Annotated in this window: 43 protein-coding genes (1 of these 43 running past the window's edge); 22 read left to right on the forward strand and 21 right to left on the reverse strand. The window is 59.2% G+C overall.

Translation table 11 applies throughout. The features are described from left to right. Nucleotides 1–88: 88 nt before the first annotated feature. Entirely contained in the window at nucleotides 89–742 is a 654-nt protein-coding gene (locus tag V7116_RS01620; RefSeq protein ID WP_324389728.1) for a response regulator transcription factor, read from the reverse strand. Nucleotides 743–759: 17 nt separating this feature from the next. Next, nucleotides 760–1,923, reverse strand: a complete 1,164-nt coding sequence (locus V7116_RS01625; RefSeq protein WP_324389729.1) for a GAF domain-containing sensor histidine kinase — start codon at nucleotides 1,921–1,923, stop codon at nucleotides 760–762. 527 nt (nucleotides 1,924–2,450) lie between these two features. Here V7116_RS01625 and V7116_RS01630 point away from each other — a divergent pair. The 6 genes from V7116_RS01630 (at nucleotide 2,451) to V7116_RS01655 (ending at nucleotide 9,076) form a co-directional block, all read left to right on the forward strand. Beyond that, nucleotides 2,451–4,574, forward strand: coding sequence for an alpha/beta hydrolase-fold protein (locus tag V7116_RS01630; protein ID WP_324389732.1), 2,124 nt, complete (start codon nucleotides 2,451–2,453; stop codon nucleotides 4,572–4,574). A gap of 214 nt (nucleotides 4,575–4,788) precedes the next feature. After that, a complete protein-coding gene (locus V7116_RS01635) occupies nucleotides 4,789–5,490 on the forward strand; it encodes a response regulator transcription factor (protein ID WP_349258381.1) in 702 nt (233 codons plus the stop codon). Further along, nucleotides 5,487–6,392 (forward strand): sensor histidine kinase, encoded by a 906-nt coding sequence (locus tag V7116_RS01640; protein WP_324389736.1) that lies wholly within the window; start codon nucleotides 5,487–5,489, stop codon nucleotides 6,390–6,392. The genes V7116_RS01635 and V7116_RS01640 overlap by 4 nt, the downstream gene beginning before the upstream one ends. A gap of 191 nt (nucleotides 6,393–6,583) precedes the next feature. Further along, nucleotides 6,584–7,507, forward strand: a complete 924-nt coding sequence (locus V7116_RS01645; protein ID WP_349258382.1) for an ABC transporter ATP-binding protein — start codon at nucleotides 6,584–6,586, stop codon at nucleotides 7,505–7,507. Further along, nucleotides 7,500–8,249, forward strand: a complete 750-nt coding sequence (locus tag V7116_RS01650; RefSeq protein ID WP_324389740.1) for an ABC transporter permease — start codon at nucleotides 7,500–7,502, stop codon at nucleotides 8,247–8,249. Before V7116_RS01645 ends, V7116_RS01650 begins: the two co-directional genes overlap by 8 nt. Then, nucleotides 8,249–9,076: an undecaprenyl-diphosphate phosphatase gene (locus tag V7116_RS01655; RefSeq protein ID WP_324389742.1), complete on the forward strand. Its 828-nt coding sequence runs from the start codon at nucleotides 8,249–8,251 to the stop codon at nucleotides 9,074–9,076. Before V7116_RS01650 ends, V7116_RS01655 begins: the two co-directional genes overlap by 1 nt. A 207-nt stretch (nucleotides 9,077–9,283) precedes the next feature. Here V7116_RS01655 and V7116_RS01660 read toward each other — a convergent pair whose 3' ends face one another. The 5 genes from V7116_RS01660 to V7116_RS01680 all read right to left on the reverse strand — a co-directional run bounded on the left by V7116_RS01660 (nucleotide 9,284) and on the right by V7116_RS01680 (nucleotide 16,193). Continuing rightward, nucleotides 9,284–9,793 carry an RNHCP domain-containing protein gene (locus V7116_RS01660; protein WP_324389744.1) on the reverse strand — a complete coding sequence of 170 codons (510 nt, stop codon included), beginning with the start codon at nucleotides 9,791–9,793 and terminating at the stop codon, nucleotides 9,284–9,286. Beyond that, a complete protein-coding gene (gene rsgA, locus V7116_RS01665) occupies nucleotides 9,790–10,719 on the reverse strand; it encodes a ribosome small subunit-dependent GTPase A (RefSeq protein ID WP_324389746.1) in 930 nt (309 codons plus the stop codon). The genes V7116_RS01660 and rsgA overlap by 4 nt, the downstream gene beginning before the upstream one ends. 372 nt (nucleotides 10,720–11,091) lie before the next feature. After that, nucleotides 11,092–13,719 (reverse strand): alpha-L-rhamnosidase, encoded by a 2,628-nt coding sequence (locus V7116_RS01670; protein WP_324389748.1) that lies wholly within the window; start codon nucleotides 13,717–13,719, stop codon nucleotides 11,092–11,094. A 76-nt stretch (nucleotides 13,720–13,795) separates the two neighbouring features. After that, nucleotides 13,796–15,145 (reverse strand): Gfo/Idh/MocA family protein, encoded by a 1,350-nt coding sequence (locus V7116_RS01675; protein WP_324389750.1) that lies wholly within the window; start codon nucleotides 15,143–15,145, stop codon nucleotides 13,796–13,798. A gap of 31 nt (nucleotides 15,146–15,176) precedes the next feature. Further along, a complete protein-coding gene (locus tag V7116_RS01680; protein ID WP_324389752.1) occupies nucleotides 15,177–16,193 on the reverse strand; it encodes a LacI family DNA-binding transcriptional regulator in 1,017 nt (338 codons plus the stop codon). Between the two features lie 328 nt (nucleotides 16,194–16,521). Here V7116_RS01680 and V7116_RS01685 point away from each other — a divergent pair, with 328 nt between their 5' ends. The 3 genes from V7116_RS01685 to V7116_RS01695 all read left to right on the forward strand — a co-directional run bounded on the left by V7116_RS01685 (nucleotide 16,522) and on the right by V7116_RS01695 (nucleotide 19,739). Next, nucleotides 16,522–17,481, forward strand: a complete 960-nt coding sequence (locus V7116_RS01685; protein ID WP_324389854.1) for a carbohydrate ABC transporter permease — start codon at nucleotides 16,522–16,524, stop codon at nucleotides 17,479–17,481. 1 nt (nucleotide 17,482) lies between these two features. Next, nucleotides 17,483–18,328 (forward strand): carbohydrate ABC transporter permease, encoded by an 846-nt coding sequence (locus V7116_RS01690; protein WP_324389754.1) that lies wholly within the window; start codon nucleotides 17,483–17,485, stop codon nucleotides 18,326–18,328. A gap of 97 nt (nucleotides 18,329–18,425) precedes the next feature. Continuing rightward, entirely contained in the window at nucleotides 18,426–19,739 is a 1,314-nt protein-coding gene (locus tag V7116_RS01695; protein WP_324389757.1) for an ABC transporter substrate-binding protein, read from the forward strand. 59 nt (nucleotides 19,740–19,798) lie between these two features. Here the strand turns inward: V7116_RS01695 and V7116_RS01700 are convergent, their stop codons facing one another. The 4 genes from V7116_RS01700 to V7116_RS01715 form a co-directional block, all read right to left on the reverse strand. Next, nucleotides 19,799–21,166 carry an MATE family efflux transporter gene (locus V7116_RS01700; protein ID WP_324389759.1) on the reverse strand — a complete coding sequence of 456 codons (1,368 nt, stop codon included), beginning with the start codon at nucleotides 21,164–21,166 and terminating at the stop codon, nucleotides 19,799–19,801. 7 nt (nucleotides 21,167–21,173) lie between these two features. After that, a complete protein-coding gene (locus tag V7116_RS01705; RefSeq protein ID WP_324389762.1) occupies nucleotides 21,174–22,151 on the reverse strand; it encodes a phosphotransferase family protein in 978 nt (325 codons plus the stop codon). 106 nt (nucleotides 22,152–22,257) lie between these two features. Further along, nucleotides 22,258–24,453, reverse strand: a complete 2,196-nt coding sequence (locus V7116_RS01710; RefSeq protein ID WP_324389764.1) for a glycoside hydrolase family 3 N-terminal domain-containing protein — start codon at nucleotides 24,451–24,453, stop codon at nucleotides 22,258–22,260. 182 nt (nucleotides 24,454–24,635) lie between these two features. After that, nucleotides 24,636–25,460: a TetR family transcriptional regulator gene (locus tag V7116_RS01715; protein ID WP_324389766.1), complete on the reverse strand. Its 825-nt coding sequence runs from the start codon at nucleotides 25,458–25,460 to the stop codon at nucleotides 24,636–24,638. Nucleotides 25,461–25,725: 265 nt separating this feature from the next. Here V7116_RS01715 and V7116_RS01720 point away from each other — a divergent pair, with 265 nt between their 5' ends. Then, nucleotides 25,726–27,084, forward strand: coding sequence for an MFS transporter (locus V7116_RS01720; protein ID WP_324389768.1), 1,359 nt, complete (start codon nucleotides 25,726–25,728; stop codon nucleotides 27,082–27,084). 100 nt (nucleotides 27,085–27,184) lie between these two features. Here V7116_RS01720 and V7116_RS01725 read toward each other — a convergent pair whose 3' ends face one another. Beyond that, the gene (locus V7116_RS01725; protein WP_324389770.1) at nucleotides 27,185–27,664 is read right to left on the reverse strand and encodes a GNAT family N-acetyltransferase; all 480 of its coding nucleotides are present in this window, start codon (nucleotides 27,662–27,664) and stop codon (nucleotides 27,185–27,187) included. Between the two features lie 344 nt (nucleotides 27,665–28,008). On the opposite strand from V7116_RS01725, the gene V7116_RS01730 reads away from it, so the two are divergent. Together V7116_RS01730 and V7116_RS01735 are read left to right on the forward strand one after the other, a co-directional pair. Next, nucleotides 28,009–29,445: a serine hydrolase domain-containing protein gene (locus V7116_RS01730; protein WP_324389772.1), complete on the forward strand. Its 1,437-nt coding sequence runs from the start codon at nucleotides 28,009–28,011 to the stop codon at nucleotides 29,443–29,445. Nucleotides 29,446–29,815: 370 nt separating this feature from the next. Further along, entirely contained in the window at nucleotides 29,816–30,895 is a 1,080-nt protein-coding gene (locus V7116_RS01735) for a hypothetical protein (protein WP_324389774.1), read from the forward strand. Between the two features lie 133 nt (nucleotides 30,896–31,028). Here V7116_RS01735 and V7116_RS01740 read toward each other — a convergent pair whose 3' ends face one another. Further along, on the reverse strand, nucleotides 31,029–35,441 hold the full coding sequence (locus V7116_RS01740; protein WP_324389776.1) for an nSTAND1 domain-containing NTPase: 4,413 nt from the start codon (nucleotides 35,439–35,441) through the stop codon (nucleotides 31,029–31,031). A gap of 679 nt (nucleotides 35,442–36,120) precedes the next feature. Here V7116_RS01740 and V7116_RS01745 point away from each other — a divergent pair. The 3 genes from V7116_RS01745 (at nucleotide 36,121) to V7116_RS01755 (ending at nucleotide 39,876) form a co-directional block, all read left to right on the forward strand. Continuing rightward, the gene (locus V7116_RS01745; protein ID WP_324389778.1) at nucleotides 36,121–37,488 is read left to right on the forward strand and encodes an ABC transporter substrate-binding protein; all 1,368 of its coding nucleotides are present in this window, start codon (nucleotides 36,121–36,123) and stop codon (nucleotides 37,486–37,488) included. 125 nt (nucleotides 37,489–37,613) lie between these two features. After that, on the forward strand, nucleotides 37,614–39,044 hold the full coding sequence (locus tag V7116_RS01750) for a carbohydrate ABC transporter permease (RefSeq protein ID WP_324389780.1): 1,431 nt from the start codon (nucleotides 37,614–37,616) through the stop codon (nucleotides 39,042–39,044). A 1-nt stretch (nucleotide 39,045) separates the two neighbouring features. After that, complete coding sequence (locus V7116_RS01755; protein ID WP_324389782.1) at nucleotides 39,046–39,876, forward strand: carbohydrate ABC transporter permease; 831 nt, start codon at nucleotides 39,046–39,048, stop codon at nucleotides 39,874–39,876. Between the two features lie 17 nt (nucleotides 39,877–39,893). Here the strand turns inward: V7116_RS01755 and V7116_RS01760 are convergent, their stop codons facing one another. Then, entirely contained in the window at nucleotides 39,894–40,490 is a 597-nt protein-coding gene (locus tag V7116_RS01760; RefSeq protein WP_324389785.1) for a TetR/AcrR family transcriptional regulator, read from the reverse strand. A 298-nt stretch (nucleotides 40,491–40,788) separates the two neighbouring features. On the opposite strand from V7116_RS01760, the gene V7116_RS01765 reads away from it, so the two are divergent. The 6 genes from V7116_RS01765 (at nucleotide 40,789) to V7116_RS01785 (ending at nucleotide 47,625) form a co-directional block, all read left to right on the forward strand. Further along, nucleotides 40,789–43,395, forward strand: coding sequence for an MMPL family transporter (locus V7116_RS01765; protein ID WP_324389787.1), 2,607 nt, complete (start codon nucleotides 40,789–40,791; stop codon nucleotides 43,393–43,395). Nucleotides 43,396–43,686: 291 nt separating this feature from the next. Then, nucleotides 43,687–43,884: an ester cyclase gene (locus V7116_RS25700; protein ID WP_442891733.1), complete on the forward strand. Its 198-nt coding sequence runs from the start codon at nucleotides 43,687–43,689 to the stop codon at nucleotides 43,882–43,884. Nucleotides 43,885–44,028: 144 nt separating this feature from the next. Continuing rightward, complete coding sequence (locus V7116_RS01770) at nucleotides 44,029–45,327, forward strand: alpha-glucosidase/alpha-galactosidase (protein WP_324389789.1); 1,299 nt, start codon at nucleotides 44,029–44,031, stop codon at nucleotides 45,325–45,327. 272 nt (nucleotides 45,328–45,599) lie between these two features. Beyond that, nucleotides 45,600–46,856 carry a PP2C family protein-serine/threonine phosphatase gene (locus V7116_RS01775; RefSeq protein WP_324389791.1) on the forward strand — a complete coding sequence of 419 codons (1,257 nt, stop codon included), beginning with the start codon at nucleotides 45,600–45,602 and terminating at the stop codon, nucleotides 46,854–46,856. Beyond that, nucleotides 46,853–47,257 (forward strand): ATP-binding protein, encoded by a 405-nt coding sequence (locus tag V7116_RS01780; protein ID WP_324389793.1) that lies wholly within the window; start codon nucleotides 46,853–46,855, stop codon nucleotides 47,255–47,257. Before V7116_RS01775 ends, V7116_RS01780 begins: the two co-directional genes overlap by 4 nt. Then, nucleotides 47,257–47,625 (forward strand): response regulator, encoded by a 369-nt coding sequence (locus V7116_RS01785; RefSeq protein WP_324389795.1) that lies wholly within the window; start codon nucleotides 47,257–47,259, stop codon nucleotides 47,623–47,625. The genes V7116_RS01780 and V7116_RS01785 overlap by 1 nt, the downstream gene beginning before the upstream one ends. On the opposite strand, the gene V7116_RS01790 is transcribed toward V7116_RS01785, so the two are convergent. Then, on the reverse strand, nucleotides 47,603–50,524 hold the full coding sequence (locus tag V7116_RS01790; RefSeq protein WP_324389796.1) for an ATP-binding protein: 2,922 nt from the start codon (nucleotides 50,522–50,524) through the stop codon (nucleotides 47,603–47,605). The two genes, V7116_RS01785 and V7116_RS01790, sit on opposite strands and share 23 nt — an antisense overlap. Nucleotides 50,525–50,601: 77 nt before the next feature. Next, on the reverse strand, nucleotides 50,602–50,937 hold the full coding sequence (locus tag V7116_RS01795) for an STAS domain-containing protein (RefSeq protein ID WP_324389799.1): 336 nt from the start codon (nucleotides 50,935–50,937) through the stop codon (nucleotides 50,602–50,604). Between the two features lie 360 nt (nucleotides 50,938–51,297). Between V7116_RS01795 and V7116_RS01800 the strand changes: the two genes are divergently transcribed. Further along, the gene (locus tag V7116_RS01800) at nucleotides 51,298–52,941 is read left to right on the forward strand and encodes a GAF domain-containing sensor histidine kinase (protein ID WP_324389801.1); all 1,644 of its coding nucleotides are present in this window, start codon (nucleotides 51,298–51,300) and stop codon (nucleotides 52,939–52,941) included. 21 nt (nucleotides 52,942–52,962) lie between these two features. On the opposite strand, the gene V7116_RS01805 is transcribed toward V7116_RS01800, so the two are convergent. The 5 genes in view from V7116_RS01805 to V7116_RS01825 are tightly spaced (at most 26 nt apart) and all read right to left on the reverse strand, a layout consistent with a single transcriptional unit that may run on beyond the window. Further along, nucleotides 52,963–53,322, reverse strand: a complete 360-nt coding sequence (locus tag V7116_RS01805; protein WP_324389803.1) for an STAS domain-containing protein — start codon at nucleotides 53,320–53,322, stop codon at nucleotides 52,963–52,965. A 26-nt stretch (nucleotides 53,323–53,348) separates the two neighbouring features. Beyond that, nucleotides 53,349–55,340 (reverse strand): glycosyltransferase, encoded by a 1,992-nt coding sequence (locus V7116_RS01810; protein ID WP_324389805.1) that lies wholly within the window; start codon nucleotides 55,338–55,340, stop codon nucleotides 53,349–53,351. Beyond that, the gene (locus tag V7116_RS01815) at nucleotides 55,327–56,055 is read right to left on the reverse strand and encodes a phosphatase PAP2 family protein (RefSeq protein ID WP_324389808.1); all 729 of its coding nucleotides are present in this window, start codon (nucleotides 56,053–56,055) and stop codon (nucleotides 55,327–55,329) included. The genes V7116_RS01810 and V7116_RS01815 overlap by 14 nt, the downstream gene beginning before the upstream one ends. Nucleotides 56,056–56,067: 12 nt before the next feature. Further along, nucleotides 56,068–56,790 (reverse strand): phosphatase PAP2 family protein, encoded by a 723-nt coding sequence (locus V7116_RS01820; RefSeq protein ID WP_324389856.1) that lies wholly within the window; start codon nucleotides 56,788–56,790, stop codon nucleotides 56,068–56,070. Next, nucleotides 56,790–57,671: the 3' end of a cellulose biosynthesis cyclic di-GMP-binding regulatory protein BcsB gene (locus tag V7116_RS01825; RefSeq protein WP_324389810.1), read on the reverse strand. 1,218 nt of this gene lie beyond the right edge of the window; the window shows 882 of its 2,100 coding nt (coding positions 1,219–2,100); its start codon lies beyond the right edge, outside the window; its stop codon occupies nucleotides 56,790–56,792. Before V7116_RS01825 ends, V7116_RS01820 begins: the two co-directional genes overlap by 1 nt.

The following is a 57,671-nucleotide window of genomic DNA, read 5'->3' on the forward strand; positions in this document are numbered from 1 at the left end:
GGAAAGAGTTGTCTGTCGGCGGGGATCACGGTTTTTTTGCTCGAAAAACCGCGACCCGCTTGTAGGGGAATTCTACGGACAGAAGTGTCTAGAGCAGGTGATGGCGCAGCGCATATTCAACCAGCTCCGAGCGGTGGCTGAGGTTGAGCTTCTCGGTGATGCGCTCGCGGTAGGTTTCCACGGTGCGTGTGGACAGCGAGAGCCGTTCCGCGATCTCGCGGCATGTGAAGCCCTTTGCGATGAATTCCAGCACCTGCCGCTCGCGTTCCGAAAGGATGTCGGGGCCGGGATTTTGCGCCGCCGTCTGATAATGGGGCGCATGATGGCGGCGGGCCATCAACTGGACGCCTTCGGGCTGAAGGAAGATTTCGCCGTTCATAACCGCATGGATCGCGCGAATAAGGTCACGATCCACCGCCGATTTACGGACATAGCCCACACCGCCCGCTTCCAAAAACTCCATGAGGTATTCGTCCTCAGAGTGCATGGTCAGCGCGATCACGTGCGCGTGTGGGCACTGGTGGAAGATCTGGCTCGTCGCGGCAATGCCGTCTGTTTCGGGCAGCGAGATGTCCATCAACACGACATCCGGGCACAACTCGTCCGTCAGCCGGATCGCGTCCGTCGCGTTGGCGGCTTCGCCAATCACGTCGATATCCGCCTCTTTTTCCAGAAGCAATTGCAGCCCGCTGCGCACCAGGGTGTGATCGTCAACGAGTAGGATGCTGATAGGGGCATTCATCGGCAGAATCTCCGTATCTATAGTGTCCTGGGAAAGGTGATGGAGAGTGTCACGCCGCGATCCGGCTCGCTGTGCAGCGTAACGGTGCCGCCCACCAGACGCACGCGCTCTTGCATCCCGAGCAGCCCGACGCCCTTCGACTCCTGCGAGGCTGACATCCCTACCCCGTTGTCGTAGATTGTCAGCATGACCGATTCGGCATGATAAGCCAGATCGACACTGGCGCGCGTAGCACGGGCGTGCCGGATAATGTTGGTCAGCCCTTCCTGAATCGCCCGGTAACACGCGATTTCCAGGTCTGGGCGCAGCGGGGTGATATCGCCGGAGGTTTCGAACGAGATATCGAGCTTTCCCCAGGTCGAGCATTCCCTGACATACGACCGGATCGCCGGAATCAAACCCAGCTCGTCAAACACCACCGGACGCAAATCCATCGAGATACGCCGGACTTCCTCGATGGTCTGCCCCGTCAGATAGCGCAGGCCATTGATCCGGTCCCCGATGACCTCAATGTCCGTTTCGGATTGCAGAGCTTTCAAGCGCAGCGTGAGTGAGGTCAGCGCCTGCCCGACGTCATCGTGCAGTTCCCGCGACAGGCGGCTGCGTTCCATTTCCTGCGCATCGGTCACCGCCTGCCAGGCGCGCTGGAGTTCGGTCTGCTTGGCGTTGAGATCGGTCAAAAGCTGCACGTTATACAGGCTGATGCTGATGAGGTTCGTCATCGCCTCGAACCAGGCAAGGCGGGAGCTGGAAATTTTCGGTTCCCGCTGAAATGCAACGCTCAGCGTGCCGATGCTGCGCCCTTTCATTTTGAGGGCGATAAATACCGCCGTGGTCAGGTTTTCCTGGCGCAGCAGAGCAGACAGCCCCTCCGCGAGCGACAGGCTGCTGGTCAGGTTATGGATGACGTGCGCGTGATCCGATTCCAGAACCTCGTGCAATCCACTCTCATCCACGGTGAACTGCGTGCGCGCTTCGAAAAGCCGCCTGCCGATGTCACCGTAGACCGCCACGGTATGAAGCACGCCGCTTTCGCACAGAAGCTGGATGCTGCCCGCATCCGCCCCCATAAACGTGATCATTTGCTCCAGCGCGGTATTGAACACGTCTTCCAGAGACGCACCAAAAGCGATGATGTTTGATAATTCTTTGAGGGCGTGAAGCGGCTGTGTGGCTGGCATGAGAGTCAGTGTCAGATGAAAACAATGAGGTGCTTCCAATTACATTAAGTATATCCTTCGCGTTACACCCTCATAGTGATTATTGTCAATGAATCCGCACTGTCTTTGTCGGGGCGCTGTCGGGGAAAAATCGGACAGTGGATGCGACTGCCTACCACAGCTTCAAAAAACGACCGGATGCGGCACGCGTACCGGCGTCTGGCGCAAGCAGATTTTCGAGCTTCGGCCCTTTACGTGCACGCTAGAACTCATCTCGATTGACATCTCCTCGGAAATATACTAGAGTAAATGGGAACGTTCCCCGTAAGTCGCAGCGATGCGACAACCGACGCCACAGGGCAGCACCACGCCAGGGTTTGACGGTTGGCGAGTCATGTAAGCTGAAAGACATCGCCACCAGACATAACATTGGTCAAGTGTGGGGAACGTTCCCATTACTTTTCAGCGGCGAACGAATAGCGTTTCCGCCGCATGTCGACCGGGTGATCCCGTCGGCAGCAGAACTATCGTTATGGAGGCACATTCTGATGAAAAAGTTGTTTTGGAGTGTGATTATTGTGATGCTGCTGAGCTTTCCCCTCACAGCCTACGGGCAGGGCGGCGGCACCATCGTCGCGGACAGCTTCGATTCCGCCACGCTGGGGCGGTCCTACGACGTAAACATCTACCTCCCGGCAGGCTACGATGGCACGGAAACACGTTATCCCACGATCTACCTGCTGCACGGGCGCGGCGACACTAAAGACGCATGGCTGAACGTGCAGGACATGCTCGACACGATGATCGCTGACGGCACTCTGCCCCCGCTGATCGCGATCATGCCGGATATGCCGTCGCTCAGCGCGGCGGGTTATTTTGTCGATTCCGCCTATGAGGGTGGCGAAGCGCTGGAAACGGCCTTCTTCGCGGACCTGATCCCTTACATCGACGAAACCTACCGCACCCTGGCCGCGCCTGAAAGCCGGATCGTCGGCGGGTATTCGATGGGCGGCTACGGCGCAATGCGTTATGCGTTGGCGCACCCGGACATGTTCATGGGCGCGCTGATCCTCAGCCCGGCGGTTTATTCACCGATCCCGCCCACCGACTCGAGCGCGCGCGAATTTGGCGCGTTCGGCAGCGGCGACGTCCTGTTTGATGAGGCGATCTATGAATCGCTCAACTACCCCACCCTGCTCGAAACCTTCGCGCACCCCGGCCAGCCGCTCTACACCTTTATCGCGGTAGGTGACGACGAATGGAAGACGGATAACTTTGACGAGCGGCTGCACGACCTGGACATCGAAGCGCACTTCCTGTTCAACCGTCTCGCACGAGTTGGCGACATCGCCGCGGAGTTTCGCGTGTACGATGGCGGTCACGATTGGGACGTGTGGCGTCGCGGCTTCGAGGAAGGCATGACCTACCTCGCCAACTATCTCGCCACGTCGCCGGACCAGGCCAGCGCGGGCACGCCGCTGGACGGCACGAGCACCGGCACCAGGGAAATGGATTTTGCGGGCGGTGTGGCGATCGACAGCCAGGGCGCGACGATCAACGCGCTCGGCGCGGTAGGCTCGATCGAAGGCCAGCCGCACCTCGGCGAAATGGACGCTGTGGTAACGAAGCGTGACGCCAACGGGCAGGCGCTTTGGACTCAGCAGCTCGGCACCGGCATGACGGACCGGCCCTACGGCGTCGCGGTCGATTCGCAGGACAACGTGCTGGTCGTCGGCTACACCGCCGGAGACCTGGACGGCAAGCACGCGGCCATCGAGGGCGATGACGCCTTCCTGATCAAGCTCGCGCCGGATGGATCGGTGCTGTGGACGGTGCAGTTCGGTGACGCAGGGGCTGCCGACCGCGGCTATGGGCTGGCGGTTGCACCGGACGACGCGATCTACGTTACCGGCTACACCAAAGGTCTGGTCGGTGAAGCGGCTGCGGGTGACAAAGATGTCTACGTGGCACGCATCAGCGCAGACGGCGCGCTCGAATGGGTGACGCAGTTCGGCGGCTCCGGTGAGGATAAGGGTCTGGCGATTGCGGCGCTGGCGGATGGCAGCGTTGCGGTCGCGGGGATGACGTCCAGCGATCTGGCGGGCGCGCTGGGTGAGATCGATGCGTTCCTGGCGGTCTACGATGCGGCGGGGAAACAGCAGTGGCTGCAGCAGTTCGGCACAGCCGGATGGGACGAGGCGACCGGGCTTGCGGCCAGTGACAGTCTGATCACGCTGACGGGCTTCGTCGCGGGCGACTTTGCCGGGACGCTGGCTGGCGACAAAGACCTGCTCGTTGCGCAGTTCGACGCCGCCGGGACGATGGTCTGGGCGGATCAGCAGGGCACGCCTCTCAACGACAAGGGTGCGGATGTCAAGCTGGACGGCGCAAGCAACTGGATCATCGCGGGCTATACGGACGGCAACCTCGCGGGCAGCGTCGGGCGCTTCGACGTCGTGCTGCTCACGTACTCGCCCGACGGCGAACTGTTGGGCATCCGCCAACTCGGCACGGCAGAAGACGACGGCGCGGACGAGTGGGCCGAAGAAAACCTGTATCTCGCCGCGCAGGGCGACACCGTGGCGATCACCGGCCTGACGATGGGCCAGATTGGTGACATCACCCCGGCAGGCGGCAGCGACGTCTTCGTAACGACGATGCCAGCGGAATAATCAAACCGCGACTGACAGATCAGGCAGCGAACAGCGCCGGTGGCCCGAACAGGTCACCGGCGTTTTGCTTGTGCTGTGACCGACACCCGGACGCAGCCGACGACGTAAATGGAATAGTTCAGCTTACCGATTACAATAGCGCCGGATCGCAGCGAGCGCACAGCGAACTTGCCGAGCGGTCGGCACTCGAAAGCCAAAGGAATTAGATCACCAAATGAGCAGCAGGATACTCATGATCGACGACGACAGGGATCTATGCGCCTTGTTGAAGAAACATCTGCACTCAGAGGGCTATTCCGTCACGGTGCGCTTTGATGGAGTATCCGGGCTGAGAGAAGCCAGTGAGAACGTCTACCAGCTTGTCGTTCTGGACGTGATGCTGCCGCAGCAAAACGGCTTCGACGTGCTGGCGACTATCAGGAAGGACAGCACGGTTCCCGTCTTGATGCTGACGGCAAAAGACAGCGAAGTGGACAAAGTGTCCGGGCTGCGCATGGGCGCGGACGATTACCTCACCAAGCCGTTCAGCAATAACGAGTTCATGGCGCGTGTCGCGTCCCTTTTGCGGCGATACACTGTGTTCAACACAAGCGATCACGACGAGAAGCGCGTCCTCGACATCGGAGCGCTGCACATCGATCCCGCACGCCACGAGGTCTGCTTGCAGCACACCGCGATCGACCTGACGGCCAAGGAATTCGATCTCCTGTACTTTCTGGCTCAAAACAAGGGCAAGGTGTTTACAAAGAAACAGATCTACCGCGCCGTATGGAAAGACGATTATGCCTTCGATGACAACAATATCATGGTGCATATCAGGCGCTTGCGGAAGAAAATCGAGCCTGACCCAGACAAACCGGTCTATATCCTGACCGTGTGGGGCGTGGGGTATAAGTTTGGCGGCGATTCAGCATGACCGGAGCCGTTATCGCAATCCTGCTGTTGCTGTGCATCGGGCAGTTTCTATATATCAGGCGCATCCGGCAGCAGGAGAAAGCACGGCTTGACGTTTTGCGAAGCATCCGGCATGGCGATCGAGAGAAGATATTCTCCAAAAGCCACGGGGTCATGGCCGATATTGGCTATGAATTGAACGCCATCATCGAAGTGAGACAGAGTCAAATCGAACGGCTCAAAAAAACAGACGAAGCCAACAAATCGCTCCTAACCAGCCTGTCGCACGATGTGCGTACGCCGCTCGCATCCCTGTTGGGTTATCTGGAAGCGCTGAGCAGTGGGCTGTCCGATCCTGGCGAAGAAAAAGAATACATCGCCGTCGCGTACCGAAAAGCCACTGATTTGAAGGCTTATATCGACAGGCTGTTCGAGTGGTTCAAGCTCAATTCCCACGAGCAGCAGTTCAAGTTCGAGACGGTAGAACTCAATGAATTCACGCGGGAGATTCTGATCGAATGGCTGCCCAGGCTCGAACAATCGCACATTTCACTTTCGGCGATGATAGGCGATGACGATTTACTTCTATCTGTTGATCGGTGGGCTTATAAACGCATCGTGGACAATCTCATCCAAAATGCGGTCCAACATGGGAACTGCTCGCATCTAACCATCACGATCACCGGCCATCCCGGTACGGCAGCGGTTCAAGTCGCCAACGATGGCCGCGCGATTCCACCTGACCAACTGCCATATATCTTCGAACGTCTCTACAAGTGCGACACCGCGCGCTCAGACAAAGGAAGTGGACTTGGACTTGCCATCACCAAAGGACTGGTGACCGCAATGCATGGCGAAATTTCCGCGACCAGTGCGCCGCAGCAAGACACGGTCTTTTCGATCGTGTTTCCTCGCCCGAAGTGACCCCATCCTCCTGGCACGCTCCGCTGCCCGGCCAACCATGATCGGAATCGCCCTGCTCACCCATCCCAACTGTATGCCGCCGCTAGATCCCCCGGCAGGGCGATGCGCCACGCAAGGAAAAAGTAAGATTTGGGCAAGGCCCCTGTCAGCTTTTGCCGGTACAGTAACGTTCAGACAGGAGGCGCGCGGGCATGAGTGAGTACGTCATCGAAACGGTGGGGCTGACGAAACGGTTTGGCGAGCAGATCGGAGTCAGTAGCTTAGATCTGCACGTGCCGCGAGGGAAGATTTATGGCCTGATGGGCCGCAACGGCGCGGGCAAAACAACGAGCATGCGAATGGTGTTGAACCTTGTGCGTCCCACCAAAGGGACCATTCTGCTGTTCGGGCAGGAGCACAAAAAACAGCAGGCCAGAACGTACCGAAGAATCGGCTCACTCATCGAGACGCCGGGATTCTATGAAAACCTGACCGGGCCGGAGAACCTGCGAATCCTTGCGCGGCTGCGCGGAGAGCACCGCAAAGACAGCATCGATCGCGCGCTCGACATCGTTGGATTGAGCGATCAGAACGACAAGGTCTTTTCCAACTATTCGCTGGGGATGAAACAGCGGTTGGGGATCGCGGCGGCGATCATGCACGAGCCCGAACTCCTCATTTTGGACGAGCCAATCAACGGACTCGATCCCATCGGCATCCACGAAATCCGCAACTTCTTTTTGGCGCTCCGCAAAGAAAAAGGCACCACGATCTTTATTTCAAGCCACGTACTGAGCGAGCTTGAACAGTTAGCCGACATCATCGGCGTCATGCACGAGGGCCGTCTGCTTGAAGAAGTAAACATGGCCGAGCTGCATAAGCGGAACAGGCAGTACGTTGAATTTGCCGTCTCGAACGTGAACACGGCGGCGCTGCTGCTGGAACGCCAGTTCAAAACGACGGACTATACCGTCTGCGACGACAGGACGATCAGGCTGTACGACGACCTCGATAGGCGCGGCGAGATCAACCGGTGTTTTGTCGAAAGCAACCTCTGCGTGACGGAAATTACCGTGAGCGAGGAAAAACTGGAAGATTATTTCTCCGGGCTTATAGGAGGACGCGGCATTGGCTAGCCTCATTTACTGCGAACTGCTAAAACTCAAACGTTCCAGAATGCTGTTGATCAGCTTTTTAGGCGGCGTGGTAACGCCCATGATGATGATCGTGGATGCCGTGAAAATCCATTACTCGGACCCCACCACCGCTATCACGCTGGAGAGTCTATACCACAGCTGTTCGCTGTATTCCATGCTGCTCGTCGGGTTGATCGTCAGCACGGTTATTGCGGCCTACCTGTTCAGCCGCGAGCACACGGAGCGAACGCTCAAGATCATCCTCACGATTCCGGTATCAAAGCATTCGTTCATCGCCAGCAAGTTCATTATGCTGCTCATGTGGGTTACTGCGCTGTCCGCCATTTCGTGGGCGAGCATGTTCGTTTTTGCCCTGCCGTATCACGCGGTATTTGGCATCGCAGAGTTCGACGTAGCGGTTGCCGTCAGGTATCTTGGCGAGATGCTGCTGGGGGGCGTGCTGCTCTTTTTGACCATTTCTCCTTTCGCCTTTTTAGCGCTGTGGACGAAAGGGCTTGTGGTCCCAATCATCGCCGCGACGTCGATCACGATGGGCAATGCGGCGCTGACAAACGAGGCGTTAGGCGCACTATATCCCTGGACGGCCTCATACTTGCTGGTGCACGGCAGCATTGCGCAAACGGGATACTCCTATGCCCTCGCGGCAGGTCTGGTTGCCTTTGTCTCCATACTTGGCTTTCTTGCCAGTGTGGTCTATTTCCAACAGGAGGACATCAAGTAATGGAAAACCTGATTGAAGTGCTCAAAGCGATTCTGCTCGGCGTCGTCGAAGGCGTCACGGAGTGGATTCCGATCAGCAGCACGGGCCACATGATTCTGGTCGATGAGTTTTTGCAGCTCACCATGAGCGACGCGTTCAAAGAAATGTTCCTCGTGGTGATCCAGCTCGGGGCCATTTTCGCGGTTGTTGTCCTCTATTGGAACTCGATCATGCCGTTCAGCCTGAAGGGCGGACTCTCGATCAAGCGGGATACGTTCATCATGTGGGTGAAGATCGCGCTGGCCTGCATTCCGGCGGTCATCTACGGGCTGACTCTGGATGAAAAGCTGAACGAAGTTTTCTATAACTATCAAACCGTCGCTCTGGCGCTCATCGTGTTCGGCGTCCTGTTTATCGTAATCGAAAACGCCAATCAGGGTAAAAGCCCACGGATAACAGCCATCGCGGACATCACGTATAAAACGGCGCTCATCCTGGGCCTTGCGCAGCTCGTCGCCGCCATCTTCCCCGGCACATCCCGTTCAGGCGCGACCATCCTGTGCGGGCTGCTGTTGGGGCTGTCCAGAAGCACCGCGACTGAATTCACATTTTATCTGGCGATCCCCACCATGTTTGGGGCCAGCGCGCTTAAACTGTACAAATTCGGGTTCGATTTCACCAGCCTGGAACTTGTGGTCCTTCTCACGGGTACCATAACGGCCTTCTTTGTGTCCATCGTCGCTATCAAGTTCCTGATGATTTACATCAAACGGCACGACTTCAAAATCTTCGGCTGGTACCGGATCGTGCTGGGGAGCATCGTCTTCCTGTACTTTCTGCTCGCGTAAAAGGCTGGCAACCGACTCAATCTACACAAGCCGGACCAATCACCGTTCCTGCTCCCAAGCGAACTTCAAATCTCCAGGTCCAGGCTGTTGGCCTGGGGATATGTGGAACATACTTCTACGGCAACCATCTGGACTCCCAATCTCGCTGGCAGCGATAACTATCGAATGTCAGATACCCCGCGTTAACGGAGGCCGGGAGGCCGCAGCTTATCGCCGCGGCGCTCCGGCATAGTTGACTCCAAACAGGCATTGGTGAACCAGATCGGCCTGGGCGGGATCCAGCAGCGTGACGCCGTTCCTGTCCAGCAGATCGCGCGTGTCAGCGGCCAATCCGGCTGAACGCTCCAGAACGGATAGGATCTCCTTGATACTGTCGTCGGCTGCAATGCGATTGATCGACACTTTGCCGCAGTCGTCGCACAGATGGACCAGCATCAGCTCGCCCTGATGGTGCCCCGTGTACTTCTTGGCCGTCCGTTTAAACGTCAGCCCGATGGGTTCCATACGCGCTTTGCAGGCCGAGAGCCGATCCCCCGGTTCAAACTGGTCCATGTGGCGCGACGAGAGACAGTACGGGCAGTGGTTGCGGTTGCCAACGCCCGATAGAGCGACGTTGACGGAAACAAAGGTTCCGCAGTGACCGCACACGAAGTCGCCGGATGCGTTGTTGATTTTTCCCGGTCGAGTGTAGAAGCGTTGGGTGGCGAAAGTTGTCATGCTTCGTCCCTCAGCTTCAAATAGCTCTGGTACCGGTAGGGGCTGATCTGTCCCTCGACGACTGCCTTACGGATGGCGCACCCCGGCTCCTCGTCATGGCGGCAGCCCAGATTGAACTTACAGTGGCCCAGGAAGGGGCGCATCTCAGGGAAAAACCAGGCCAGGTCGTCTTCGGCCACGTCCCACAGACCGAATTCACGAATGCCGGGGGTATCGGCAATCGCGCCACCGGATGCCAGCGTGAAGATCTCCGACATGGTCGTGGTGTGGCGGCCTTTACCCGTTGCTTTGCTGGTCGATTGAACGCGCAGCCCCAGCCCAGGCTCCACGGCATTGAGCAGTGAAGTCTTGCCAACCCCCGATTTGCCGACCAGAGCAGACAGACGCCCCTGCAACCGGGACTTCAGATCGTCCAGGCCGCGTCCGGTGGCGGTGCTGGTGAGCACAACATCGTAGCCGATAGCAGCGTATTCGGACGCGATGGCTTCGATCTCCGCCAGTTGATCCCCCTCGACAAGATCCATCTTCGTCAGGCAGATCAACGCGGGGATTTCGGATGATTCGGCGGAAACCAGGAAGCGATCGAGCAAGTTCCAGGCTGGGCGCGGGTTTGCTGCGGCGAAGACGGGGACGATCTGATCGACGTTGGCGATCAGCACCTGCTCCTGAGCGTACCCGCCCGGCATCGGCACGGCACCGCGACGGGAAAGCCAGTTACGGCGCGGCAGCACCTCCGTGATTTGCGCCGCGTCGTTCCAGGTCACTACGTCCCCGACAGCGACACAGTCGAAGTCGGCCTCGTTTTTCAGCCGAGTAGAGAGTGTGCCTTCGATGCAGTCACTCCCCGTCTGGATGAGATAGTGATTGCGGGTCTTGCGGATGATTACACCAGTGTTGGTATTGCCACGGTTGGTGTTAGCGTACATGGTTGGATGTCCTATAAACGAAAAAGCCAGCCACAGGAAGAATCCCGTGGCTGGCGAAAGGGCGTCTCTGGCCGCTGATCATCTACGGACGCATCCGCAGACGGTGTGCTTCAATACGAAACACGCGGCAAATAAAAAAGCCACGGCGGCATAAGCACCCGTGGCCGAAAATTCCGGTCAGGTGTACTTATGCAAGTTTTCGCTGAGGCACAACCGCCAGATTTAACATCCAACCTTCTTCAACTGATTTTGCGGACGTCCACAGTGTATAGTGAATGGACTCGCGCGTCAAGGGATTTTTATACTTCTTTACCGCCTACCCCGTACTGGCACTATCGATAGATTGTACGGCACGAGCTTAACCCGAACGGATCATTGCCGGGTGCAGTAGTCGAACGTGTAGCGCCCCGCGCTCAGGATCAATTCCACGTCGTCACCGACCTGTTCCCCTTCGCGCAGCGGATCGCCGTTGAGCGTCACTTCGCCCCGGCGCGCGTCAGGCAGCACGACCCTGGCCGACGCGTTGAAGGGAATCGTGATAGTGAGGGTGAGATACCCTGCCTCGTCGATGCGCCAGCCACTTTCGTACATTCCGGCAGCCGAGCGGTAACGCGCCTTGGCCCACTGCAGCGACTTGTCCGGTTTGGGCGCGATCCGGGCGCAGCGGAAGCCGGTGACGCCATCTTCGCCTGCCGTCGGATTAAGGCCGCACATGTCACGGTACATCCATTCGACAATGGAGCCATACGCATAGTGGTTGAGCGAGTTCATGCCCGTCGAGCTGATCGAACCGTCGGAATTGAGGGAATTCCACCGCTCCCAGATGGTCGTCGCACCGAGGTTGACGGCGTAGAGCCACGAGGGGTAATCCTCGTTGAGCAGCAGCGTATACGCTAGATCGTTCGCGCCGACAGCCGACAGCACCCGGCACACATAGGGCGTGCCGACAAAGCCCGTGCGCAGATGCACGTTGTCCTGTTTGAGACGCGCGATGAAATCACCCTTCACCCGATCGCGGAAGACGTCGGGAACGAGATCCATAAACAGCGACAGCACGTATGCGGTTTGCGTGGGGACGGCCAACCGTCCGCTCGCGGTGAAATATTCGGTTTGAATCGCCGCTTTGATCTCTGCGGAGAGCTGTGCATAGGCGTCGGCATGATCCGTTTTGCCGAGCAACCGGGCGGCCTTCGCCACCAGCCCCGCCGAATAGCAGTAAAATGCCGAAGCAATGAAGTCGTGAGGCGTTCCGCCCCGGCGCGGATCGGAATGAACGGGATCGTCCAACGACAGCCAGTCGCCAAAGTGCAGCCCTTCCGTCCACAACCGTTTGCCGCCCGATGCCTCGTCGATGGTCTTGATATAGTCCACCCAGGCGCGCATGCTCTCGAACTGTTGGGCCAGAATGTCAGGATCCCCGTAAAACTCGTACAGAGTCCACGGCAGGATCGTCGCCACGTCGCCCCACGCGGTCGAGCCGCCTTTGTTCAGGTTCACCATCGGCACGATATGCGGCACCATGCCGCCGGTTTTGGCCTGCTCTTGCCCCAGGTCGTAGGCGTACTTGGACAGGAACGCGGCGGAATTCATATTGAAGCACGCCGTGCCGGAAAACACCTGAATGTCCCCGGTCCACCCCAACCGTTCGTCACGCTGCGGGCAGTCGGTAGGGATGTCGAGGAAGTTTCCCTTCTGGCTCCACATCGCGTTCTGAATAAGCTGGTTCACCTTCGGGTTCGACGTCTCGATCTCGCCGGTGATGTCCATCTGCGAATAGATGACGCACCCGGTGAAATCGTCCAGGTTGATCTCACCCGCCCAGCCCGAAATCTTGATGTACCGGAAGCCAAAGAAGGAGAAATACGGCTCGACCACTGCGCCGGTGCCATCAACGATGTAGGTATATTCCGCTTTCGCCGTGCGCAGATTATCGCGGAAGAAATTGCCCTCTTGCAGCACCTCACCAAACTGAAGGTGTATGCGCGTGCCTGCCGGGGCGCTCGTCCTGAAGCGCAGCCAGCCCGTCATGTTCTGGCCCATGTCCAGCACGGTTTCGCCAGCGGGCGTATGGATGAGCGCGGCGGGCTTGATCTCCTCGTTGATGCACACCGGAAGCGACCGTCTGGCCTCCAACCGGGACCGGTCGAGATCGACCGGCCTGACGCCGAAGGTTTGATCCGGCGACGGCACGATCGTGCTGATGCGCGCATCGACCACTTCGCCGTCAAAGATGTCGCTCTCAAGGACCGGGGATGGCTGGGCTTTCCAGGCGGAATCGGTGGTAAGGATCACCTCGCTTCCGTCTTCCAGCGTAATGTGCAGCTCGCAGATCAGCGCAAAGCGGTCCCCATAAAACCCCAGCACGCCCTTATCAGCGCCGTAACGCCCCTTGTACCAGCCGTTGCCCAACATGACAGCAATCAGGTTCGAGCCAACCGTAAGCTGGCTGGTGATATCGAACGTCTGGTACTGAATCCACCGGTCGTACGCGTTGCAGTAAGGCGTGAAAACCTCGTCGCTGACCTTCTGTCCGTTCAGCTCGAAGCGATACAGCCCCAGCCCGCAAATGTATGCCCGCGCCGCCACTACCTGCGCGGGCAAATCGAACTGCCGGTACAGGATCGGGTGCAAATTATTATCTTCGCAGTCGGGGGTAATCCATTCCGCGACCCAGGGTTCGCCCGTCTTCGAGGTCTCGAACCACGCCGTGTCACTTTCGGCGCTTTCCGTCTCGCCCCAGACCAGAACCTTCCAGAAATAGCGCGTACGGGGTTCGAGCGTGATCGCGGGGCGATAGGCGAGGCTGTCGATACCGGAGCCGTCGATCTTGCCGCTGTCGAAGACGATCCGCTCGAAGGCGGCATCACGACTGACCAGAACCTGAGCGGCAGTCTGCACCATATCGCGGGTGTCCTCGACGATCCAGGAGAAGCCGGGTTGATCGATCGCGTAGCCTAAAGGATTTACAACGTGATTCGTCTTAAGATGGGTTATTTTCACGACCTACCTCGTGCGATTCCGCATTTCCGACGAGCGCACACAGCTTGCCCGGTAAGTGGACCGAAACGGCAATGCCCTACGGCGAGACAACCTTAACGCCAGCCGCGGCCTTGTTGGGCAGCCGGAAAAGATCGTCAACCCGCACCGGCTGGTCCAGCTCCATCGCGCGATTGGCAGCAATCCCCAACATGATCGAGGCGGCGCCATCGACGTGCGACGCGGCCCGGTTGAACGGATCGGGCGGCGGCTCCAGCGCAAACAACTGTTCCAGCAGGATCGGGTCCGCACCGCCGTGACCTCCCCCATTCGCGGACGCAAAGGGAACGTCGTATCCTTCGCCAAACATCGGGTAGACGCGGATTCCGGCCTGCTTGAATGGCCCCTTGCTGGCCTGGGGATTATGCGCTTCGCCCTGCCCCGACACGAGATTCACGTTTTCGACGACGTGCAGTTCGACACGCCCCTTCGTGCCCGTGATGGCGACATTCAGCCCTTCCCATGGGCTGTACGCGAGCAGGCAGTAGGATAGGATCACGCCGTTGCGGTAGCGGGCCGTGACCGCCATCGTGTCTTCAATGGTGATCGGGTCGCCAAAGACGTTCCGGTCGCGGATGTACCCGTTATCCTCTTCCGCGTCGAGATACAACCCCTTCAGCGCGGCGTCCTGATCGAGCAGCAGCGCGAACGGATCGCCGTCCGCCTCGGCCACACCGGTATAACGGTTGTAGGAATAGGTTTCGCCGCGCGCCTCGGCATTTTGCTTGCCATAAAACAGCAGGTCACCGAAGGCAAACACTTCTTCGGGATAGGAGTCGATCCACCAGTTGACGAGATCGAAGTGGTGCGTGGCTTTGTGAACCAGCAGCCCGCCGGAGTTTTGTTTTTCGCGGTGCCAGCGCCGGAAGTAATCTGCGCCGTGGTAGGTATCGAGCAGCCACGAAAAGTCTACGCTGAGGGGACGGCCCACAACGCCCTGCATCAACAGCTCGCGCAGCTTGGTAAAAGCCGGGGCATAGCGGTAATTGAAGGTGACGGTGAGCTTCTTGCCCGTGCGATCGATCGTATCGAAGATGGATTGGGCTTTCCGGGCATCGGTCGTCATCGGTTTTTCGGTGATGACATCGCAGCCAAGCTCCATCGCCCGGTTGATGTACTGGTGGTGGGTCGCGTCGATGGTGGCGACAATCACCGTATTCGGGTGCGTGTCGGCAATCATCCGGTCAAATTGATCGGCATGGTAGGTTGGCACAGGAGCCGCGCCCCACTGCATCTGGATCTGCTGGTTGTGCCAGTTCATCCGGGTTTGGCTCAGATCGCAGAGGGCAACTAACTGGCAGGACTCACGATAGGTATCGGTAATCGCCTGGATGAACATCCCCGCTCGACCACCCGTACCAACCACTGCAAAACGTTTTGTTTCGCTCACAAATACTCCTTTTGGGCTTGATGGAGCTGTTTTACCTGGGTGGTTGGACACTTTTGCGCACAATCAGGTCAGGTATCAGCACATGTTGGTGATGTGTGTAGTTCGGGTCGGTGATCTGTTCGAGCAGAAACTGCGACGCCAGTTTGTTCTGAATGTCGAAATCGAAACGGACCGTCGTCAGGGGTGGAATAAGGTACGGTGCGATCGCGTCATCATCGAAGCCGACAACGGACACATCATCGGGCACGCGCAGGCCGTGCTCATGCAGCGCGGACAGCGCTCCCATTGCGGCGTGATCGTTTACGACCGTGATCGCAGTGAACGACTCGCCCCGTTTCAGAAACTCGCAAACGCCGTCATACCCCGTCTTCATGGCCTTGGAAAACGTGGAGTAGTCCCCCGCGTAACTCGGCCCAGGCTCAAGCCCTTGCGATGTCAGGATGCTGAGCCACGTATCGTGGCGCAGGCGAGGATTGATAAACCCCAGCGATCCGGTGATCTCCGCGATGCGCTCGTGACCCTGATCGATCAGGTGCTGCACGGCCAGACGCGTCGCATGCTCCTGGCTGTACCCCACCCACGTCAGCTTCGAATCGATCACGTAGTCGCGCCGCACGATCGGGATGCCGTGGCTCATCGCCAGGAGATCGTCGTCCGCCATCTGTAATTTAGGAGCGTAAAGAATGATGCCATCAACGAGCCGGGCCGCCGCTTTATCGAGCGTGAGGCCAAAATCTGCCAGCGTGCATTCCGAATAGAGCGTGGAATAGCCCGCCTCATTGACGAACTGGCCCATTCTTGGCAGCTCGATGCCAAAGTGGACGTCCATCACAATAATTTCGATGATGTTCGACTGGTGGGTCGTGAGCATTTGCGCGCCGAGGTTGCGCTGGTAGCCCATTTTTTTGATGACACGCTGTACGCGGGCGCGTGTTTCAGGAGCGACTTCCGGGTGGCTGTTGATCACGCGGGATACGGTCCCATACGACACCCCGGATTCGCGGGCAACATCCTGGATCGTTGGTCGCTTACCTTTCTTCGTAGCCATTAAATCACCCCATCTAAATTGTTGCCCATATCACGGTCGAAAAACCGTAATCAGTCACGAACACTATAGCAAGAATTTAGAAATTTGTCGATACACCTCGTGATTTTTTGCTTGACAGTGAGGAAAACCTCCAATAAGATGGGAGTGTAAACGGTCACGGAAATAGACGAACTACTCGGCGGAAGAAGGTGAACACCGTGTGAGCCGGACACAATTCAGGCACGTTGCAGAACCGATCTTCAGCAGCAACTGGCAACTGGAGTGCGGCCCCACTGACGGCCTTTGTATGCCTCCAAAAGTAGAGGTAAGGAAGTCCTTTGTGAGTAAAATGTCCGGTATCATCGAGTTTGGCAGGCGCAATGCGGTCGGTTACATGTTCCTCGCGCCGTGGCTTCTGGGGTTCCTCGTACTGACGCTTTACCCCATGCTGTACTCGCTGGGGCTGAGTTTTACGGATTATGACTTCACGCAGCCTGATTCGACGCACTGGATCGGGCTTGCCAATTACCAGAAAATGTTTGGGTCGTCGCTCGGGCAGTCCGAATTCACCGCGCCCACGGGCGAAGTGATGCGCGCCGATCCGTACTACATGAAGTCGCTCTCCGTGACCTTCACCTACGTGTTTGCATCCGTGCCGCTGAAGTTGATCGTCGCCCTCGGCGTAGCGGTGCTGATGAACCAGAAGCTGCGCGGGGTGTCATTCTACCGCGCCGTGTATTACATCCCCACCTTGCTCGGCGGCTCCGTCGCCATCGCTGTTCTGTGGCGCAAGCTGTTCGAAAAAGACGGCCTCGTAAACGGCATCCTGGGATCAATCGGCTTCAGCGATCTGCCGGGCTGGATCACCAACCCCCAGTACTCACTCTGGACACTCATTCTGCTGACGGTGTGGCAGTTCGGCTCGTCGATGATTATTTTCCTCGCGGGACTGAAGCAAATTCCGCAGGAGTATTACGAGGCGGCCAGTGTAGACGGCGCCAACAAGGTGCGGCAGTTTTTCTCCATCACGATCCCCCTGCTCTCGCCCGTTATTCTGTTCAATCTGGTCATGCAGATGATCTATGCCTTCCAGGCGTTCACGCAGGCATACATCATCGGCGGCGGCAAGGGCGGCGTGCTCAACTCGACCCTGTTCTACACGCTCCACCTGTACATTCAGGGATGGACATACCACGAGATGGGCTATGCGTCGGCAATGGCGTGGGTTCTGCTGCTGATCATCGGAGGAATCACGGGGATCATCTTCCTCTCGTCGAAGTGGTGGGTATCGTATGGAACCGGGGAATAACATGAAAATCGCTACGATTGCGCGCCATACGCTGACACACATTTTCATCATCACCCTGGGCCTGTTGATGATCTACCCTATTGCCTGGATGATTATCAGCTCGTTCAAGCCCAACAATATGATTTTCAGCGACACGAGCCTTATCCCAAAGACCGTGACCATTGACAACTACATCAGCGGGTGGAAAGGCTACGCGGGCACGACCTTCGGGCGGTTCTTCGCAAACTCGCTGTTTATCTGCGGGGTGTCCATCGTCGGCAACCTGATCTCGTGCACCATGGCGGCCTACGCATTCGCGCGACTCAAGTTTGTGGGCAAAGGCGTCTGGTTCGTGGTGATGATGGGAACGCTGATGCTGCCGGGACACGTCACGCTCGTGCCGCGCTATATCCTGTTCAACACCTTCGGATGGGTCGGGACGTACCTCCCCATACTCGTGCCGAAGTTCCTTGCGACGGATGCGTTCTTCGTCTTCCTGCTCGTGCAGTTCATACGCGGCCTGCCGAAAGAGATCGAGGAAGCGGCGATCATCGACGGGTGCGGGCAGGTCGGGGTATTCCTGCGCATCGTCATACCGCTCGCAGCCCCTGCCCTGGTGACGACGGCACTGTTCACCTTCCTGTGGACGTGGGACGACTTTTTCAATCACCTGCTCTACCTGACAAGGCCGGAAACGTTCACGGTCGCACGGGCGCTGCGTACGTTCGTCGGCGACGCGGGCGCGGTATCCAACTGGGGCGGCGCGCTGGCGATGTCCACGCTCTCGATTGTTCCCGCCTTCATCCTGTTCTTCTCGCTTCAGAAATACTTCGTGCAAGGGATCACGACGACGGGCCTCAAGGGGTAGCAGATTGCTCAGGAGAAAACATATATGAAATGACGCTCGGGGACGTATTTCGAACCTACCCAATGAAACTATTAGACAAAAACAGGAGAGTTCAAAGATGAGGAAATTTTACACTATCACGTTCATGGCGCTGCTCGTGGCGATGCTTGTAGCGTATATCCCGCCGACCGCAGCGCAGGACGGCTCCGACGGACTCCCCGAATACACGGGCGAACCGGCTGAACTCCGCTTTAGCTGGTGGGGCAACGACGACCGCGCCGAGCGCACCATGAAGGTGATCGATCTGTTCGAGGCCGCGTATCCCGACATCACCGTTGTCGGTGAGCCGAATGGCGGCGCGGGCGACCACTTCCAGATTCTCGACACGCAGTTGGCGGCCAACGACGCCCCCGACATCATCCAGTTCGGCGGCAACTGGCCCGACTACACGCAGTATCTTGAGCCGCTGAATGATTACCTCGGCGCGCAGCTCCTGATCGACACGCCGGAGACCTTTGACCAGGCCGCGCTCGTCCCCGCAACGGACGCCGACGGCAACCTGTACGCGATCAGCCTGGGCACCAACACGCTCGTCCTGGCCTATAACAAGACGATGATCGAAGCGGCGGGCGTTGACCTGCCTGCGGATAACCTGTCATGGGACGAGTTGATCGCCTACGGTGAGGAACTCAAGGCGGGCCTGCCCGAGGGTGTCGCGCCTTTCGTGGACAACAGCACGAATCAGGCGAACTACCTCAGCTACTTCTACACGCAGCAGGGCACCCCGATCTGGACGCTAGACGACGGCGGCACCTCCTACGCGACGCTTGAGTCTGCCCAGAAGTGGCTTCAGATGTGGGCCGACATGCGCGACGCGGGCCTGATCCCTGACGCGGACACCACCTACACCTACACCGAAGACGGCCCGGACAGCTCGGCGTTTGTGGCGGGCAAGGCAGCGATCAACCTGATCTGGAGCAACCAGGCGGCGGCCTATCAGGCAGCGATGACCGACGAACTCGGCATGACGACGCTCCCCACGGGCGGCGAGCCTGCGTACGCGATCCAGATGAGCCAGTATCTGGCAGTCAATCAGAACAGCGAGAATAAGGAAGCGGCGGCGCTGTTCATCAACTTCTTCGTGACCAGCCCCGAAGCGGGCGCGATCCTCGAAACCAACCGCGGCGTGCCGTCTTCGCCGGTCGTGCGCCAGGCCATCGCGGAGCAAGCGACCCCGCTTGATGCGGCGATCTACCACATCTACGATGCGGTCTCCGATCGCACGGTCCCGCAGGGTCCGAACCTCCCGAACGACCAGGAATTCGTGAACGAGCTGGAGCTGATCGGCCAGCAGGTCGCCTACGGGCAATCCTCGGTCGATCAGGCTGCTGAAGACTTGCAGGCGTTGATCGAACGCCTCGCAGTCAAGTAACTTCTCGTAAAAGGTAGCTGACTATCAACGGCGCGGGATCCTGTGATCCCGCGCCGTGCTTATATCCCGATCTGCCCCAACGCCAGATCCGTCGCAGCAGGTCGCCTCTGATAGGCTCGCAGCATCAGAAACGCAACGACGCCCAGAATGAACTCCGACACCGCCGCCGAAGCCCAAATCCCTGTCAAGGAAAACAGCCGCGAGGCCAGCAGCAGAACCGGCAGCTTGACGAGGATGATACCTCCCAACGTCAGCAGGAGCGCTTCCCTGGCCTGACCGATCGATTGGAAATAGGCGGCGATCATCACCGACACACCGCCCAGCGGACAGGCAAACGCCATTAACCTCAAGGCCACCTGCCCTTCGCTGATGATCGCGGACTCCTTCGACAGCAGCCCGATCAGCGCTGCCGGGATGAGCAGGCACAGGCCGCCCACAAACAAGCCATAGGCCACCGACGAGCCAAGTGAATAGGTAATGGTTTTCCGAACGCGGTCGAACTTCTTCTGGCCGAAGTTATAGCCCACGATCGGCTGCATCCCCTGCACGATGCCCGCCTGAGGCGTGTTCAAGCTGGAAAAGAGCCGGTTCACGATGGCAAACACACCCAGCGCGCTGTCGCCGCCGATCTGCTTCAACAGGTTATTGGTGACGACGACCACCATGCTGGCGCTGATGCTTTTCATGAAGGAGGGAAACCCGATGATGATGACCTCGCCAATGATCGTCCAGTCCGGTTTGAAATATGAGGTTTTTATCTTATAGGTCCGGTTCTTCCTGAAAAAGAAAAAATGGATGCTCATGCCTGCGGAAACGGCCTGCCCAGTAACGGTCGCCAGGGCCGCGCCGGACACGCCCATATGCAGCACGATGATGAACAGCCAGCACAGCACGATGTTGGTGCTCACGGGGATCACCCACATCGCGGTGGAATAGCGGACGTTGCCGTCTGCGCGGACGATCGCCGAATAGCCCGTGCTGGTGAGGGCCCCCAAAAAGATGATGCGGCCATAGTCGATTGCATAGGGCGCGATGCTGTCCGTCGCGCCAAGCAGGTAAACGATCGGTTTGATGAACAGCGCGCCGAACACCGTTATCGAAAGCGCGACGGCCCAGAAAATCAGGAACGTATTGGCGACCGTCCTGGACGCTTTTTCGGGTTTCGCCTCACCGAGCGCCCTCGACACCACCGACGCGCCGCCAGCCCCGACGGTCGTGGCGACGCCGCCGAGCGCGATCAAAACCGACGAAATGATCGATGCCCCCGCAGCGGCAAGCGAATTGATGCCTACCGACAGGAAGTACGTGTCCGTGACGCTGTAAATGGCATAGACCAACAGCGAAAACGTAGTCTGGGAAGACATTTCCAGCAGAAGCTTCCCGATCTTCTCGGTTCCCAGGCGTTCGACATTCGACGGGCCAGCCATTGCCGGATCAGTTTTCCTGCAGCCACTTCATGGTCGGAACGATCATTTGCATCGCCAGATTACTGACAAAATCCGTATCGTAGTTACGGTAATAACATTCGGTTTTCATCACCAGCCCGAGGTGCAGCGTATAGAGGCAGCACCGCGCTTCCTCCGCGTGCGTGAAGGACGTCTTTCCGTAACCTTTCAGGCTTTCGGAGATATCCCCAAAGGTCACCGCCCGGAACTGCGCTTCCATCAGCGGATCGGCCCAGAGCGCGCGCTCAAAGTCGAGAATGCCGGTAATCCGGCCCTCTTTCACAAAGAAATTCAGATCCCAGGCATCCCAGTGAACCAACTGCGGCGTGGTCACCTCTTCCAGGGCGGACGCATGTTTCAGGATGGCGTCGCGGATGTCATCCACGCTGAAACCGTACTCAGCGTCTTTTCGCAGGCCGTCGTCCAGCACCGAATCCGCAATCTTGATAAAAGCGTCTCTCCAGGTCTTGCTGCGCAGGCTGTCATTCCCATCATAGCCGAAATAGGTGCCTGTAAAGCCGTTGATCTCGCGGATGATGGCACCGATACTCTGGTCGATCTGCGCCTGAAGCTCTGGGGGCAGAGACGCTTTGACGTGTTCCAGGTTGTCCCCGGCGAGTTTCTCCATGAAAAAATAGTCCGAGTCGCATAGATCCCGGTCGGTATCGAAACAATAGATTTCCGGCACTGGGATGGCCGGGTTCTGCGCTACCAGATGCATGGATGCGACCTCGGTCGTCATGATATTCTTCTCGTAGGTCATCACTTCGGCGCTTACGGGCGGCGCGATCTTGAGAATGACTTCCCTGCTATCAGACAGCCGGACGTTGTACGCCGCGTTAAACCACCCTTCCTTTAGCTCCGTTACCACGTCTTCACCGGCTGCGAGTGACACGCCGCCAAAAGCTTTTTCAACCATCCCTGCAACTTGCTCGCGCGTCTTTCTGTTTTTTGTTTTGCTTTCCATGCCGGTCAAATCCTCGCTGGGTCAAACAACCTGAAAAATATGGATTCACACGAGTCTGTGTGGAACAGCAGCAGGGGCGCAGCGTGCCGCGCCCCGAAATTGCTTCTTACTCGACAGTCAATGTTGCCTTCAACAGATCCTCATCCCGCGACGAAGGGCCAACCAGGATCTCGAATTCACCCGGCTCCACCACGGCGTGAGCCTCGGCGTCCACGATCTGTAACGCCTCCCAGGGCAGCGAAACCTGCACGGTCTGCTGCTCTCCGGGCGCAAGGTGCACGCGGGCAAACCCCTTGAGCGCCTTGTTCACCCAGGTGACCGAGGTCACGACATCGCTCACATAGACCTGCACGATCTCATCCCCGGCGCGCTGCCCGGTGTTCTCCATATCGACGGAGACCGTCACGGCCTGCCCCTGCGTGATGGTAGGCTGATCGAGCCGCAGGTTTGAATAACGATACTGCGTGTAGCTCAGGCCGTGCCCGAAGGAAAAGAGAGGTTCTTGCGTGAGATCGGCGTACCGATCGCCGTGCTGGCCGCGTACCTGGCTGTAAAACACTGGCTGCTGGCCGACATGCACCGGGAATGAGATCGTCACCTTGCCCGATGGATTCAACTGCCCGAACAGCGCTTCAGCCAGCGCGCGCCCGCCTTCCATACCGGGGTTGAACAGCTCGACGATGGCCGCGGCGCGCTTCGCAGTAGGCGGCAGCACCAGCGGCTTGCTGTTCACCAACACGACCACCAGCGGCTTGCCCGTCTTCTCCAGCGCATCGAGCAGCGCGATCTGCCCGCCCTGCAGTTCCAGCGTGGCCGTACTTTGCGTCTCGCCCATGAACTTCAAGTGATCGCCCACGACTACCACGACCACATCCGCCGCGTCCGCTGCGGCAACGGCGGCGGGAATGCCGGAAAGATCGTCGTCAAAGATCGAGCAGCCGCGCTCGTAGCGAACCGTGCTGCCAGCAGGAGCCAGGGCGCGGATGCCGTCCAGCACGGTCGTCGTCTTTTCGCGCGGCTGCTTGCCTGCCTCCGGCGGGTGCTGCGACGCCCCCAGCGACCAGTCACCGAGCTGCTGCAAGTCGTCATCGGCGTTGGGGCCGATCACGGCGATGGACATCGCCGCCGCCGGATCGAGTGGAAGCAGGCCGTTATTTTGGAGGAGCACCAGACTCTGGCGCGCGGCGGTGAGGTTGATGGCGCGATGATCGGGCCGTGCAATCTCGGCGGCAGCGCAGTCGAGATCGGGATAGCGGGGATCCTCGAAGAGTCCCATGCGGAACTTCAGCGCGAGCAGCCGGGCACAGGGCGCATCGATTTCTGATTCGGCAAGACGCCCGCTGCGAACGGCTTCGATGGCGCCCTCATAGAATTCCGGCGTGGTCATCATGATGTCGTTGCCCGCGCGCAGGGCCACGATCGCGGCATCCGCGTACGTAGCGCACACCTTCTGCTCCCGTACAAGCCGCCCGACGTTATCCCAGTCGGTCACGACCACACCGCGAAAGCCCCATTCATCCTTCAGAACCTCGGTAAGCAGCCAGCGATTGGCCGTCGAGGGGACGCCGTCCATGGACTGGTAGCCCGTCATGAAGGTCATTGCGCCCGCACGGGCGGCGCGCTCGAACGGCGGCAGGAAGTAGCTCCGGAGCTTGCGGCGCGAGAGATCCGCCTCGGACGCGTCACGACCGCCCTGCGTCTCGGAATAGCCCGCGTAATGTTTGGCGGTGGCAAGCACAGCCGCCGGGTCATCCAGGCCGCGCCCCTGGTAGCCGCGAATGAGCGCCGCGCCAAGTTCACCGATCAGGTACGGGTCCTCCCCGAACGTTTCCCCGGTGCGGCCCCAGCGCAGATCGCGCGTCAAACAGAGCACGGGCGAAAACGTCCAGTGAATCCCGGTCGGCACCATTTCTTCGGCGGTCACGCGCCCAACCTGTTCGAGCAGCTCCGGGTTCCAACTGCACGCCAGGGCAAGCTGGGTCGGAAAAATCGTCGCGCCCTTCCAAAACGAATGGCCGTGGATGGCGTCCTCGCCCACGAGCAGCGGGATCCCCAGCCGGTTCTGCGCGGCCAGATCGATCGCCCGGCTGATCTTCTCGCCGAGGATGTGAAGAAGGGAGCCGGGCTGAAAGGTCGTGATGAACGAGAGATCCTCGCTGCGTGCGTCCCACAGCATCAGTTGGCCGACCTTCTCTTCAAGGGTCATGCGGCCAAGCAGATCCGCGACGCGTTCTTCAACGGTCAGCGTGGGGTTACGGTAGGCAGGCGTGAGCGCGGAGGAATCAGGTGAAATGGTTGGCATAGGGTACTCCTGGGATAAGAGCAGGTAACAAATGTTGGTTGATCAAAAAACCCGCCCAACAGGGCCGGTTCGGCAAACATTTTATGCGATCCGCGCCGCGCACAGCGCGAACAACAGGTCGTCTCAGATAAGCTCATCACCGGACGATACCGGCTGCATGTACCTCCTGACACAGTGAAAGATCATTTCGCGGCGCTGGTAAATTCCGCAGGCATCTCCGCCGCAATGATGACTAACCGGCTGATCAGGCCATCGACCAGACCCGCGATATCACCGGTCTCATGGTCGTACCAGGCATTGAATGCCGTATCGTGCAGCGCTCGCGTAAGAAACGCCAAAAGCATCGGCGTATTGTCGCTATCTGTGGCGCCCATCCGCTGCGCCATCAATGCCGCGATGCGTTCCTCAAGGCGGCTGCGGCGCTCCATCACGGCACGCCGGAGCGCGCTGGTCTCGCGCAGAAGACGTATGGTGCTGCGAGCGAGATCCGGCTCGGTCAGGCCATATTCTATGGCAGGCACGAGGGCGTTGCGGATGGCGAGCAGCGGCGGCTCAGCGAGAGGCCGCGCCATAAGCTCAGCCAGCAGACGATCCCCCAACCGATCTTCGCGAACGACCATCACGTCTTCTTTAGACTCGTAGTAGCGGAAGAACGTCCGCCGGGAGACGCCCGCGGCCTGGGCAATCTCCTCGACAGTGACCGCCTCGAAGCCACGTTCCAGGAACAATTTCTCGGCGGCGGCACTCAGAGCGCCCCGCACCACCTGCCGCTTACGCGCCTTGAGAGTCGCCGGGGCGGACGGCACCGCTTCGGCAAACGGCCTGGCTTTCGGTTCCCTGTCTTTCAGGTGTGTGGTATCCATACGCGCATAATAGCACAGGATGCCGATAATGTCACTGAGTGCCATTTTGTTGCGGTCACCTGCTTTTTCGTTCGGCGGCGCAATGCCCTGTTTGCGGTTCAGGTGCGAAGTCAGTGAAACAGGGTCGTATGCGCTCGAAAACACCCGTCCACTTGATCCGTATACTTTTGACGCCGCAAAACGCCCGCATTTCTCTATTGCCGTCCCGTGCAGCCCGTATTAAAATACACCGCATGATCGCGTTATATCTGCTTTTCCTCTTGAACGAAATCCGCGCACAGGGCTCAAGTGCCCCTTATACCTCCGTGCCCGGCAGCCAGTAACACCCTAAGTATCACAAGCACAAAGCCAACTCTAAGCCACGGGCACGCCCTGTGGCTTTTTTGTTTTTCGTCCACGAGGAAACACGATGAACGAACACGATGGATTGCGCACGTTTCTGATCATCTGGTTCGGCCAGACGATTTCGATGCTCGGCACAGCCATGACGAGCTTTGCCCTGACCATCTGGGCCTATGACCAGACCGGCAAAGCCACCACCCTGGCGCTGCAGGGCTTTTTCATGTACTTCAGCTACTCGCTGGTGGGGCTCGTTTCAGGCGTCTGGGTCGATCGTTGGGATCGCCGCCGCGTGATGATCCTCAGCGACCTGGGCGCAGCGCTGATCACGTTGGGCCTCTTAGGGCTGTACAGTACCGGCGGTATGCGGATCGGGCACCTGTACGCGGCACAACTGCTGTCGGGTGTTTTTTCCGCGTTTCAAAGTCCGGCCAACAGCGCGGTGATGACCCTGCTGATTCCGCGCAAGCATCTGGTACGCGCTAACGGGCTGCAAACTCTGGGGCAGAATACCAGCCAGATTCTTTCTCCTGTTTTTGCCGGGCTGCTGCTGCTCGCGATCGGGCTGCGCGGCGTGATGGTGATCGACCTCACGACGGCCCTGTTTGCGATCGGCACGCTGCTGAGTATGCGGATTCCGCGCCCGCCCGTTTCCGCCGAGGGGCAGCGTGCCCTCAGCGCGAATCGCTGGCAGACGTTCACGTTCGGCCTGCGATACATCGCCCAGCGGCGAGGACTGCTCGGCATGATGGTAGTCTACATGCTGATCAACCTTTACGCCGGGCTGACGTGGTTTGGCGTGCTGTCTGCGATGATCCTCTCCCGCAGCGGCGGCAGTGAAACCACCCTGTCAGCCGTGCAGTCGGCGTTGGGGCTTGGCGGCGTGTTGGGCGGCGTCATACTGACGGTCTGGGGCGGACCCAAGCGGAAAGTCCACGGCATGTTAGGCATCGCCGGAATTTCGTTTCTGCTGGGAGATGGCATCCTGGGACTGGGCCAGACGCCTGCCGTCTGGATCGCCGGGGCATTCCTGGGATCGCTGGCAGTGCCTACCCTCATCAGCTCGAACCGCTCCATCTGGCAGTCTAAAGTCCCGTCAGACATTCAGGGACGCGTGTTGGGCGCAGCGATGGCGCTGCAAAGCATCACGACGCCGATCGGCTACCTCGTGGCGGGGCCGCTGGCCGACGACCTGCTCGAACCGGCCATGCGCGCCGGGGGGACGTTCACCAGCGTCTTCGGGCCGATCACGGGCACGGGGCCGGGCGCGGGTATGGCCGTGATGTTCCTGCTCACGTCACTGGCCGGATGCCTGACCTGTTTCGGCGGCTATCTGATCCGCGATCTGCGCAATGTGGAGCGCAATCTACCGGATGCGCCGGAATCGGTTCTCACACGGCAAGCTGAAGCCGCCCCGGTAGGGGACTAAAAGCGAACATCGAGCGCTTCCTGGTGGACGGCAGCAGCATCCATCAGGAAGCCAGCCTCACAACAACGTATGGCGATACAGCCCACAAATCAGGCACCGTTTACCTGTCCGGGAACAACTTCAAGTATGTGACGCCATCTAAATCCACATCGTAGTAGGCGGTCATGATGTAATCCTGCTGATACCCCTGCGACATATAAAACGCTCGCGCCCCTGTGTTCGTCACGGGTGTATCCACATAGACGCCCCGCCCGCCCCTGGCAATGACGAACGTCTCCGCTTCGTTAACCAGGCTCGACGCGATCCCTTTGTGCCGCATCGAGGGATCAACCACGAGTCCGTGAATCTGAGACAGGCGATTCCACTGGTAAAACTGAACCGAAATGTACCCCGAAAAAACCTCGTTGTAGTGCGCAACGAACACCCTGGAGTCCACCGTATCGGTCGCAAACGCCCGAACAGCAGCAAGCTGCCCGTCAATGTACTGTCGTTCCCAACCTATACGTTCAAGGATGCCCGCAATCGACTCGTAATAGTGGTCCTCAAACCGGGCAACTGTTAGCGTACTGCGCGATTCCAATACTCGCCTCCTTTAACTTTGAGCGCCAGGGTTCGATCTCTATGCGAAATATGGTTAAACAAGCCACCATCGCCAAATAAAACGCCTCTATGCCAAAGCATGCGCCAAGGCGCTGAGTTTTACAACTGGGCGCGCTGCCGGGAACGCAGCGGCAGGCAGAGACCATTCCATCCCCGCTGATTTGACGAGCCGCGTTTTGGGGCAGCAGCCGCTGGCGATTGGGGCGCTACATCAATTTGAGCATCGTGCGGGGTGGCGCTACCATTTGATCGTGCAGCATGGTAGGGGAAGCGGCTGCAAGTAAGAATTACTGCGCATCAAGGTATCACTCAGGAGAGATTTTTATGTCCGATCAGAGGTGTCTGCCGCGTAGCGCCCCTGAAGCGCAAGGGATGACGTCGTCCGCCATCTATGACTTTGTGGAAGCGGTCGAGGAACAGATTACCGATCTGCATTCGTTCGTGCTGCTGCGTCACGGGGTTGTGGTGTCCGAAGGAGGATGGTCCCCGTATGCCCCGACCTATCCCCATATGTTGTATTCGCTCAGCAAAAGTTTCACCTCAACAGCCATCGGCATGGCGGTTGCAGAGGGGCGGCTGACCGTTACCGACCGGGTGCTGTCATTTTTCCCGGATGAAGCGCCGTCTGAGGTCAGTGCAAACCTGGACGCCATGCAGGTTCATCATCTTTTGTCGATGTCTACCGGCCACGCCGAAGACACCACTGACTACATGCGCGCCCGGCCAGACGGTCGTTGGATCGAGGAATTCCTGGCGCTGCCGGTTGTGTACGAACCGGGCACACACTTTCTGTACAACACCGGCGCGACCTACATACTTTCAGCGATCGTGCAAAAGCTGACCGGCATGACCCTGCTGGACTATTTGCAGCCACGGTTATTCGAGCCTCTTGGCATCAAAAATCCCGCCTGGGAAATGTCACCCGAGGGAATTTGCACGGGTGGATTTGGTCTGGCAGTCACCACTGAGGACATCGCCAAGTTCGGGCAGCTCTATCTTCAGAAGGGCCAGTTCAATGGCCGCCAGTTGGTGCCCGAAACGTGGGTCGAACAGGCATCATCGCACCAGATCAACAACGGCGATGATGAAAACAGTGATTGGGCGCAGGGCTACGGCTACCAGTTCTGGCGATGCCGTCACGGTGCGTACCGGGGCGATGGCGCGTTTGGGCAGTACTGCGTCATCATGCCAAGTCAGGATGCCGTACTTGCCATCACGGGAGGCCTGGGCGATATGCAGCCGGTGCTGAATCTGGTCTGGCAACATTTGCTTCCCGCAATGAGCGAGAGCGCACCGATCCCGGAGCACGCTCACGATCACGAGAAACTGTCCAAGAAGCTGAACAGCCTGGCGTATCTGCCGCCGCAGGGACCGCAAACATCGTCGTTCGCGCATCAGGTGTCGGGAAAGTCGTTTTTGATGGCCCCCAACGTACCGGGTGTCACGTCGATGTCGTTCGACTTTGCCACGGCGGACGCCACACTCACGCTGCGCACCGAACACGGCACGCAGCAGATCGCCTGCGGACTCAGCGCGTGGTGCGAAGGAGACCTCGCCCTGTTCCCCTACAGCGCGCGCGTGGTCGCCAGCGGCATCTGGCAGGACGAGCAGACGTTTGTGATGACGCTGCGCTACGTCGAGACGCCGTACGTACACACCTTATCCTGCCATTTTGCAGATGAGCGCATCTCGGTCGAGGGGAGCATCAACGTATCCTTTGGGGCGACAACCTATTCGTTGACAGGTAAACTCGATCGATAAAGCGCACGTTGATCCTTTCATCCAGGTGACAGATAACCAGCATCGAGGTCCACCGGGATTTGACAGCAACGCCCGTGTCATTTCGTCTCGGTGAACCTCGACGGCAGAGCGGTGAATCGTGTTAGTTCCTACAATCAGGGGACAGTTAGCAGGAGTTTGCCGGTTCCAATACGCGTACTTTACACGATCCACCTGAGTAGTTGTGGTAGATCGCCCGGCGTCGTTGAGCTACGAGAAGACAGCCCGCTGCACCCTTGTTCGGGCACATCAGTTTCGTGTGAATCACACAACATGGCGGGCTGTTCAGCGGGCCGTTTTATGGGACAATCGATATATAGACATTAAAATTCTGACGAGGGAACGACTGACTATGGTGACAGATACGCGCGTTATCCCGGTCATCCTGTTAGGAACCGGCAATGTGGGCGGCACGCTGCTGCGCTTGATTCAGGAAACACGCGCCACAGCCGCCCGGCGTAAGGGGTTGGAACTGCGCCTGATCGGGCTGGGCGATATCAGCGGCCTGCTTTATGACCCGGCGGGTCTGCCTGACGATCTGCTTCAGGCGGCACAGCGCGCCGCCGAACAACGCCAGACGCTCGATGTTCTACCCGGCATCCGCCCGCTGGAAGACCTGCCGGGCCTTCTCGACACGGGGGTCGTGCTGGCGGATGTCACCGCCGCGAAAAGCACCGGCGGACTGCTGCAAAGTGCAGTAGCGGCGGGCGGCGGAGCCGTCATGGCAAACAAAAATCCCCTGACCGGCTTGTGGCAGGATACCCGACTGTTGTTCGAGAGGCCGCAGGTACGCTACGAATGTACGGTTGGCGCGGGCCTGCCCGTCATCCGGTCGCTCAAGCACCTGCTCGATACGGGGGATCAGGCGGTCCAGATCGAAGGCTGCCTCAGCGGCACGTTGGGGTATTTGTGCGCCGGGCTGGAACAGGGCACGCCCTACTCCCAGATGGTCGCTCAGGCACGCTCATTAGGGTATACCGAACCGGACCCCCGCGACGATCTGAGCGGACATGATGTGGCACGCAAGGCATTGATCCTGGCCCGGACGGCAGGCTGGCCGTTGGAAATGTCCGATCTGGTCGTGGAGCCCCTCTACCCCACGGCGATGGCCGGGTTGAGCGTGGACGAGTTCCTCGCGGCGGCACACCAGCTCGATGACGAGTACGCCAGCCGCTTCAACGACGCCGGATCCGAGGAAAACACGCTGCGTTACGTCGCCCAGGTAGGGCCGGAAGGCGGCACGGTCGGACTGGCCCCTGTTGCAAAGGCAAGCCCACTCGGGGCGCTGCATGGACCCGCCAACTATATCGCGTTCCACACGCGCTATTATTCCGATCTGCCGCTGGTCATCTCCGGTCCCGGCGCGGGACCGTTAGTGACGGCTGCCGGAGTGCTCGACGACTTACTGGATCTGGCGTCAGATCTCGCCTGAGCACAACTGCTTCGGTTCCGTGCCGGAACTTCGTGCGGCGTAATCCCTCTCAGCTAAACGCTCGCGCTGAGAGGGATCGCGCGCTCGATGCGCCAGACTAATTTTCATGCGTGATAGGTGACTTGGCTCGACGCTAGTTAGCCGCCAGATCTGCGAGGGCGCAGCCTGCGCCGATCTGGTAATACTCCTGCTCCAGACAGGTCAGTTCGCGCACATACCGGTGAGCGCGAGTCCAATCACTTAACTCGTCCAGGGTGAGCAGCTGCCAGCTCTGGACCGCCCCGCCCTCCTCACCTGCCACCACTCTATGCGCGTCCGGGCTGACCGCCAGCGCATAAACACCGCCGTCGGGAACAAGTCGCTGGACTTCGGCAGCTGATTCAATATTCCACACGATGATCGCATCCGCCGCGCCGGAGACAGCAACATGTCCGTCCGCAATGAAGGCAAGGCTCCATACTGGCGCGGTATGCCCCTGCAAGCGGGCCATTTCGCGGCCCGTCTGGAGATCCCACAGAATGATCGCGGCGTCGCGTCCACCGGAAAGTGCATAGCGCCCATCCGGGCTGATCGCCACGCTGTAGATCGCCCCTTCGTGCCCGGATAACCGGAGGATCTCCGCGCCGGTGTTCAGATTCCACTCGATCAGGTTATGGTCGCGCCCACCCGTGAGCGCGATTCGCCCATCCGGGCTGACGGCAATACTGGTCACCGCCCCGTTATGCCCATTGAGTTCATAGCGTGTTTGGCCCGAGGCCAGATCCCAGACGAGGACCGCTCCGTCTTCCAGCCCGGCGATTGCGAGCCGCTGGTCAGGGCTGAACGCCACGCTCAGCACAGCGCTCTGGTGCCCGGCGAGCGTTAGCGTCTCCTGCCACGTCGTTCCATCCAGAAGCTTCAAACGCCCATCCTGAAGCCCGATCAGGACCAACTGCCGGTCCTGGCTTACGGCCATACTCGTCACCGGGCTGCCGACCTGGATCTGCTGAAGCAGCGACTCGCCAGCCCAGATACGCAGCGTGCCATCAATCGAAGCTGCGATCAAGTTATCGTCACCGTCGAAGGCAACCCCCGTGATCCGGTTATCCGCGGCGTCGAAATGAGCCTCTTCGACCGGATTCTGGATATTCCACAGTCGCAGCGTCGTATCGCGCGAGCCGGACACAGCCAGCGTACCGTCCCGGCTGAACACCACGCTGGTCACCGCGTCACTGTGGCCCAGCAGGTGATACGTTTCTTCATCCGTGTCCAGATCCCACATATGCAGACTGCCGTCGGCAGCGCCCACCAGAACGCGTTTCCCCTGCGGATCGAACGCAATACTGCCGATTTCACCGTGCTCGCCGTCTAGCTGCTGGGTGATTTGGCCCGAGCGCCAGTCGAGCAGCGTCAGCGTCCCGTCCGTTGAGCCGAATACGACCTGTCCATCGGGGCCAAGCGCCAACCCGCGCACGGGACTGGCCGCCTTAAAGCGGTAGAGTTCCGCCTCATCGGACACATTCCACACGATACATTCCCGATCGCGCGCGCAGGCGATCAGCGTTTGCCCATCGGGGCTGAGCGCCAGGCCGAGAATCGGGGAGGTGTGGCCTTCAAACCGGGCGCGTTCCTGTCCAGTCGCCAGATCCCACTCGATCACGAACCCATCATTCGACGCGGTGAAAGCCGAAGCGCTGTCGGGGCTGAACGCGACGCTGCGCACCGGTCCATTGTGCCCGGCCAGACGCCACAATTCCTGCCCGGTTTCCGCATCCCAAACGATCGCCACCTGATCGTCTGCGCCGGAAAGCACCATACGCCCATCGGGACTGAACGCGACGCTCTGCACGTCCCCCGTATGCCCGCGCAGGTAGTGCAGCGTGTCGCCCGTGGCTGCGTCCCACAACCGGACGCTCGTATCCGTCGAAACAGACGCGATCACGCGGTTATCGGGGCTGATTGCCACCCCATTGACCGAAAACGCGTGGCCCACAAACAGTTGGCGCGTTCCCGGCGCCAGGGCCACCTCGGACAGCGTGCGCTGCGATATCGCTGACGGATCGACTTCAGCCGCGGCCAATGCCAGACGAACTGCCAGATCCCCGTCACCGCCCTCAAGCGCCTGAATCGCGCTGACCTGCAGCGCCATGCCGTGCGAAATGGCGGCATTGGCGTCGCTGGTTGCACGCGCGCTTTCGGCCTGGTTGCGCTCCTGGCGGGCTTCTTTGCTTTGCGTCAGCGCAATCCCGGCCAGGAGCGTCGCCACGGCGACCGCCCCCAACAGAACCGACACCAACAGCCGCAGGCGGTCGTACGCCCGCTTTTCGAGCACCGCCTCTCGTCGCAAGCGCGCTTTCTGTTCCGCCTGTTGGCGCTCGTGTTCGTCCAACGCCGCGCGGATAAACGCCTTTTCGTGATCGGTCAGGACCAGATCGGTCTGTTCGGCCCACCGTGCATACCGCTCAAGGCGCGATCCGCTCAGCAGGAAGCTGGGATCGCGGTTCGCCTTCAGCCACTCGTCCGCCAGTGACGCGACGTTGCGCTGAAAACGCACATCGTCACGGCTCTGGTCCAGCCAGCGCCGCAGGCGCTCCCACTCACGGATCAGGGTCTCATGCGCGACTTCAACGGTCTGGCTGCGCGTAACGGGGTCCCGGTCGAAGGTCAGAAACCGGGCCTGCGCCAGCGCGCCGATCACTGTATTCAGCGTCCGTCGATCGGTCGAGATCGACATGATTTCCGACAAGAACTCGCGTCGCCGGGTATCCTCTGTTCCCTCCCCCAAAGACACCAGCCGCAGAAATAACTGCCGCGTGACTTCTTGCTCCTCGGCGCTAAAGCTTTCGAACAACCGATCCGCGCGTTGGGACAGCGCCCCGCGCACGCCGCCGATCCGTTTGTACACCCTGGCCGTAATGCCGTAGTCTTCGCGGCTTTCGAAGAGCGCGCTGAGCGAATATTGCAGCAGCGGCAGCGCGCCGGGCTGTTCGTTGAATTCGGTGATCAGGGTAGCGACCACGCCCGAATCGATCGGCACGCCCACCTGCCGGGCAGGCTGTACCACCGCCTGTTCCAGTTCCTGGGGGGTCAGCGGCGTCACCACCTCCGTGCGGATGCGCATCAGCGTACTCATGTGCTGGTGCAGCAGGGGCCGATCGTAAAAATCGGCCCGCAGGGTGATCACCACACGCAAACGGCTGTGCGGCATCGCCAGCGCCGAAAACAAGCTGTCGAGAAACAGCGAGATCGCGTCGCTGTCATCCGACAATGTATACAGCTCTTCGAACTGATCGATGAACAGAAACAGCTCGGCCTGATCGTCCCCGGCAAGGATCTGCTCGATTGCCCGAATCAGTCCAAATTCATCGCGGCGCAGCAGGGTCTCTAAATTGGTAGAAGGCGTGACGGCGACACTCGTCAAAGCGCTCGCCAGCTCCGCGAACGGATCGTCCCCCGGAACCATATCGACGAAAAACCAGTTCTCCGCGCCCCGCATGGCGCCGCGCCGCAGCGCAGGAATCAGCCCGGCTTTAATCAGGCTCGATTTGCCGCTGCCGCTGGGCCCCACCAACGCCAGAAATCGCACGTAGCGGCCTGCTTCTTTCAGGCGATCGACCAGATGACTGACCAGCGTTTCGCGCCCGAAGAAGTAGGCCGAATCCGCTTCCTGAAAGGCGCGCAGCCCTTTATAGGGATTGAGCACAGAATTGGCCGGTTTGCTCGTTTTGACATCGACCGGCGGCTCTAATCCAACAGTATCGAGCAGCGCGTTCATCAAACTCGTGGCATCGGGGTAACGATCGATAGGATCCGGCGCCGTCGCGCGCTGAATAACGTAATCCAGCGCAGACGGGAGATCGGGGCGCTGTTTGAGCAGCGACGGCAGGCGCATATCCCTGCGCACCGACAGCGAACGAGGATCGGAGAGGCCGCTCAGGTGCGGAAAAGGATACTGCCCGGTCAGCATCTCAAAGAGGATAAGACCCAGGCTGTAGACATCAGTGCTGGGGGCAAGCGCGTCGCCGTCGATCTGTTCCGGCGCGGCATACGCCAGGGTGCTGAACGGCGTGTCGCCGTTCCGCGCTTTGTTCGCCAGGGACGCGATGCCAAAATCAGTGAGGTAAGGATTCCCTTCGTCGTCGAGCAGGATGTTCTCGGGTTTCAAATCGCCATGCACCACGCCGTAACGGTGCGCCAGAGATAATGCCGAGGACACGTGCGCCATAACTCGCATCGTATCGGTCATGGACCACCCGTTGCGAGACAGACGATCGCGCAGGTGTCCGCCCCGCAGCCGCCGCATCACCACATATGCCCTGCCCGGCTCGCGCCAATAATCGTACAGCGGCACGATGTAAGGATGTTCCAGGCCCGACACGACCTGGGCCTCGCTTTCGAAGCTGCGAATGAAGGCGGGGTGGTCGGCTAATGCGGGCCAGATGATCTTGATCGCAACTTCCCGTTCCAACACCAGTTGATGCGCACAGTAAACTGCCGCGGAGGGGCCAACGCCGATAACGTGGTCAATCTGGTAACTTTTTATGACTTGCCCGGATAGGTTGTCCATAGTGGCCTCTTGAAATGCGGGAACTGTGCCAAGCCGTTGAAGCGCCATTGGGTCTGTTGCAGGAAGCCAAAAGCTGCATTCCGGATCACTGCCGGGCGCAGCCGTACCATGCATGGGCTGCCGTTCCGTCTTCAGCAACCGCAGCGGGGAGGATAAACGCAACAGGTTAATGTTCTGCCAAACGCAGTTTAATGTTTATAAATAGATCGCTATCGGTGAGATTTAACTTAATAACGGAGAAGCCAGGGATTTATAAAACGTGTTCTGGGGCTATTGCAGGAATGGTGCACGATCGTTACAAGCCCCATCTCCGTGTGCTGCGCTGAATCTGACCTGCGACATCGTGACGAGTCCGAGGCTACAAGCGCGCCAGGTCGGGATCCCTCACGATCCCCACCAGGTCGGAACGAAAAGTGTGTTCTTCGCAGGCAGGCCGCTGAGTGTCCCCATTTCAGTTAACCGGATTTAGCATGTAAACCCGATCGGCAGGGTTTGATAACCGGCGGATCGCGGATTCATCCCATACCGAAACCGGTCGTGGGTTAAATCCTTTTGTTGTTTTCTTCTGAAACTGCTATCGAAAGTTTGCGATCCCTAAACCTGCCCTTAAACTAGGGGCAGGATAGTAGGTGTCGATATCGTCATGCTGTGCTCTTGCCAACAGGGGAGATGGAACACCTTGAAAAAGAAAGTCACTCTGATCATAGTGGCAGCGCTGGTGGTGTTTGGCCTGATACCGGGCATCGCATCTAGAACGGCCTATTCGCAGGATGCGCCCGTTGAAATCACGTTCGTGCACATTTTCTCCGATGAACGCGACGTTCGGCTGGAAACCATCCAGCAGATCGCCGCCAACTTCATGGCCGAGCACCCGAACGTGACCGTCAACCTCGAATCCAACACGGACAGCTACGCGAGCATCTTCGAAGGTGCACTGCGTGCCGCCGAACAGGGAACCGGGCCGGACGTGGTGCAGATCGAAGATACGCTGCGGCAGATCGCCATCGACTCGCAGTACTTCGTGAAGATTGGGGACTACGCCAGCGAGGAACAACTGGCGACGATCCCCGACATCATCACCCCCATGCGCAACTACTACAATCTGGACGACGAAATCTGGGGCCTGCCCTGGAACGCCTCCAACCCGGTGATGTACTACAATCCGGCCATGTTCGAGGCCGCCGGGCTGGACCCCAACACCCCGCCCCAGACGTTCGACGAGATCACTGCGGCGTGCGACGCGATCATGAGCGCCGGAATCGAAACGCTGGAAGGCTGCATCAACTGGCCGATCACGAGCTGGCTGCCGGAGCAGTGGCTTTCGATGCAAAACGCGCTGTTCATCAACAACGACAACGGGCACAGCGCCCGCGCCACCGAAGCACTGATCGACAGCCCTGAAATGCTGCGCATCATGACGTGGTGGAAAGATCTGGCCGACAAGGGCTATTTCGTCTACAGCGGCAGCACCGAGGCGTATACTTCGGAAGGGCTGCTGTTCATCAGCGGCAAGACCGCGATCCACCTGAGCACCAGCGCGGGGATCAGCAACGTTTTGAATTACTCGCAGACCCTGGGCGGCTTCGATCCAGGCATCGCGCCGCTGCCCAAGCCCGATGCAGACGCAACCAACGGCATCACGCCCGGCGGCGGTTCGGTCTGGGTGATGGCCGGGCATTCGGACGCACAAACACAGGCAGCAGTTGACTTCGCGTTTTACCTGACCAGCACCGAAAACGACATGGCATGGCACAAGGCCAGCGGCTATTTCCCGATCCGCCAGAGTTCCATCGACGCGCTGACCGCCGAAGGATGGTTCGACGAGAACCCGGCCTATCGCATCCCGCTCGACCAGCTTCTTGCCTCCGAGCCGGACACGGCCAACGCCGGATCGGTGCTCGGATCGGCAGCGCAGGTGCGCGGCGCGGTGGTCGATGGCATCCTTTCGATCATCGACGGCGGCCAGGACCCGGCAGAAGCGATGATCGCCGCCAAACAGCGAGCGGATCAGGCGATCGCCGACTACAACAGCGTGATCGGCGACTGATCACAAACACTACGATCTTCCGGTGGGATGGGCCGCAGCTCATCCCACTTTTTTCTTTGCTTCCGGCTGGCAAGCGGCAGTCCACACGCAGCCAACCAGCCCAATACGCGGCAGGATAATCGTCTATGCGCAGCGCCAACAAACTCAAAATCGCTCCTCAACTCGCGCAGAGCGTTTTTTACCTGCTCATCGTGCTGTTTCTGTTGTTCTTTTTCGTGCCCCGCTACCGGGGGCTTGAAACGCTTCTGACCCTGTTGGTCGATGCGGTCAAATCGACTCCAGCATTTGTGCGGAACATCGCGGATTACTTCCGGCAGGTTCCGGGGGAACAGTTCTGGCCGTCAGCCTTGATAGGCGCAGGCGTCGGGTTGCTGGGCACGCTGGCGGCTGCGCTGTACCATCCCGGTGAGACTCGCCTGACCGCACAGCGGCTCCTCCTGTTTGGCGGCGTTGGCACGCTGCTGGGCTCAGCCGGAAGCCAGATCCTGATGGTCCCGCTCGAACACTGCACCTACGCGCCGGACATCGACCGGGCGCAGTTCCGGCTGGGGCTGATCATCACCGCGGCCAGCGCGCTGCTGATGCTGGTGCCGCTGTGGGCAGTCGTTCGCCGCAACTCCCAGCCGAGCATCGTCGATCATGCCGGGAAGTTCAAAAACTACCCGCTGCCATATCTCTTCCTGCTGCCTACGCTGATGGTCCTGGCCGTGTTTCTCTACTATCCAACCATCAGCGTGATGCTCACGTCACTGCGCCGCAAGATATTCCCGCTGCCCCAGGAACGCGCCGTTTGCCTGGAGAATTACGTCTCGCTGGCAAGCGATACGATCTACCGCAACAGCCTGACCACGACCCTGATCATCACCGTGTTGATCGTGCTGTTCAGCCTGAGCATTTCGTTGGGCATCGCCACGCTTGCCAGCCAGAAAATCCGTTATGCGGGGGTCTACCGGACGCTGTTGATCTGGCCCTACGCGATTTCGCCGGTCGTGACCGGCTTCATCTTCCTCTCGCTGTTCCGCGAAAGCGGCGCGGGCCTGATCAACTGGGCGCTGCGCAGCACGATCGGGATCACGCCGGGCTGGCTGACCGATCAGGCCCTGGCCCCGTGGGTGATCGTTGCGGCGGCAGTGTGGAACATCATCGGGTTCAACATCCTGTTTTACATCGCGGGATTGCAGAACGTGCCGCAGGATCTACTCGAAGCGGCCAGCCTGGACGGCGCGAACCGGTTCCAGCGCTTCATGCGCATCACGTTCCCGCTGCTGTCGCCGTTCACGTTCTTCTTGCTGGTCACCAACGTGACTTACTCGTTTTACGGGATTTACGGCACGGTCGAAGCGCTGACGCCCAACGGCGGGCCGCCGTTGGGGCCGGGCGGCATCGACGGCAGCGCAACCAACGTGCTGATCTTCAAGCTCTATTCGGATGCGTTCACGTCCGGCGCGCCCGCCGGATTAGCCGGGGCGCAGGCCGTCCTGCTGTTCCTGATGGTCGCCGGGCTGACCCTGGTGCAGTTCCGGTTCATCGAGCGCCGCGTCACGTATGAGGCCTGACATGGAAACCCACCGACCGCGTTACGCCGTTCATGCCGCGCTGATCGTGATCTGCCTCGTCCTGGCCTGCCCCGCGTTGTACGCGCTGCAAGTCTCGACGCTGACGCTGGAAGAAGCGTTCACCGTGCCGCCGAAGCTGTTCCCGCCCTCCACCGACTTTTACGGCAACGTGTCGAGCCTGTTCACGGATCAAAACTTCGGCCAACTGATGCTCAATACGCTGAACGTATCGATGCTGGTCGTGGTGGTGAAGACGCTGTTCGCCATGCTAGCGGGGTTGGCGTTCGTCTACTTCGACTTCCCCGGCAAATGGCTGCTGTTCTTCTTCATTCTGCTGACGCTGCTCATGCCCACCGAACTGATCCTCATGCCGCTGTCGGGGCTGGTGTCGCAGTTGGAATGGGTCAAGCAGGACCCGGATCTGGCGCTCACGATCCCGTTTCTGGCGAGCGCGGTGGGTACATTCTTGTTCCGCCAGCACTTCAGCAACATCCCGCGCGAACTGGTCGAAGCCGCCCAGCTCGATGGGGCCGGACCGCTGCGCTTCCTGTTTCTGGTGCTCCTGCCGCTCTCGTGGAACGTGATCGGTGCGCACGCAGTGATCCAGTTCATCTCGATGTGGCACCAATACGCGTGGCCGGTGTTCATCGGCCTGCGGCCCGAAGACCAGATGATCCAGGTGGGCGTGCGCAAAGCTGTCATCGTCGGTACACAAACCGACTTCGGCCTGCTGATGGCCGCCGGTGTGGTGGCCTCGATCCCGCCGCTGGTGTTTTTCGTGCTGCTGCAAAAACAGTTCATGAGCGGCTTCGCGCTGATGCGTGACAAGTAAATCTCCTATCCTGTGGACTATCCGTCCCTCAGTCCCCTGAGGTAGTGGGTTTCTTCCTTGAGCACCCTGTGATTGAACAATAACAGGAGGAGATCGGCTACCTCATCGATCGATTCGATCATGCCGTCTTCAAGCCATTTCTCTATAACACGAAGCGATCCGGTTATTGAAAACAACTGGATGTATTCAACGACACGCGGCTTTGTCTTAAATTCCAGGTGCGTTTCTACAAGCGCCAGTTCTTTAACCAGTCTGATGACTTCATCGCTGAAGGCTGAGTCGCTTCTTTCATTGAGCAGCACGCGAAACAATTTGGCGTTTTGAGCCGCATATTCGAGGAACAAACACAGCATCGTATGGAGTGTAATCTGCCGGGACCGTTCCTTAGCGACGAACGTGTGGATGTCCTGGATTGTCTGCCGCTCGATGTGGCTCAATAAATCATACTGGTTCTCGTAATGCGCATAAAAGGTGCTGCGGTTCACGTCGGCAATTTCGCATATCTTTTTGACCGAGATTTTTGATATGTGATTGTCCGCCATCAATAGAATCAACGCTTCTTTCAACACGTCTTTGGTGTACCTGACTCTTCGATCGATCTTCTTTTTCGCCATACGGTCCTCCACTTCCTCCACGATCTCAACAGAAAACCAACACTTCCCCTATTTCTGTTGGATAATTATCACTTTTCTCAACATTGATGGTTGTTTTCCAACGCTATGTTGATTATGGTCGAAATATTTGATCGCAGGGAGTCCAAGACAGATAAATCCACCTTTAAATAAAGGGGAATCGCTGTTTTTATTGTAGAGGTTCCTGGCCCATGCGGTTCGATGTTACCTCTTCGACTGGCAAGAGTCGGCTTATCCAGGGAAAGCGTTGGAAACGAAGTCCCATCAAGGAGCAGAGTACATGATCTTCGAACGAATCGGTGCGTTCACCGTACGGTGGCGCTACCCAATAGTCGCGGTTTGGATTGTGCTGGTAGCAGGTATCACGCTGATTGCGCCTAATTTGTCTGACGTAACCACGTCCGATCAGGCCACCCTGCTGCCGAAAAGCGCTCCGTTTAACCACGCAGTGAACGTGCATCAGGCTGCATTTCCCGAGTCCTCCGACAATACGGGGGTCGTCATCGTTATCGAGGCCACCGGTGGTGAGGGGATCCTCAACCGCGATGCGGCGACCTTCCCCGAACAGATAGATACCCCCATAGGCCATTTCATCGCGGACCTGTCCGCATGGCTGGCCAGTGACACGGCCCCCGAACTCGTCACCGGTGTGACTTCGCCCCTCAGTTCGCCCGAAGTGGCCAACATGACCATCGACGCGAGCAATCAGGTTGCCATGATTCCGGTGAGTCTGGCCGAAGGCGAAATCGGAATTACCGATACCGTCGTCAAGCCGGTTCGCGCCTGGATCGACGACCACCAGCCGGATGGGGTTCAATCCTATATTACCGGGGCAAAGGCGATCGGATCCGCGTTCGTCGATGCGGCACTATCGACCCTGGGAAGCACGCTGATCGTGACTGTTATCCTCGTCATCGTGCTGCTTCTCCTGATCTATCGCTCGCCCGTAAGCCCCCTCATTCCGCTGACAGCGGTCACATTCTCCTATCTGGTCACGCGCGGACTTGTGGCCTTGTGGGCGGAGAGCGGGATCGCCGTATCGACCTATGCGGACATCCTGCTTGTGGTGATCATCTATGGGGCCGGTACCGACTACTGCCTGTTCCTGATCAGCCGCTTCCGCGAAGAAATGGCCGATCACACCGGAACTCAGCACGCCGCCACAACCACCATCAAAAAAGTGGGCGAAACGATCACCAGCAGCGCAGGGACCATCTTCGTAGGCTTTACGACGATGATCTTTGCCAAGTTTGGCGTGTTCAATACGTCGGGACCGGCTCTGGCCGTGGGCGTCCTCGTATGTCTGGCAGCGGGGTTAACCTTAGTTCCAGCCACGCTAGCGATCCTGGGCGACCGGGCATTCTGGCCGAGCACAGCCACACACCGCTCGGCGGGCAAGTTCTATATCAAAACATCCAATCTGGTCGCACGGCGTCCCCTCCAGGTGGTGATCGTGGTGGTGTTAGTGATGGCACCGCTCGCGGTTTACGGTATGAGTGCGCCGCTGAATTACAACTCACTCTCCGATCTGCCCAATGATGTCGAGGCAAAAGAAGGTTTCGAAGCCTTGAAACGAACGCTGGGGCCAGGAAACCTCTCACCGCTCACGGTGGTCATGACTGGCCGCAATCCGGCAGATATGAGTACCGAGATGATTCAGCTTGAGGCCGATCTTTCGGCGCTCGGCGGCGTGGCGGACGTGAGGAGTCTCAACAACCCGATGGGGCAGCACGGCGAAATGACGCAGATGCTGCGCGCCGATACGCAGCTTCGGCTGATCGAGCAGATGTTGACTATGCAGAACATGGACGCGCAGTCGCTCGATCCGCAAACCATTGGTACCGCATTCACGGGGATGCGGGCCTATCTCGATCACCTGGAGGCGCAGTTCCCCGCTATCGCGGACGATCCCAACCTGGCGACGCTGCAAGAATTGTTCGGTAATGTGTTGGTCTTTGCCCAACGGCAGGATGAAGCGGCCCCCGCATTTGAGGGTCTTGCACAGCGATTCGAGACCATCGAAGATCCTTACGTGAACCTCAGCGAATTGACAGCCCTGGTCCCGGCGGGTTCGGATAATTCCCAAAGCGCGTCTCTCACGCAATTGCTGGGCCAGTATGTTTCCACCGATGGCTCAAGCTACCGGATGACCGTCATTCTGGCGAATGATCCCAGCAGCACCGAGGCATTGGATACTGTCCTCGCTATGCGCACACTGGTCGAGCAGTATAAAAATGGCGGGGAAGCCGTTATTGACGGGCAGTCCGCAATGACAGCGGATCTCCGCGACACGCTCAACTCCGATTTGGTGCTGACCATCGGCATGGTGAGTCTGGGAATCTTCATCGTCCTCCTCTTGATGCTGCGCAGCGTGGTCGCGCCGTTGTATCTGATTGCCACCGTCGGTTTGAGTTATACCTTCACGCTGGGCCTCACTGCCCTGGTTTTCCGCGTCTTCTTTGGCGCAGAGGATGGGCTGGCGTTCATTATCCCCGTCTTTTCTTTTGTGTTCCTGGTCGCGCTCGGCGTGGACTACAGCATTTTCCTCATTGGCCGGGTAAAAGAAGAAGTGGGGCACCGGGGCATCCGTGACGGCATCCATGAGGCAGTGGTGGCAACAGGCCCGATCATCACCTCGGCGGGGATTATCCTGGCCGGAACGTTTGCCGCCATGATATCCGGGAAAATCACAGCGTTAGCGGAGCTGGGTTTCTCCGTGGCGGTCGGCGTTTTGATCGACACTTTAGTCGTGCGGACCATGCTGGTTCCCGCGCTGACACTCCTGCTGGGCAAGTGGGCGTGGTGGCCAGGCGGCGTTCCTCGCGCTAAGGACGCCAGTGGGCCAAAAGCAGCAGGGATCATCTCCGCTTCACACACAGGAGACTAACGGTCAACTTCTCTCGCTGCACGCTTATGGCACCGGAAGCATAATGTCGTCCAGATGGGCGACATTATGCTTTGCGGCGCGGATAGAATTTCGGACGCGCCACGTCCACCTATCCACAAGCACGGTACAGCCCGCCGTAAAGAAACGCCTGAGCCAACAATCGCCCAGGCGTTTTTGTGTCACCGTCAGGCAAGGAACCACGCAGCGCAAGGCATTGACGATGGTTGAAAGATTCGTTAAGCCGCCCCGAAGCACTGTTCTCATCTGTCACCAGCAAAATACCCCGATCGTATATCCATGCGCTGGACGTGCCGTAGAACTCACCAGGGTGCCTTTCAAGGAGTGCCGCCTACAGGGAGGGAGATCGAGCTAAGCGGGATCACCATCTTCCGCGTCGTCAACGGCAAGCTGCTCGAAGGCTGGAATTACCCAAATCTTCTGAGCGTGATACAGCAGATTGGCGCAGTTCCGGCAGCCGGACAAAACTGAGACAGAGGAAGAGGGGATGCAGTAAGAACCCCGGCGTAGCGGACCGGGCGCGCCATTACGCGGGCCGTGCAATTGGGGTACGATACTGGTTGCAACAGCGCAACGGTCTGATTCGACGTATCACTTCATGCAAGGAAGGATGCCATGCCAAAAATCACGTTCATCGGAGCGGGCAGCACGGTCTTCGCCAAAAATCTGATGGGCGATATCCTCAGTTACCCAGAACTGGCGGACTCAACGCTGTCCCTGTTCGACATCGATGAGGATCGCCTGAGCACGTCCGGCGTCGTCGCGCATAAGGTCGCGGATGCGCTCGGCGCACATCCGACGATTGAATGCACGACCGACCGCCGTGCCGCGCTCGACGGCGCGGACTATGCTATTTGCATGATCCAGGTCGCGGGCTACAAGCCCGGCACAGTGATCGATTTCGAGATCCCCAAGAAGTATGGCCTGCGCGCCACCATTGCCGATACGCTCGGCATCGGCGGCATCATGCGCGGGCTGCGCACCATCCCGGTCCTGCTCGATATGTGCCGCGACATGGAGGATCTCTGCCCGGACGTGACGTTCCTCAACTACGTCAACCCGATGGCGATGAACACCTGGGCGATCAACCGCGCCACGTCGATCAAGACGGTGGGCCTGTGCCACAGCGTGCAGGGCACAGCCCAACAGCTCGCGGACGACATCGGCGTGCCGGTCGAGGAAATCAACTACGTCTGCGCCGGGATCAACCACATGGCGTTTTATCTGACCTTCGAACGCAATGGAGAAGACCTCTACCCTGCCCTACATCGCGTCATCGGCGAAGGTCGCGTGCCCGACTGGAACCGCGTGCGCTACGAGATGCTCGAACGCCTCGGCTACTTCGTGACCGAATCGAGCGAGCACTTCAGCGAGTATGTGCCGTGGTTTATCAAGCGCGACCGCCCCGATCTGATCGAGGCGTTCAATATCCCCCTGGATGAGTACATCACGCGCTGCGAAAACCAGATCGCCGGGTGGCAGTCTATGCGCCAGGAGTTCGAAGATCCGGCCAGCACGCTCACCGTGAAGCGCAGTCTGGAATATGGCTCGCGTATCATTCACAGCATGGAAACAGGCGAGCCTTCGGTGATTTATGGCAATGTCGAAAACGACGGCCTGATCGACAACCTGCCGCAAGGCTGCTGCGTCGAGGTGCCATGCCTGATCGACAAGAACGGCATCCAGCCCACGCGCATCGGCGCGCTGCCGCCGCACCTTGCCGCCCTGATGCAGACCAACATCAACGTGCAGGCGCTGACGGTCGAAGCCGCCCTCACCGGCAAGCGCGAGCACATTTACCACGCCGCGATGCTCGATCCTCACACCGCCGCCGAGCTGGATCTCAGCCAGATCTGGGCGATGGTGGACGACCTGATCGAAGCCCACGGCGACTGGCTGCCCGCTTACCACTAGTGCCCCTGTCTCCACCAGCCCCTGCGATGCCGGGGTCGCTCAGCATCGCAGGGGGTTGACCGGCAGGTCTAATCGAGGCTGTCGATCCGGGGATGGAAACCCGGCAAAGTCGTTCAGGTGTGGAGCGATCAGACCGGCATTGCTGCCGCTTTGCTCGTGAATCACAGCTCCGGTTCGGCGCTCAACCTCGCGCATTTGCGGCGTTTTATCAAAACTGTGCAAACAGATATACTGGAAGCCACCGATACAACACAGCCAACTCATTGAAAGTGATGAATCACACCGACGTTACCGCACAGGAAAAACGGATAACCCAGCTTGAGGGCGAGATCGAGGAATTGACGATTGCGCTTGCCCAGGCATGGGATCAACTCGCGCCGTTTCTGCAAGAAGCGCCCGCCCAGACCAACACCACAGAAGTCCTGACGCATATCCTGCATGCGCTCATGGCCGCCGCAGACGTTGACCGCAGTGGAATCTACCTGTTCCATCACAACGACTGGCTTGCCGTTCCTGCCGACACGCCCCTCCCCACCGACTTACGGTACCAACTCAAGATGATACAGCCTAACCACCCGCTCCAGTGGCCGGGCGAAAAGGATAGCACGAACTCTGCCGGGTGGCTCTTTGCCCCGGTCGTAGCGGACCAACACACGATTGGCGCGATCGGCATCGGACAGGAGCGCACTTCACGCCACCTGACGGCAGCGGAGATGCGCATCCTTTCGGGCATGGCCGAGCGGGTCGCGGGGCAGATTGCGGCCACGCAGCTTACTCGAAGCCGCGAACGCGAAGCGGCAGCCCGCCAGGAGCTAGAAGTTGCCAGCCGGATCCAGCGCTCAATTCAGCCCGCGAAGCTGCCTTCCATCGACGGCCTCGACATTTGCACCCACTGGGAACCGGCGCGCCAGGTGGGTGGAGATGGCTGGGGCTGGGTGGAAACGGAGAACGAGTTTGCCTGGTTCGTTCTCGATGTGGCAGGCAAAGGGCTTCCGGCGGCGCTCGCCGCGATGGCTCTGCACACGGCCATCCGGCTCGGGCTCAAAACCGGCCTGACACCTCTGGAAATCTTGCGGATTATCAATGAGGACTTCTACGATTCGTATACCGAAACAGACCTCATTGCGACCGCCGCCATCTATTCACTCGATTTGAACAGTGCCCAGTTCGAACAGGTCAATGCGGGCCACCTGCCCACGCTCATCCGGCAGGGAGGTGAATGGCACCGCCTTGAAGCGACAGCGCCCCCCATCGGCGTGCTGCCCGATATGACAGCCGAAACCCAAAGGCTCGCGCTGGAACCCAACGATCTGATCATCAGCTACAGCGACGGGTTCACGGAGATCGAAACAAACGAAGGGCTGTGGGGAGAAGAAGGTTTATTAGGCGCAGTGGCACCGGGAAAAATCGACGCGAAGACGATCGTTGACTCCATTGTGCAAACAGCGCACGAGGTTGCCAAGAACACTCGCTTGAGTGACGATCAGACGCTCGTCATAGTGACGTACCAGCCGCGAGGCGGAACATGAGGAAATCTGTCACCATTCCCGCCACGCTGGAGGCCGTCTCCGGCTTCACAGCCAGCCTGGAAGCCGACCTCAAGCAAATGCCCGCCCAAACGCGCATGGCGGTTGTGCTCGCCGTGCAAGAGCTTTGCGTTAACATTGTGAAGCACGCCTACAGGGGCACGAGAGGCGACATTCACATTCAGATCGATTGGTCGTCGCAGGGATTGGATATAACCTGCACGGATTCGGCCCCTACGACCTATACGCCCCCCGAGGAGATCACCGCACCCGATCCGCTTCTGCTGCCCGAAAGCGGCATGGGGATGTTCATCATTTATCAGACTTTCGATCGCGTGGAATACGAGCGCCTGGATCACGGCAATCGCTGGCATGTGCAAAAGCTTATGGAGAACACGGCCTAATGACCAGAATTTTAGTGGTCGATGACGAAAACGTTACACGTCATCTTGTAACGCATGCACTCAAGAAAATCGATATCGACACCGTGGGCGCGGTCGATGGTCCGCAGGCGCTCGATCTGGCGGCCCAGGAGCGCTTCAGTCTAGTGATCGTGGACATCAATTTACCGGAAATGGATGGGTTTGACGTCATCCGGCATTTGAAGCAGCTCCCCACGATGCAAGATGTGCCCATCATTCTGTTCACAGCCCGCAGCGATGAGGATGACAGTATGCGCGCGCTGACCGTGGGCGCGGTGGAACTACTTTACAAGCCTTTCAGCATGCAGCAACTGCGCGATCTGGTGACTAAGCATCTGCCTCCAGAGTAGGCTCCAGCGATCCGTCCAGCAGCCACTTCTGAATCAGCAGCCGCAAAGCCTTGATGGTAAAGGGCTTGCTGAGCATGCCGTTGGCTCCCAGGGCGATATAGGCATCCTGATCCTCACTCAGCGCGGTGGCCGTCAGCACGATAATCGGGACGTCCCGGTAAGGCAGCGAGGAGTTCCGGATCTGCCGGATGGCATCGGCCCCGCTCAACACGGGCATCTGCATATCCATGAAAACAAGCGCATAGGGCCGGGCATTCAGCAATTCGAGGGCCATTTGGCCGTCGGAAGCGAGGTCAATCCGAAGGGGAAAGTCGCTCAGCACGCGCCGGATCAGGCCCGCATTTTCGATATCGTCATCGACGACCAATACAGCCGGATACCCCGTCGGGGTTGCAGCCGCCTGAGGCGTCTGGCCTGGCATGGCGGGGACCTGCACACGAGCCGCGAGCGCCATAACCCGGAAAATTTCCGCTTTATCGACGGGCCGTTTCATCCAAAATTCGTACGCATCCAACGGGATGTTCGCTTCTGCCCCGTCGTCCGATATGTACATGACGGCCCGCAGATCCCCGTGCTCGACGAAAGGCCGGACGACCGGCTTGAGGGCATCTCGCATTTCCACGAGCAGCCGGTCATGGATCATAATGGCGTTGATCGGGCAGCCACCATGCAGCGCGGTTTCCAACGTTGGCGTGACATCGTTGATGTCCTCCAGCTCAACGACAGTTACGTCCCATCGCTTGAGCTGGCGCGCCAGCACGTGGCGATACGTCTTCTCGTGATCCAGGATCAACACCCGAAGCTGGCTCAGGTCCGCGTCGAGATTTTCCTCGGCACCCTCCGCGATGCGGATCGGCAGATTCAGCGTAAACCCAAAGGTGCTGCCCTCCCCCACCGTGCTTTTGATGTCGATCTGCCCGCCCATCATCTCGACGAGCTGCTTGGAGATCGAAAGGCCTAACCCGGCGCCCCCATACCGGCGTGTAGCGGTATTATCCGCCTGCACAAAATCGTCAAAAATAGACTTCAAGTGCTCCGGCGCAATTCCAATGCCGGTATCAGCCACCTCAAAACGAACGAGCGCGTGAGTCGAGGTCTTTCTATGCAGGGTCACGCGAAGCGCGATCGTGCCCTGGGTTGTGAACTTGATGGCGTTCGAGACGAAATTAACCAGAACCTGCCGCAGCCGCCGGGCATCCCCCGATACGCGGTATGGGACATCCGGCGCAATATCGAGCACTAGCGACAACGACTTTTGCGCCGCCTGTGACACATGCGCCAGCCGGATCTCGGTGACGATTGCCCTGAGATCGATCGACTCCGACACCAACTGAACTCTGCCAGCCTGAAGCCGGGAAAAATCGAGAAAGTCATTCGCAATAACCAACAACCGTTTGGCATTGTCAAAGGCTTCCGACGCGTATTCCTTTTCGGGTTCCTTCAGATCCATTTCGAGCAGCAGTTCTAGCATGCCCAATACGCCGGTCAGCGGCGTGCGGATCTCGTGGCTCATGTTGGCAATAAACTGCGTGCGCAGCTCAGCGACCTGCACAGCGGCGCGGTGCGCCTCGATCAACACCTGCTGCGTTTGTTCGCGCTCCAACGCACGCGAATAACTTTCCGAGATGGTCCGCAGCAGGGTAATGACTTCTGGCTGCCATTGTCGCTTATGCGTGGTTTCGTCGCACCCGATGAAGCCCTCCACGCGATCCCCGGCAGAGAGCGGCAGGATCAGCACGCTCTGTATGTCTTGAGGCGCCAGCATCGCGTATAAATCGTCGGGCAAATCGCGGATATCCGACGAGGCGATCATGCCCTCTTTGGCCAGCAAGGGGAAAAATGACGGCACGATGTCGTCGAACGGCAACCCCTTAAGATTCTCAATCTCGGGTGCCACGCCCGGCGCGCACCATTCATGAGTATTGTCGAGCAGCGGCTCGTTTTCGTAGAAATGGAAAACGTAGACTCTCGACACCTCGAGCAGTTCCCCCGCCAGCGCGAGCGTCTGATTCAGGGCGGTATCCACGTCATCTGTTTGCAAAAAGAGGCGAATGATCTCCCGGTTCAGTTCTTCGAGCTTGAGCAAACGAAGCAGCCGCTGTTGAGCCTGAAAGCTCTCCGTCATGTCCCGGTAGTGCCATATGTGCCCGGCACAGCGGTCACCCAGCATGACGGGGATATAGTCGCGAGCAAACACCCGGCCATCAGCCATGTGCAGCTCGTCGTTAAGCGCCGGTTTTTGCCCGGCCAGAAACGCTTCCGTGCGCCGGATAACGTCGTCGGGATCGGCAAAAACCGGTGCAAACGCCGCAAATTGATCGCGGCAGTTCGACCCAATCAGGCTGGCAGGCGGCTCGGTGATGCCCAACATCGAGCAAAATGTTTGGTTGACCGCCTCAATTTGGCGGTCTCCAGTTTCGAGCAGCACGCCTCCCTGGAGGCCAGAGAGCAGCCCCTCGAAAAGCACTCGCAGTTGAGGCGAATCTACTTCATCGCGCTGCCGGTCGGTCATCCGGCACATAGACACGATTGCTACGGGCAAGGACAACGCACGAACGGGCGTTATCTGGAGCATGACAGGAAATGTACTGCCATCGCTCCGAACACCCACGGCTTCAACAGGCGGGCTGGCAGGGCTATCATCCTGCATAGATTCAGCGATCAGCGCGTCCAGCGAGGATCGGGACGCTGCATCGAACAGCAATTCGAGAAACGGTCGGCCAAGCACAGCCGTTTGCTCAAACCCGAACATGGCTTGAGCAGCAGCATTGAAGTCCAGCACTCGTCCCTGTTTATCAATCAGGCATACACCATCGAGGACGATGTCCTTCTGTGAAAAATCTGTAGGATTCCCGGTATATGGCCCGAATTCAGACAAGTGACGAACCTCCTCGCCCATCAGCCGCTCGTCAATGGCTGACAGGATCTAGCTCGCCCGCACTTTCGGTGATTCCGTAGGGGCGAGTCGGCATCTGCTTATGCGCCGTGCAGCGCAGCCAACGCCGAGGCCTCATCGGCAAAAACGGTAAAGGCCCTGTCCAGGCGCGTAAGCCCGAAAACCTGCAAGACAGCCGGTTGCAAACCACACAGATACAAGTTGCCCCCATTCCCCCGGCAGTTCTTCAGTCCTTTGACCAATATCGCCAGTCCCGACGAATCGACAAAAGGGACGCCGCTCAAGTTCACGACGATATACGACGCCTTCGGATGGCTGTCGAACCACCTGGACACCTGCGGGACCTGATGGGCATCGAGGCGTCCTACGAGTTCCAGAATATCCGCGTTATCAACCGAACGAGCATGCAACTCCACGTGCGTTCTCCTGAACAAGTTTGCAATTCCGCGCTGGCCCACCGTTTATCGCCCGGCTGAAAGGGCCAACCGTCATCAAAAGACCCACCACTATGACTATCTGTCCCATCCATCATACATGATCTGGCATTAAATAGAGCTTTAATAAACATCCATAAATGTTAGGTTTGTTTCTATTATAAGGTACTGCGATGCCCGTTCAGTGGCTTTTGCCCGACTTGCCATCCGCCCCGGCAGGGATCCGCGTGCGCAAGAAGGTATCATTGATAAAAATGCATGAATTTTTAATTTCATTTTTTATTCTTCCCTTGTATTCTATTAAGTGTCATACGATTCGCGAAAAGCAGAGGTGAGAGGGTTATGCCTTACCCCGATCGCAGCATCATTGAGGACAAAGAGCGTCTGGCACTATTGCAGAAGCTGTCGCTGCTCGATTCGCCTCCCGACCCCGCTTTCGACCGGCTCACCCGGCTGGCAAGCCGTATCCTGAACATGCCGATCTCTCTTGTATCGCTGATCGACATCGACCGGCAGTTCTTCAAAAGCGTGGTAGGCTTGCCCGATCCCTGGGCCACACTGCGCGAAACGCCCCTAACGCATTCGTTCTGCCAGCACGTCATGGCGACAGGCGAGCCGCTCATCGTCGAAGACGCGCGCGATCACCCCCTGGTGTACGATAATCCAGCGATCCAGGATCTCAACGCGATCACCTATGCGGGAATGCCGCTCACCATGTCCAATGGAGTCACACTCGGCTCATTTTGCGTCGTCGATTCCATACCGCACCGCTGGCAGGACGACGAGATCGAGATGCTCCACGATCTCGCGCAGACCGCCATCACCGAACTCGAACTTCGCGCAGAACTCATCGAGCACGAGCGCACCCTACGGGAAATGCGGCACAAGGAGCAGCGGCTCAACGCCATCCTCACCAGTGCACCGATCATCCTCTACAGCATCGACCTGAACGGTTATTTCACCTTTTCGCGGGGAAACGCCCTCGAAAATCTGGGCTTTCGCTCCAACGAGCGGGTCGGCATCTCGGCACTCGACGCATACGCGCACAGCCCGGAAATCCTGGCATTGCTGAAGCGCGCCCTGAAAGGCGAGTCGTTTACCGCCACTGCGAAAAGCAAAGGACGTGTGTTTTCAGCGAGTTATCGTCCGCTCTACGACGAGGGAAACGAGTTAACAGGGACCATCGGGGTAGCGACGGATATCACCGACCTGGCCAAAGTCCAGACTAAACTGAACAACAGCCTCAATCAGATCAAAGTGTTGGAACAGCTAAAGTCGGAAATGCTGCGCATGGCCGCGCACGATCTCCGTAACCCGCTCAACGGCGTTATGGGCTATGCCGAACTGCTGATGGAAACCGATCTTGATCCGGAACAGATCGAACTGGTCGGTGAAATATCCACTGCGTCACATCAGATGGCGCGGATTATCAGCGACATTCTCTCGCTCGAAAAAGTCGAATCCGTCGCCCAAAGCAGCTACCACGATCTCGATATCCGAACGATCATCTCGCAGGCCTATCAGGAGAACGAAGCCACAGCGCGGCGCAGCCATCAAGCTTATTTCTTGTCACTGCCGCCGGTTCCCACCTACGTCCATGGGGATCGTCAGCAGTTGCTCGAAGCCATCAACAATCTGATCGGCAATGCGATCAAATACACGCCCGATGAGGGCCGGGTCTCGGTCCGTGTGTACGACGATAACGGGTCGGTGGTGGTCGAGGTAGAGGACAGCGGCTATGGCGTTCCGGCCAACCAACAATCGAAGCTGTTCACACCCTTCTTCCGCGCGCGCTCTGCCGAAACATGCAGAATCGACGGCACAGGGCTGGGTCTCTCTCTCGTCAAAAAGATCGTCGAGCGCCACAACGGCAACCTGCGCTTCGAGAGCGAGCATGGCAAGGGCAGTCTCTTCGGTTTCGCGCTGCCGCGGGTGGTCACCGTCCACGAGGTTGACAGCGTACAGGCCAGCGTGCCAACCGCGTAGCGCAGTGGATATGAGGCTTGTCTAGAGACCGTTCGCCTGACTTGCCAGATGCTTGAAGGCAGTGTCAACGTCCGGGTATGTCGGGAACAACTGGTTGAGGCGTGTCTGGGTGAGCACTAACTGGACCTGATCCTTCACCCCCGCCAGAAACAGCAGACCCTGCTGCTCGCGCACCAGTCGCAGCAGGGCTACCAGCGTGCTGAGGCCGCTGCTATCGATAAACGTCACGGGTTCCAGGTCGAGGATCAGGTAACGGTAGCGGCCACTCACGGCAAGCCGCAGTGCTTCTTTCAGTTCCGTTGCCACTGCCGCGTCAATCCGCCCGCGCAGAATCACGACCGCTGCGCTTTCGGACCGGGGTATAAGCTCGTAGTTATCCACTTCCAGTACCCTCCACGCGGGGCGGTTTATGAGGCGAGCTGAGCTTCGCCCTGATATACCGCCGCGCTCAAGATCACACGCAGCATACGGATGTTGTACAACGACCAAAACACGTTAACGACAACGCCCACCGTATCGCTGCGCCATCCCAGGCCCAGGCTCGCCAACGCGTAAAGGCTGCTGAACGCCAGCAGAATCACGATTGCAAGCTGGGGGATCACCATATTGAGATAAATTCCCGATTGGCGCGTCTTCGGCGTCACTTTGAACGTGAGCTTTTCCCCGCTGAACACCGTCAGCACGGCCTGAATCCACAACGGGAACAGCGCGAGGCTGTACTGCGCCCCGCGCGAGGTGTCGAGCTTCCAGGCGACGAAAAAGAACAGCAGCTTGTTAACCAGCAAATAGGGGATGATGCGGATCAAAAAGTCACCGCTGAAGGACACCACGGGCGAAATCCCGGTCAGCGAATAGATCACGGGAGCCAGCAGGTAAACCACAGCGAAGAAGCCGGAAAAATAGCTGTACATCGTCGTGAAATATTGCAGGCGCTGGGCAAGGCCCAACCCCGGCTTCACCAGCGGATTTTCCTTCACCAGCACCTGGATGGTCCCCGCCCCCCACCGCAGCCGCTGCCCCAACATACTGCCCAGATCCTCCGGAGCCAATCCGCGCGCAAGAATTTCGTGATGGAACGCCGATTTCCAGCCCAGCGCGTGCAGGCGCATCGACGTCGCCATGTCTTCCGTGATGCTGAACGTCACCAGCGGCTGAATGTCGAGCACTTCGTGCGTATCCATCTTGAGCACATCCAGCAGATCCGCGCTCAGGCCAAAAACCTCCGGCGGCGGCGCGATCATCTCGGCCAGTTGATCCAGCCGCGCCTCGAAATCGTCCTCGGCGGCGTCCTCGTCCTGACCCGGCAGATCCATGTCGAGCAGATCCTGTTCGATGGAAGCCATATCCAGCGCGACGATCTGTCGCTGGGCCCGACGGATCGCCGCATTGAACGTTTGCAGCACCTGCTGGAGCGGCACATCGTTCCGCAGATCGTCCGCGGCCCGCTCCGCCGCTGAGGTCACCTCGTGCGCGGTTTTCCGGTAAACGCGCGGGATGTGGCGGCTGGTGGCCTGGATCGGAATCTGGCTGATGAAGGTATGAATCTGGCGCTCAAGCTCAGTGACGTACGTGATCAAGCCAAGCTGGAACAACGCCTCGCGCCGCAGGACCGCATTCGATCCGCAGAAGAAGGCCGCGTTCCAGCCGTCCTTGCCCTGCTGGATGGGACCATAAAACAGCGGAGCCTGACTGCCAAACGGATCGTCAAGCGGCACGTTATAGAAATACTGCGGCGTCTGGACAAACGCGATTTCGGGATCGCGGAAGTAGCCCAGCGTCCGGTCCAGAATGCGCGGATCGGGGATCTGGTCCGCGTCCAGGATCAGGACGAACTCGCCAAACGTCTGGTTCAGCGCGTTGTTGACGTTGCCCGCTTTCGCGTGGCGCGGTCGCCCTTCCCATTCCGGGCCGCGCGTGATGTATTCGCAGCCCAGCGCCGCGCACATCGCGCGCACCTCGGCCCGATTTCCGTCATCCAGCACATACGTGGTGTGCGGGTGGCGGATCGCCACGGCGGCTTCGGCGGTCTCTCGAACGAGTTCGACCGGCTCGGCGTACGTCGTGATGAAGACATCCACGGTCGCGTCCGGCAGAGGCGGCGGCGATTCGCGGTATTTGGGCTTCCACATCATCAGGATGAACAGCAGCGTATCGATGAAAGAATACGTCTCCGCGGCCAGCAGCGGAATGGCGAACCACAGCGCGTTGACGTTGATCGACGCCGTGTACCGGTAGAAAAAATAGTTGATTCCGAGGGTGATGTTCGCCACCGCAATCACGCGCACGATCCACGCGCGCGCCCAGTGATAGGACCGTCGATCGCGCGGAAGCAGCCGGTCGAACTGCGTTTGGACCAGCCGCTGCCATCGTGCGCGCGTCTCCAGATCAGCGAATTCCATAGCCAGCCATCACCCGCAGCACATACGAGATCGCCGCAAACCGGTACGACAGATCGAGCAGCACGAAAAACCCGGCCACGTACATCGGCGCGGAGTTGTGTTCGAACAGCAGCACGATCCGCGTGAGCGGGTGGCGCACCCACGGCTCGATCCGCAGCAGCCCCACGGCCCACAAGAACCCGATGCACGCGCCACTCACTACGTCGGACGGCCACGCCAGCCCCAGTCCAACTTCCAGGGCCAGCAGCAGCGCGAAAAGCAGCGCGCTCCCTATCCCAGCCGCCGCATTCAGCGCAAACAGGCCCGTGGCGAGCACGAAAAACACGAGCGCCGGGACCGAGGGAAAGGATGGGCGATCGTCATAAGTAGCGCGGATCTCGACCCACGTGTCCGGCTCGACGGGCGCGTCGAGCGTTTCCGACACCAGCGGACGCGGACGATCCAGCAGGTGGCGCAGCGGCGGCCCGGCGATCGCCATCCCCCACATCCCGATCAGAACGAGGATCAGCACGCGCCGGTTGTGCACGCGCGGGCGGGTCACGGCCTCGGTCGCCAACACGCCGGGCCGTCCGTAGAACCAGAACGCCACGAACAACAACGCCGCGATCACCCACGGCGCGCGATCCGTCCATTCGAGCGCGGATTCAAACATCGCCGGGGACCGCGCAACCAGTTCGTTCAGATAGTGAAACAGATCGACATCGAGCGAGTGCATGGAGTCGCCCCGCTATACCGTCAGCCGGAACACAACCGAAATGGCGTGAAGCGTCCACGCAAAACGCTGCGTGATATCGAGCAGCACCAGCAACGCCAGCGGATAGGCCACCAGCGGGAGGGCGTCGAATAGGCGCGCCGACGAAGCCGCAATCCAATGCAGTCCGCGCCGCGCGGCAAAGACCAGCGCCACGCAGATCGCCCCCATCACCGCTCCACCCACGATGTCAGTGGGATAGGCATAGCCTACGCCGACGTACAATCCGGAAAGCAGCACCATGCCCCACCCCAAGAGGATCGCCCAGCGAGGCCGGTTCATGGCAAGGCCCGCCACCAGCGCGAACCAGAATGCCGCCCGATCGCTTGGGAAGCTGCCCGTGTCCGCCTGATCGGCGAGCACCCGGTCCCATTCCTCCGCGCTTACAGGAGGCCGGGCGTTCTGCTCCACCAGGGGGCGCGTCCTCGACCACTGCGATGCTATCACGCGCGCGATCACAAACGCCGCGAACATCGCCAGCAGCAACAACAGGACGCGTTCACGCGCCTCCGGCGAGAACCGGGTGAGCACATTCTCCGCCCTGCCTTCGCGCCAACCGCCGAACCACAGCGCGACCAGCACTGCCGCGCACACGATCCAGGCGGCGCTGTCCGCCAGTTTGAGCGCCGCTTCAAAGCGGGTGTGATCGGCGGCCAGGAACCGGTACAGCGCGTCCTGAAGCGAGGCATCCCATCCCATCACGACCCCGATCTGCCCGACCGCCAGCGGCTGACCAGCAGCACGCCCGCTACGGCAGCGGCAGTCAGAACCAGGATCGCCGTGATGATGATCCACTGGCTGGGTTCTTCGACCAGCGGTTCGCGGGTCACTTCTCCCGGCCTGGAGTGAGGCGTGCTGCGATTCGAGCGGTACACGATCCGCACCTCGCCACCCGGCTCCACGACCGCTGCCGATCCCGGCTGCTGCACGGGCGGAGCCGCATACGTCAGGGCGCGCACCGCGTCATCGAGTTCCGCCTCGCCCGCTGCGTAGACGAGCAGCACGACGTGCTTATCCGACCACGGCGACGGCGCTTCGCGCAGGATGCCGCGCGCCGGATCGTCCAATGCGCGCGCCACCTCGTCGTCGGGGATCGTCGTCAGGTCGCGCAGCGCTTCGCCCACGAGCGGGTTTCGATCCAGCGTCCCTACGACGATAACGTGCGATCCGGCCAAAGCCGACGACGCCTCATCGGGCGCCGTCACCATGCGCACGTCGAGCGGCTGTGTCGCAAAGTGACCCAACGTCGCGGCGAGATCCAGGCCCTGGCGGATCTCATCGGGCGTCGCGCCGAGGGGCAGCACGATCGTTGTTGGTGTGGACTCCTCGTCGCTGACGAACGGATAAGGGAAGGCCTGCAAATCGGGCAGCGTCAAATACAGGTGGGGCGTCGTGAAATACGAATCGATCGAGATCCGCGTCCAGACCGAGTCGGGGTTGATCACGTCGCACACGTTCTGCTCTAACAGGTTGGCGATGACGAGATGGAGCACCAGATCCTGCGGACGCCCGCCGTAGGCATTTTCATTCAGGGCGGCAACCGGCAGGTCAAAACTCGACGTGCGGAACCCTTCGTCGCC

This window comes from Aggregatilinea sp., assembly GCF_036822615.1.
GTDB lineage: Bacteria > Chloroflexota > Anaerolineae > Aggregatilineales > Aggregatilineaceae > Aggregatilinea.

Coding starts and splice junctions, on each gene's coding strand:
- V7116_RS01620 (WP_324389728.1), bottom strand. CDS start 742: ATGAATGCCCCTATCAGCATCCTACTCGTTGACGATCACACCCTGGTG.
- V7116_RS01625 (WP_324389729.1), bottom strand. CDS start 1,923: ATGCCAGCCACACAGCCGCTTCACGCCCTCAAAGAATTATCAAACATC.
- V7116_RS01630 (WP_324389732.1), top strand. CDS start 2,451: ATGAAAAAGTTGTTTTGGAGTGTGATTATTGTGATGCTGCTGAGCTTT.
- V7116_RS01635 (WP_349258381.1), top strand. CDS start 4,789: ATGAGCAGCAGGATACTCATGATCGACGACGACAGGGATCTATGCGCC.
- V7116_RS01640 (WP_324389736.1), top strand. CDS start 5,487: ATGACCGGAGCCGTTATCGCAATCCTGCTGTTGCTGTGCATCGGGCAG.
- V7116_RS01645 (WP_349258382.1), top strand. CDS start 6,584: ATGAGTGAGTACGTCATCGAAACGGTGGGGCTGACGAAACGGTTTGGC.
- V7116_RS01655 (WP_324389742.1), top strand. CDS start 8,249: ATGGAAAACCTGATTGAAGTGCTCAAAGCGATTCTGCTCGGCGTCGTC.
- V7116_RS01660 (WP_324389744.1), bottom strand. CDS start 9,793: ATGACAACTTTCGCCACCCAACGCTTCTACACTCGACCGGGAAAAATC.
- rsgA (WP_324389746.1), bottom strand. CDS start 10,719: ATGTACGCTAACACCAACCGTGGCAATACCAACACTGGTGTAATCATC.
- V7116_RS01680 (WP_324389752.1), bottom strand. CDS start 16,193: ATGGCTACGAAGAAAGGTAAGCGACCAACGATCCAGGATGTTGCCCGC.
- V7116_RS01685 (WP_324389854.1), top strand. CDS start 16,522: ATGTCCGGTATCATCGAGTTTGGCAGGCGCAATGCGGTCGGTTACATG.
- V7116_RS01690 (WP_324389754.1), top strand. CDS start 17,483: ATGAAAATCGCTACGATTGCGCGCCATACGCTGACACACATTTTCATC.
- V7116_RS01695 (WP_324389757.1), top strand. CDS start 18,426: ATGAGGAAATTTTACACTATCACGTTCATGGCGCTGCTCGTGGCGATG.
- V7116_RS01700 (WP_324389759.1), bottom strand. CDS start 21,166: ATGGCTGGCCCGTCGAATGTCGAACGCCTGGGAACCGAGAAGATCGGG.
- V7116_RS01705 (WP_324389762.1), bottom strand. CDS start 22,151: ATGGAAAGCAAAACAAAAAACAGAAAGACGCGCGAGCAAGTTGCAGGG.
- V7116_RS01710 (WP_324389764.1), bottom strand. CDS start 24,453: ATGCCAACCATTTCACCTGATTCCTCCGCGCTCACGCCTGCCTACCGT.
- V7116_RS01720 (WP_324389768.1), top strand. CDS start 25,726: ATGAACGAACACGATGGATTGCGCACGTTTCTGATCATCTGGTTCGGC.
- V7116_RS01730 (WP_324389772.1), top strand. CDS start 28,009: ATGTCCGATCAGAGGTGTCTGCCGCGTAGCGCCCCTGAAGCGCAAGGG.
- V7116_RS01735 (WP_324389774.1), top strand. CDS start 29,816: ATGGTGACAGATACGCGCGTTATCCCGGTCATCCTGTTAGGAACCGGC.
- V7116_RS01740 (WP_324389776.1), bottom strand. CDS start 35,441: ATGGACAACCTATCCGGGCAAGTCATAAAAAGTTACCAGATTGACCAC.
- V7116_RS01750 (WP_324389780.1), top strand. CDS start 37,614: ATGCGCAGCGCCAACAAACTCAAAATCGCTCCTCAACTCGCGCAGAGC.
- V7116_RS01755 (WP_324389782.1), top strand. CDS start 39,046: ATGGAAACCCACCGACCGCGTTACGCCGTTCATGCCGCGCTGATCGTG.
- V7116_RS01760 (WP_324389785.1), bottom strand. CDS start 40,490: ATGGCGAAAAAGAAGATCGATCGAAGAGTCAGGTACACCAAAGACGTG.
- V7116_RS01765 (WP_324389787.1), top strand. CDS start 40,789: ATGATCTTCGAACGAATCGGTGCGTTCACCGTACGGTGGCGCTACCCA.
- V7116_RS01770 (WP_324389789.1), top strand. CDS start 44,029: ATGCCAAAAATCACGTTCATCGGAGCGGGCAGCACGGTCTTCGCCAAA.
- V7116_RS01775 (WP_324389791.1), top strand. CDS start 45,600: ATGAATCACACCGACGTTACCGCACAGGAAAAACGGATAACCCAGCTT.
- V7116_RS01780 (WP_324389793.1), top strand. CDS start 46,853: ATGAGGAAATCTGTCACCATTCCCGCCACGCTGGAGGCCGTCTCCGGC.
- V7116_RS01785 (WP_324389795.1), top strand. CDS start 47,257: ATGACCAGAATTTTAGTGGTCGATGACGAAAACGTTACACGTCATCTT.
- V7116_RS01790 (WP_324389796.1), bottom strand. CDS start 50,524: ATGGGCGAGGAGGTTCGTCACTTGTCTGAATTCGGGCCATATACCGGG.
- V7116_RS01800 (WP_324389801.1), top strand. CDS start 51,298: ATGCCTTACCCCGATCGCAGCATCATTGAGGACAAAGAGCGTCTGGCA.
- V7116_RS01810 (WP_324389805.1), bottom strand. CDS start 55,340: ATGGAATTCGCTGATCTGGAGACGCGCGCACGATGGCAGCGGCTGGTC.
- V7116_RS01815 (WP_324389808.1), bottom strand. CDS start 56,055: ATGCACTCGCTCGATGTCGATCTGTTTCACTATCTGAACGAACTGGTT.
- V7116_RS01820 (WP_324389856.1), bottom strand. CDS start 56,790: ATGGGATGGGATGCCTCGCTTCAGGACGCGCTGTACCGGTTCCTGGCC.